General features: G+C 62.3%; 45 protein-coding genes and 1 tRNA gene. 27 read left to right on the top strand and 19 right to left on the bottom strand.

Features of this window, described 5'->3' with window-relative positions; translation table 11 throughout:
• The coding region (gene lpxA, locus SYN60AY4M2_RS12265; RefSeq protein ID WP_099813041.1) for an acyl-ACP--UDP-N-acetylglucosamine O-acyltransferase at nucleotides 1-785 on the top strand (785 nt) is incomplete at its 5' end.
• On the top strand, nucleotides 782-1,972 hold the full coding sequence (gene lpxB, locus SYN60AY4M2_RS12260; RefSeq protein WP_099813040.1) for a lipid-A-disaccharide synthase: 1,191 nt from the start codon (nucleotides 782-784) through the stop codon (nucleotides 1,970-1,972). The genes lpxA and lpxB, both read left to right, overlap by 4 nt.
• Nucleotides 1,973-1,974: 2 nt before the next feature.
• On the opposite strand, the gene SYN60AY4M2_RS12255 is transcribed toward lpxB, so the two are convergent.
• Nucleotides 1,975-3,036 carry a DUF1611 domain-containing protein gene (locus tag SYN60AY4M2_RS12255; RefSeq protein ID WP_099813039.1) on the bottom strand — a complete coding sequence of 354 codons (1,062 nt, stop codon included), beginning with the start codon at nucleotides 3,034-3,036 and terminating at the stop codon, nucleotides 1,975-1,977.
• Complete coding sequence (locus tag SYN60AY4M2_RS12250) at nucleotides 3,036-4,118, bottom strand: dipeptide epimerase (protein ID WP_346426094.1); 1,083 nt, start codon at nucleotides 4,116-4,118, stop codon at nucleotides 3,036-3,038. The genes SYN60AY4M2_RS12255 and SYN60AY4M2_RS12250 overlap by 1 nt, the downstream gene beginning before the upstream one ends.
• Before the next feature lie 427 nt (nucleotides 4,119-4,545).
• Between SYN60AY4M2_RS12250 and SYN60AY4M2_RS12245 the strand changes: the two genes are divergently transcribed.
• From SYN60AY4M2_RS12245 to SYN60AY4M2_RS12220, 6 genes are all read left to right on the top strand, one after another.
• Nucleotides 4,546-6,609, top strand: a complete 2,064-nt coding sequence (locus tag SYN60AY4M2_RS12245; RefSeq protein WP_206336842.1) for a GspE/PulE family protein — start codon at nucleotides 4,546-4,548, stop codon at nucleotides 6,607-6,609.
• A gap of 160 nt (nucleotides 6,610-6,769) precedes the next feature.
• Nucleotides 6,770-7,912, top strand: coding sequence for a type IV pilus twitching motility protein PilT (locus SYN60AY4M2_RS12240; RefSeq protein WP_099813037.1), 1,143 nt, complete (start codon nucleotides 6,770-6,772; stop codon nucleotides 7,910-7,912).
• Between the two features lie 160 nt (nucleotides 7,913-8,072).
• Entirely contained in the window at nucleotides 8,073-9,299 is a 1,227-nt protein-coding gene (locus tag SYN60AY4M2_RS12235; RefSeq protein WP_099813036.1) for a type II secretion system F family protein, read from the top strand.
• A gap of 51 nt (nucleotides 9,300-9,350) precedes the next feature.
• Nucleotides 9,351-14,060, top strand: a complete 4,710-nt coding sequence (locus SYN60AY4M2_RS12230) for an MG2 domain-containing protein (RefSeq protein WP_099813035.1) — start codon at nucleotides 9,351-9,353, stop codon at nucleotides 14,058-14,060.
• Between the two features lie 77 nt (nucleotides 14,061-14,137).
• Nucleotides 14,138-15,769 carry an alpha-D-glucose phosphate-specific phosphoglucomutase gene (locus SYN60AY4M2_RS12225; protein ID WP_099813034.1) on the top strand — a complete coding sequence of 544 codons (1,632 nt, stop codon included), beginning with the start codon at nucleotides 14,138-14,140 and terminating at the stop codon, nucleotides 15,767-15,769.
• A 160-nt stretch (nucleotides 15,770-15,929) separates the two neighbouring features.
• Nucleotides 15,930-16,817 carry an alpha/beta fold hydrolase gene (locus tag SYN60AY4M2_RS12220; protein ID WP_168173373.1) on the top strand — a complete coding sequence of 296 codons (888 nt, stop codon included), beginning with the start codon at nucleotides 15,930-15,932 and terminating at the stop codon, nucleotides 16,815-16,817.
• Here the strand turns inward: SYN60AY4M2_RS12220 and SYN60AY4M2_RS12215 are convergent.
• The gene (locus SYN60AY4M2_RS12215; RefSeq protein ID WP_011430790.1) at nucleotides 16,814-17,275 is read right to left on the bottom strand and encodes an HHL1-like protein; all 462 of its coding nucleotides are present in this window, start codon (nucleotides 17,273-17,275) and stop codon (nucleotides 16,814-16,816) included. The two genes, SYN60AY4M2_RS12220 and SYN60AY4M2_RS12215, sit on opposite strands and share 4 nt — an antisense overlap.
• Nucleotides 17,276-17,390: 115 nt before the next feature.
• Here SYN60AY4M2_RS12215 and SYN60AY4M2_RS12210 point away from each other — a divergent pair.
• Nucleotides 17,391-17,464: transfer RNA gene (locus SYN60AY4M2_RS12210), tRNA-Pro, on the top strand.
• A 99-nt stretch (nucleotides 17,465-17,563) separates the two neighbouring features.
• Here SYN60AY4M2_RS12210 and SYN60AY4M2_RS12205 read toward each other — a convergent pair.
• From SYN60AY4M2_RS12205 to xseA, 4 genes are all read right to left on the bottom strand, one after another.
• Entirely contained in the window at nucleotides 17,564-20,170 is a 2,607-nt protein-coding gene (locus SYN60AY4M2_RS12205; protein ID WP_099813033.1) for a DUF3536 domain-containing protein, read from the bottom strand.
• 330 nt (nucleotides 20,171-20,500) lie between these two features.
• Entirely contained in the window at nucleotides 20,501-21,370 is an 870-nt protein-coding gene (gene folD / locus SYN60AY4M2_RS12200) for a bifunctional methylenetetrahydrofolate dehydrogenase/methenyltetrahydrofolate cyclohydrolase FolD (protein WP_011430792.1), read from the bottom strand.
• A 101-nt stretch (nucleotides 21,371-21,471) separates the two neighbouring features.
• Nucleotides 21,472-21,708 (bottom strand): exodeoxyribonuclease VII small subunit, encoded by a 237-nt coding sequence (gene xseB, locus SYN60AY4M2_RS12195; RefSeq protein ID WP_011430793.1) that lies wholly within the window; start codon nucleotides 21,706-21,708, stop codon nucleotides 21,472-21,474.
• Nucleotides 21,689-22,975, bottom strand: a complete 1,287-nt coding sequence (xseA, locus tag SYN60AY4M2_RS12190) for an exodeoxyribonuclease VII large subunit (protein ID WP_346426057.1) — start codon at nucleotides 22,973-22,975, stop codon at nucleotides 21,689-21,691. Before xseA ends, xseB begins: the two co-directional genes overlap by 20 nt.
• 76 nt (nucleotides 22,976-23,051) lie before the next feature.
• Between xseA and SYN60AY4M2_RS12185 the strand changes: the two genes are divergently transcribed.
• The 5 genes from SYN60AY4M2_RS12185 (at nucleotide 23,052) to mraY (ending at nucleotide 29,489) form a co-directional block, all read left to right on the top strand.
• The gene (locus SYN60AY4M2_RS12185) at nucleotides 23,052-24,188 is read left to right on the top strand and encodes an AI-2E family transporter (protein ID WP_099813032.1); all 1,137 of its coding nucleotides are present in this window, start codon (nucleotides 23,052-23,054) and stop codon (nucleotides 24,186-24,188) included.
• 119 nt (nucleotides 24,189-24,307) lie between these two features.
• A complete protein-coding gene (locus SYN60AY4M2_RS12180; protein WP_011430797.1) occupies nucleotides 24,308-24,682 on the top strand; it encodes a DUF1257 domain-containing protein in 375 nt (124 codons plus the stop codon).
• A gap of 22 nt (nucleotides 24,683-24,704) precedes the next feature.
• Complete coding sequence (locus SYN60AY4M2_RS12175; RefSeq protein WP_099813031.1) at nucleotides 24,705-25,820, top strand: pentapeptide repeat-containing protein; 1,116 nt, start codon at nucleotides 24,705-24,707, stop codon at nucleotides 25,818-25,820.
• A 99-nt stretch (nucleotides 25,821-25,919) separates the two neighbouring features.
• On the top strand, nucleotides 25,920-28,295 hold the full coding sequence (locus tag SYN60AY4M2_RS12170) for a phosphoketolase family protein (RefSeq protein WP_099813030.1): 2,376 nt from the start codon (nucleotides 25,920-25,922) through the stop codon (nucleotides 28,293-28,295).
• Between the two features lie 105 nt (nucleotides 28,296-28,400).
• Complete coding sequence (gene mraY, locus SYN60AY4M2_RS12165; RefSeq protein ID WP_240527846.1) at nucleotides 28,401-29,489, top strand: phospho-N-acetylmuramoyl-pentapeptide-transferase; 1,089 nt, start codon at nucleotides 28,401-28,403, stop codon at nucleotides 29,487-29,489.
• Nucleotides 29,490-29,703: 214 nt separating this feature from the next.
• On the opposite strand, the gene SYN60AY4M2_RS12160 is transcribed toward mraY, so the two are convergent.
• The 4 genes from SYN60AY4M2_RS12160 to SYN60AY4M2_RS12145 form a co-directional block, all read right to left on the bottom strand.
• Entirely contained in the window at nucleotides 29,704-30,267 is a 564-nt protein-coding gene (locus SYN60AY4M2_RS12160) for a hypothetical protein (protein ID WP_099813029.1), read from the bottom strand.
• A gap of 231 nt (nucleotides 30,268-30,498) precedes the next feature.
• Nucleotides 30,499-31,116 carry an Npun_F5749 family FMN-dependent PPOX-type flavoprotein gene (locus SYN60AY4M2_RS12155; RefSeq protein WP_011430802.1) on the bottom strand — a complete coding sequence of 206 codons (618 nt, stop codon included), beginning with the start codon at nucleotides 31,114-31,116 and terminating at the stop codon, nucleotides 30,499-30,501.
• Nucleotides 31,117-31,143: 27 nt separating this feature from the next.
• Entirely contained in the window at nucleotides 31,144-32,406 is a 1,263-nt protein-coding gene (locus SYN60AY4M2_RS12150) for a GNAT family N-acetyltransferase (protein ID WP_099813028.1), read from the bottom strand.
• 119 nt (nucleotides 32,407-32,525) lie between these two features.
• Nucleotides 32,526-33,179 carry a DUF3386 domain-containing protein gene (locus SYN60AY4M2_RS12145; RefSeq protein ID WP_011430804.1) on the bottom strand — a complete coding sequence of 218 codons (654 nt, stop codon included), beginning with the start codon at nucleotides 33,177-33,179 and terminating at the stop codon, nucleotides 32,526-32,528.
• Nucleotides 33,180-33,615: 436 nt separating this feature from the next.
• Between SYN60AY4M2_RS12145 and murA the strand changes: the two genes are divergently transcribed.
• The gene (gene murA, locus SYN60AY4M2_RS12140; RefSeq protein ID WP_240527895.1) at nucleotides 33,616-34,968 is read left to right on the top strand and encodes a UDP-N-acetylglucosamine 1-carboxyvinyltransferase; all 1,353 of its coding nucleotides are present in this window, start codon (nucleotides 33,616-33,618) and stop codon (nucleotides 34,966-34,968) included.
• Nucleotides 34,969-35,089: 121 nt separating this feature from the next.
• Nucleotides 35,090-36,220, top strand: coding sequence for a geranylgeranyl reductase family protein (locus SYN60AY4M2_RS12135; RefSeq protein WP_011430806.1), 1,131 nt, complete (start codon nucleotides 35,090-35,092; stop codon nucleotides 36,218-36,220).
• Here the strand turns inward: SYN60AY4M2_RS12135 and SYN60AY4M2_RS12130 are convergent.
• From SYN60AY4M2_RS12130 to SYN60AY4M2_RS12120, 3 genes are all read right to left on the bottom strand, one after another.
• Nucleotides 36,217-36,702 (bottom strand): anti-sigma regulatory factor, encoded by a 486-nt coding sequence (locus tag SYN60AY4M2_RS12130; RefSeq protein ID WP_011430807.1) that lies wholly within the window; start codon nucleotides 36,700-36,702, stop codon nucleotides 36,217-36,219. The two genes, SYN60AY4M2_RS12135 and SYN60AY4M2_RS12130, sit on opposite strands and share 4 nt — an antisense overlap.
• Before the next feature lie 119 nt (nucleotides 36,703-36,821).
• Nucleotides 36,822-37,634 carry an OmpA family protein gene (locus SYN60AY4M2_RS12125; RefSeq protein WP_228375265.1) on the bottom strand — a complete coding sequence of 271 codons (813 nt, stop codon included), beginning with the start codon at nucleotides 37,632-37,634 and terminating at the stop codon, nucleotides 36,822-36,824.
• Between the two features lie 151 nt (nucleotides 37,635-37,785).
• Nucleotides 37,786-38,442, bottom strand: coding sequence for a helix-turn-helix transcriptional regulator (locus SYN60AY4M2_RS12120; protein WP_011430809.1), 657 nt, complete (start codon nucleotides 38,440-38,442; stop codon nucleotides 37,786-37,788).
• A gap of 159 nt (nucleotides 38,443-38,601) precedes the next feature.
• Between SYN60AY4M2_RS12120 and SYN60AY4M2_RS12115 the strand changes: the two genes are divergently transcribed.
• The 7 genes from SYN60AY4M2_RS12115 (at nucleotide 38,602) to SYN60AY4M2_RS12090 (ending at nucleotide 42,306) form a co-directional block, all read left to right on the top strand.
• Complete coding sequence (locus SYN60AY4M2_RS12115) at nucleotides 38,602-38,865, top strand: hypothetical protein (RefSeq protein WP_041438440.1); 264 nt, start codon at nucleotides 38,602-38,604, stop codon at nucleotides 38,863-38,865.
• Nucleotides 38,866-38,949: 84 nt separating this feature from the next.
• Complete coding sequence (ndhC, locus tag SYN60AY4M2_RS12110) at nucleotides 38,950-39,312, top strand: photosynthetic/respiratory NAD(P)H-quinone oxidoreductase subunit C (RefSeq protein WP_011430811.1); 363 nt, start codon at nucleotides 38,950-38,952, stop codon at nucleotides 39,310-39,312.
• Complete coding sequence (locus SYN60AY4M2_RS12105) at nucleotides 39,309-40,043, top strand: NADH dehydrogenase subunit K (RefSeq protein ID WP_011430812.1); 735 nt, start codon at nucleotides 39,309-39,311, stop codon at nucleotides 40,041-40,043. Before ndhC ends, SYN60AY4M2_RS12105 begins: the two co-directional genes overlap by 4 nt.
• Nucleotide 40,044: 1 nt before the next feature.
• On the top strand, nucleotides 40,045-40,590 hold the full coding sequence (locus tag SYN60AY4M2_RS12100; protein ID WP_099813024.1) for an NAD(P)H-quinone oxidoreductase subunit J: 546 nt from the start codon (nucleotides 40,045-40,047) through the stop codon (nucleotides 40,588-40,590).
• A gap of 47 nt (nucleotides 40,591-40,637) precedes the next feature.
• Nucleotides 40,638-40,811, top strand: a complete 174-nt coding sequence (locus SYN60AY4M2_RS14140; protein ID WP_011430814.1) for a hypothetical protein — start codon at nucleotides 40,638-40,640, stop codon at nucleotides 40,809-40,811.
• Nucleotides 40,812-40,873: 62 nt separating this feature from the next.
• Entirely contained in the window at nucleotides 40,874-42,049 is a 1,176-nt protein-coding gene (locus SYN60AY4M2_RS12095; protein ID WP_049749829.1) for an SAM-dependent methyltransferase, read from the top strand.
• A complete protein-coding gene (locus SYN60AY4M2_RS12090; protein ID WP_041438445.1) occupies nucleotides 42,046-42,306 on the top strand; it encodes a SemiSWEET transporter in 261 nt (86 codons plus the stop codon). Before SYN60AY4M2_RS12095 ends, SYN60AY4M2_RS12090 begins: the two co-directional genes overlap by 4 nt.
• A 67-nt stretch (nucleotides 42,307-42,373) precedes the next feature.
• Here the strand turns inward: SYN60AY4M2_RS12090 and SYN60AY4M2_RS12085 are convergent, their stop codons facing one another.
• Nucleotides 42,374-43,864: an Ig-like domain-containing protein gene (locus SYN60AY4M2_RS12085; RefSeq protein ID WP_099813023.1), complete on the bottom strand. Its 1,491-nt coding sequence runs from the start codon at nucleotides 43,862-43,864 to the stop codon at nucleotides 42,374-42,376.
• A gap of 134 nt (nucleotides 43,865-43,998) precedes the next feature.
• A complete protein-coding gene (locus tag SYN60AY4M2_RS12080; RefSeq protein ID WP_011430820.1) occupies nucleotides 43,999-45,261 on the bottom strand; it encodes a class I SAM-dependent methyltransferase in 1,263 nt (420 codons plus the stop codon).
• Nucleotides 45,262-45,364: 103 nt separating this feature from the next.
• On the opposite strand from SYN60AY4M2_RS12080, the gene SYN60AY4M2_RS12075 reads away from it, so the two are divergent.
• From SYN60AY4M2_RS12075 to SYN60AY4M2_RS12060, 4 genes are all read left to right on the top strand, one after another.
• A complete protein-coding gene (locus SYN60AY4M2_RS12075) occupies nucleotides 45,365-46,183 on the top strand; it encodes a hypothetical protein (protein ID WP_011430821.1) in 819 nt (272 codons plus the stop codon).
• Between the two features lie 310 nt (nucleotides 46,184-46,493).
• Nucleotides 46,494-47,471, top strand: coding sequence for a PspA/IM30 family protein (locus SYN60AY4M2_RS12070; RefSeq protein ID WP_099813022.1), 978 nt, complete (start codon nucleotides 46,494-46,496; stop codon nucleotides 47,469-47,471).
• A 39-nt stretch (nucleotides 47,472-47,510) separates the two neighbouring features.
• Nucleotides 47,511-48,350: a tetratricopeptide repeat protein gene (locus tag SYN60AY4M2_RS12065; RefSeq protein ID WP_228375267.1), complete on the top strand. Its 840-nt coding sequence runs from the start codon at nucleotides 47,511-47,513 to the stop codon at nucleotides 48,348-48,350.
• A gap of 578 nt (nucleotides 48,351-48,928) precedes the next feature.
• Nucleotides 48,929-49,321, top strand: coding sequence for a hypothetical protein (locus SYN60AY4M2_RS12060; RefSeq protein ID WP_143596971.1), 393 nt, complete (start codon nucleotides 48,929-48,931; stop codon nucleotides 49,319-49,321).
• Here the strand turns inward: SYN60AY4M2_RS12060 and SYN60AY4M2_RS12055 are convergent.
• The 3 genes from SYN60AY4M2_RS12055 to SYN60AY4M2_RS12045 form a co-directional block, all read right to left on the bottom strand.
• The gene (locus SYN60AY4M2_RS12055) at nucleotides 49,308-50,558 is read right to left on the bottom strand and encodes a transposase (protein ID WP_240527845.1); all 1,251 of its coding nucleotides are present in this window, start codon (nucleotides 50,556-50,558) and stop codon (nucleotides 49,308-49,310) included. The genes SYN60AY4M2_RS12060 and SYN60AY4M2_RS12055 overlap by 14 nt on opposite strands.
• A 135-nt stretch (nucleotides 50,559-50,693) precedes the next feature.
• On the bottom strand, nucleotides 50,694-51,788 hold the full coding sequence (gene mazG / locus SYN60AY4M2_RS12050; RefSeq protein WP_099813021.1) for a nucleoside triphosphate pyrophosphohydrolase: 1,095 nt from the start codon (nucleotides 51,786-51,788) through the stop codon (nucleotides 50,694-50,696).
• Nucleotides 51,769-51,984 carry a DUF2949 domain-containing protein gene (locus SYN60AY4M2_RS12045; protein ID WP_041438447.1) on the bottom strand — a complete coding sequence of 72 codons (216 nt, stop codon included), beginning with the start codon at nucleotides 51,982-51,984 and terminating at the stop codon, nucleotides 51,769-51,771. Before SYN60AY4M2_RS12045 ends, mazG begins: the two co-directional genes overlap by 20 nt.
• Between the last annotated feature and the right edge of the window lie 403 nt (nucleotides 51,985-52,387).

Below are 52,387 nucleotides of genomic sequence, written 5' to 3'. Positions count from 1 at the left end.
AGCATGTGCGCATTGGCGCCCGTACGGTGGTGGGGGCCCACGTGGTGATCGATGGTTGGACAGATATTGGCGAGGACAACCAGATTTTTCCGGGGGCGGTGCTGGGCACGGAGCCTCAGGATCTGAAGTACAGCGGCGCGCCCTCTCAGGTGGTGATCGGCAAGGGCAACCGCATCCGCGAGTTCGTCACCATCAACCGAGCCACCAATGAAGGGGAAGCGACGGTGGTCGGCGATCACAACCTGCTGATGGCCTACGTCCACGTCGCCCACAACTGCGTCATCGAAAATCAGGTGGTGATCACCAACGCTGTCTCCCTGGCTGGCCACATTCACATTGAGTCGCAGGCGCGCATCGGCGGCATGGTCGGGATCCACCAGTTTACCCGTGTGGGGCGCCTGGCTATGGTGGGGGCCATGAGCCGGGTGGATCGCGACGTGCCGCCTTACATGTTGGTGGAGGGGCACCCGGCCCGCATCCGGGGCCTTAACTTGGTGGGGTTGCGGCGAGCCAAGGGGATGGAGGGATCCCTGGCGGCCTTGCGGCAGGCCTACCGGCTCCTCTACCGTTCCGGTTTGCCCCTGGAAAAAGCGCTGCAAACGCTGCGGGAGAGTCTGCGAAGCGAGGGGGGCTCTAGCATCTTCTCCCTACAGGGGAAAGAGCTGGTGGACGAGACGGGATCCCTGCTCCATCTGCTGCAATTTTTGGAAGATTCCCTTTCCCAACCCCAACGGCGCGGCCCTCTGCCGGCCTTGCGCCGCAGCAGAGAAGAGGACGACCTGTGAGCCATCTGTTTATCTGCACCGGAGAAGTCTCCGGGGATCTGCAGGCCGGCCATCTCATCCGCGAGTTGCTGCGCCAACGCCCGCACCTACGCATCACGGCAGTTGGGGGAGAGGAGATGGCCGCTGCGGGGGCCAATCTGTTGCACCGCACCACGGAGATCAGCTCTATCGGCATTCTGGAGGCTCTCCCCTTCGTCGGCCCTGCCCTATGGACGGAGTGGAAGATCCGCCGCTTCCTGGCGCAAGACCCGCCTGATTTGGCCATCCTGGTGGATTACATCGGCATCAATAGCCGCATCGCCCGCCTGTTGCAGCGGCGACGCATCCCTGCCGTTTACTACATTGCCCCCCAAGAATGGGTGTGGTCGCCCAACAGCCGCCTCACTTACCGGCTAGCCCAGCAGATGCGACTGATGGTGGCGATTTTCCCTGAAGAAGCCCGCTACTACGCCGCAGCAGGTGCCCAGGTTTGCTATGTGGGCCACCCCCTGCTGGATATTTTGGCGAGTGTACCCGGTCGCGCTCAGGCCAGGGCTGAGTTAGGGATCCCTGAGGAAGCGATGGTGGTGGCGCTGCTGCCGGCCTCCCGCCGCCAGGAGCTGCGCTCGGTTTTGCCCATCTTGCTCCAGGCAGCGCGGCTGTTGCGGGCTCGCCTGCCCCAGGTGCGGTTTTGGGCGCCGCTGGCCTCGCCCCGCTTTGCCGCCCCGATTGCCCAAGCCGCCCGCCGCTATGGGCTGGAGGATCTCACCCTTCTCTTGCCTCGCCCTTCGCCTCCGAAGGCGCATCACCTGCTGTTGGCGGCCGCCGACCTGGTGCTGGCCAAGTCGGGAACTGTCAACCTGGAGGCGGCCATTTTGGGGATCCCGCAGGTGGTGATCTACCGCCTCAACCCAATTACCTTTTGGCTGGCCCGCCATTGGCTGAAGGTGTCGGTGCCCTTTATGTCTCCCCCCAACTTGGTGCTGATGCGCCCCATTGTGCCGGAACTCCTCCAGGAGGAGGCCCAGCCAGAGCGAGTCGCCCAACTGGCCTTGGAGCTGCTGACTCGGCCCGAGCGCCGCACCCAACTGCAGGCCGACTATGCTGCTATGCGGGCAGCGCTGGGGGAGCCGGGAGTTTTGGCCCGCGCCGCCAAGGCCATCCTGGAAGTGCTCGACAGCGAAACTCGCCCTAAGGGAGATCCCTGAGGCTAGCCTGTCGAGAGAATGGCATCCAAGAGGGGATCCGCCCCAAAGCGCACCACGTCGGTACAGGGCCGCCCGGTCTCCACTTCCACCTGGCGGATCTGGGCCAGGGCGGCTTCCTCCTCCCAACCGAAGGTATTGAGGGCCACCCCCACCACCGGCACGGGGGCAAAGGCGCCGGCAGCTCTGGCCACCTGTTCGTACAGCTCGATGACCTTACGCAGGGGAGGGATGGGTACGTAGTCCATCCCTTTGATGTGGGTTTGCCCAGCTCGGTGGACCAAGATCAAGTGGGTGGGCTGGGATCCCCGCAACAGGGGCAGGGTTGCTGTAGAGGCGGGGTTGAGCAGGGATCCCTGGCCTTCGATGTGCAGGATGTCGTGGTCAAATCCATAGCGCAACACCAGTTGCTCCACAGCGCCGCTGGCGTAGTCCACCCGCACCGCATCCAGGGGTATCCCATCGCCGCTGATGAGGATCCCGGTTTGTCCGGTGGCCAAAAAGCGGGAGCGCAGGCCGCGCTTCAGGCTGGCCCGGTGCAGCTCTAGGCTGGTGGACATTTTGCCCACGCTCATGTCGGTGCCCACCGTCAACACCCGTTTACAGGGCAGGGTGCGGGCCAGGGCTTTCCCCACCGACAGGTTGGGGGGCTCGCGGCGAATATCCCAGATCCAGGCCCCCGGCTGCAACCACTGCCGAAACTGGGGATCCTCGGCCAAAGGCGTGTGCAGCCCATTCACCAGAGACAGGCCAGCTCGCAGGGCCAGGCCCAACTCCTCCCGCCAGGCTGGCGGCAACTGCCCCCCTGAAGGGGCGATCCCAATCACCAGAATTTCAGGCCGGTGGGCCAGCGCCTCCTCCACCGAGGCCACGATGGGAATGTCTTTGGCAATTCCGGTCAGATGGGCCAGGGATCCCCCCGCCTGCTCCCGGTCGATCACCGCCACCACCGGGAAGGAGCCGTAGCGCAGCAGCCCCAGCCCCGTTTTCCCATGCTCCCCCAGCAATCCCCCGTGGAGCAGGATGGCCACGCGACTTTCGCTGGACAGGGATTCCGGCCTTCCCATTATTCCTCCCGCAGCTCTACCCCCAAGCCCGGTCGGTCGGTGGGGAGCAGGCAGCCCTCCTGCAGGATGGCCCCGGCGAAGGGATCGTCGGTGAGGTTGAGGTGGCTATCCAAGTCCAGGTAATCCACCAGGGGAGCCAAGTGGGCTGCCGCCGTATTCCCCAGAGCTGTGTTGCTGTAGCAGCCCAACATCACCTGTAGGCCGTGGGCTTTGGCGGTGTGGATCATGCGCCAGGCTTCGCTGAGGCCTCCGCACTTCATCAGCTTAATGTTGATCCCGTGGACGCGATCCACCAGAGGGGGGATATCGCGGCTGTCCATACAGCTCTCATCCACAAAAATGGGCAGCTTCGACTCGTGCCAGAGGGTGATCAGCTTTGCTTCCTGCCCCCTCTCCAAAGGCTGCTCCAGGTAGCTCACCCCTTGCCCCGCCAGCCAGTTGCTCATGCTCAGGGTTTGCTCCACCGTCCAAGCGCCGTTGGCATCTACCGTAATCAGGGATCCCAGCGGGATCACCTCTTGTACAGCAATCAGCATGTTCTGATCCGCCATCAGCCCCGAGTCGCTGCCCAGCTTGATCTTGAAGGCCCGCGCTTGGGTCTGTTCCATCCAGGCCAAGGCACGCTGGCGGGCCGCCTGAGGGGTGGAAATGCCAATGGTCAAAGTGGTGGGCGGGATGCGGGAGCGATCCAGTCCCCACACCTGCCACAGGGGCATCCCCAGACGTTTGCCCATCCAATCGTGCAGGGCCATGTCTACTGCTGCCCGCGCCGCCGAAGGGATCCCGGCCCGCAGCAGTTCCGCCTCAATGGCCTGCCGCTCCCAGGGGGAGTGGCGGCGTAGGATCCCTTTGGCCACCTCCAAACCCACCAAGATATCCTCCAAAGACTGGTGGCAGTCCTCGCTCACCGAGAAAGGACAGGCCTCCCCCCAGCCCTCGATCCCCTCCTCTTCGATCCGCACCCAGGCCAGCGTGGCCTCGGTATAGGTGCCGCGGCTGAGGGTGAGGGCATAGCGCTTGTGAACGGTAAAGGGTTCGACGTAGAGCCGCATGGGCAGTTGCAGCGAGGTAATCCTGAACAAGTTGGGCCGACTCCGTCCCTTTGAGCTTAGCTTGTCCCCCGAATTTCCCATCAGCTTGGCGTTGCCCGCCCTATTTTCGACCGATCTCAGCCATTGGCAGAAGCTGTCTCGAGAAAGGGGACAAGTTAGCAGGCTTCTCCCGTCGGAAAGGCTCGCAAGCCGCCGGCCTGCTCCCCATCTTAAGCTGATCCCTCTCTGGAAGCAGGCCCCCAACCGGCCCCGTGGATCCGGCGAAGATCCCGGCCTGACCAGACAGGCGTCACCACCCTGCCGGAACTAGGAAGGGGGATTTAAGTTTCAACCAAGTTGGGGCATAGTAAGGCCATGGGCAGCGCCCTTTGGGACGCGCAGGCCTGCATGTCCCCACCGTTGATCCCTGCGGTTAACTGCAGTCATTATGTGAATACATCCTGGGTGGCCCGGCAGCATGAATGACCTTCCTACTCCTCTAACCCGTCGCAGCGTTGCGGCCAGCAAAGCCCTGGCCATTGCCAACGTCAGCATCACTCCTTTCGGCCGCAAGCTCAAAGAGCTGGGCTTTGCCGACGATAAGCAAATCCAGGACATCCAAAACGCCCTCAAAGCCGATCGCGAAGGGGGCAGCAAGGCCCTAGCCCTGGTGGTCAAAGAGATTGTCGGCAAAGAGATCACCCCTGACCTGGAGCGGGCCTACAAGCGGCAGCAGCTCTTTGAGCTGAAAATCATCTACGGGATCCCCCCCCTCGACATCGATTTGGAGCCGGTGGAGATCTCGGAGATGATCGGGCTCATCGACTCGCTCTTGCCTCTCGACATCTGCAACCGCTACAAGTTCTTGCCCATCCGCCGCCAAGACAACCAAGTGCTGGTGGCGATGGTCAGGCCGGACAACCTGCAGGCGCTGGACGACATCCAGCGGCGCTTCCGCATCCAGGGGCTGAAGCTGCAGCGGCGGGTCTTCACCCAGCGGGATTTCGACGCCCTGATCAACCGCTACATGGATGCCCAGGCGGAGCTGCTGGCCATCAAGGGGATCAACGACGCGGCTGCTGCCCAACAGGAAGAAGAAGAAGAGGTGGTGGTCAACACTGCCGAAATCGATCTGGATGCTATTGAGGATGTGGCTGCCGATGAGGCCGGCGAGGGATCCCTGGAGCAGCAGGTCAAATCGGCAGATGATGCCCCGATTATTAAACTGTCCAACCAGATCCTGGTCAAGGCCCTGCAGGACGGGGCGTCCGACATCCACATCGAGCCACAAGAAGAATACCTGCGCATCCGCTTCCGCAAAGATGGGGTGTTGCGGCAGGCTTTTGAAAACTTTCCCAAGAAGATCGTCCCCGCCCTCACCGCTCGCTTCAAGATCATGTCCAACCTGAACATTGCCGAGCGGCGCATGCCCCAGGATGGGCGGATCCGGCGGGTCTTCAAGGGGCGCAAGGTGGACTTCCGGGTCAGCACCCTGCCCTCCCGCTACGGGGAGAAGATCGTGCTGCGGATTCTGGACAACTCCGCCACCCAGCTCGGCCTGGACAAGCTGATCACCGACCCAGAGACCCTGGCCAGCTTCAAGGAGGTTGTCAGGCGACCCTTTGGCCTGATCTTGGTAACCGGGCCCACCGGATCCGGGAAAACCACCACCCTCTACTCGGCGCTGGCAGAAGTGAACGATCCCGGCATCAACATCAGCACCGCCGAGGATCCCATCGAATACTCCCTGCCGGGGATCACCCAGGTGCAGGTGATCCGAGAAAAGGGCATGGACTTTGCCATGATCCTGCGCGCTTTCTTGCGGCAAGACCCGGATGTGATCCTGGTGGGGGAAACCCGCGACCACGAGACGGCCAAAACCGCCATCGAAGCCTCCCTCACCGGCCACCTGGTGTTGACCACCCTGCACACCAACGATGCCCCCGGTGCCATCGCCCGTCTGACGGAGATGGGGATCGAGCCGTTCATGATCTCCAGCTCGCTGTTGGGGGTGCTGGCCCAGCGCTTGATGCGTCGGGTATGTACCGAGTGTCGGATCCCGTACCACCCCACATCCGAGGAGTTGGCCCGCTATGGCCTCAGCCTCAGCGGCGACGGCGAACAGCTCACCTTCTACAAAGCCAACAAGCTCTCCCCCAAAGAGATCGAGCAGCGCAAAGCCACCGGCAAGCCCATCTGCGAGAAATGTGGGGGCGTGGGCTACAAAGGCCGCGTGGGGGTGTACGAGTTCATGCGCATGAACGACCGCCTGGCCGAGTTGATCAACAAGGGGGCTCCCACGGAGGTCATCAAGGAAGCCGCTGTCGAAAGCGGCATGAAAACCCTGCTCGCCTACAGCTTGATGCTGGTAAAGCAGGGCCTGACCACGCTGGAGGAGGTAGATCGGGTTATCCTCACCGACAAGGGTTTGGAAACGGAGCTGAAGGCCCGTGCCAAGGCCCTTAGCACCTGCCGCAACTGTGGCGCCGCCCTGCAGGTAGACTGGATGGATTGCCCCTACTGCCTGACGCCGAAGTTTTAGGCAAGGCGCCTGGCTCTTGACGCCGCCAAGGTGCTGATTATAACAGTCCTATACGAGTCCTGGAGGGTTGCCTCTAGCCCGGCTTTAGAAGGGTTTTTCATCGACAACTCCTAGGTCGAACCCAGCCTGACTCAGCTTACCGATTGGAGACACCAGCCCTATGCCACAACTCATGATCGAAGACCTGATGGAAGAAATCGTCCGCAGGGGCGGTTCTGACATCCACATCTCAGCCGGTTTGCCCCCCTATTTCCGCATCAATGGCGAACTCCAGCCAACCGAGCACGAGCCCCTCACCCCTGAGGAGGTGCAGCGGCTCATTTTCAGCATGTTGAACAACACCCAGCGCAAACACCTGGAGCAGAACTGGGAGTTGGACTGCTCCTACGGCGTGCGCGGGATCGGGCGCTTCCGCGTCAACGTCTACCGGGATCGCGGCACCTACGCCTGCGCCATGCGGGCGCTGGCCTCTGAGATCCCCAACATCGACAAGCTGGGCCTGCCGGATGTGTGTAAGGAGATGGCCCGTCTGCCTCGGGGCCTGGTGTTGGTGACCGGCCCGACGGGATCCGGCAAGTCCACCACTTTGGCCGCTATCATCGACTTCATCAACCGCGAGCGGGCCGAGCACATCCTCACCATCGAGGATCCCATCGAGTACATCTACACTCCCATCCGCAGCATCATCCACCAGCGGCAGTTGGGCGAAGACACCAAGAGCTTTGCCAATGCCCTGCGGGCGGCGATGCGGGAAGATCCGGATGTGATCCTGATCGGGGAGATGCGGGATCTGGAGACCATCCAGTTGGCCATCACCGCCGCCGAGACCGGCCACCTCTGCTTTGCCACGGTCCACACCAGCTCTGCCGCCCAGACGGTGGATCGCCTGGTGGACGTGTTCCCGCCGGAGCAGCAGCAGCAGATCCGCGTGCAGCTCTCCAACTCCCTCAAGGCCGTCTTCTCGCAAACTTTGGCCCGCCGCCTCAACCCCAAGCCGGGAGAGCCCGGGCGGGTGCTGGTGCAAGAGATCATGGTCGTGACGCCGGCCATTGCCAACCTGATTCGGGAGGGCAAGACCGCCCAGATCTACTCGGCCATCCAGACGGGCGGCAAGCAGGGCATGAAAACCCTGGAGCAGGATCTGGCCAACCTCTACCTGCAGGGCAAGATCGACTTCGAGACGGCCATGTCCAAGACCTCTCGTCCTGAGGAGTTGCAGCGGCTTTTGGGCAACGTTGCCGGGCCCTCGCCAGCCGCGGCAGTTCAGCAGCAGCGTCCAGCGGGGGTTGCCGTCCGTCGTTGAGCCGCAGCGCCGCGTCCCGGGGTGAGGTCTTCTTGCCGATCTCTGGCCGCCGCCTCAATTTGTGGCTAAGCTCTAGCTGAGAAAGTTAGTTGCCCAAAGTTCGGGGGCTGGATCCCACAACTCGAACCCTCTCATCATGAGTTTGAATCGGGGGTAAGCCATGCCGCGCTACAAGGTTCGGGGGTTAAAGGCCGGTCAGCCGGTACGCCTGACGGTGGTGGCCAACAACTTGACCGAGGCGCGTGCACGGCTGCGCCGAGAGGGCGTTTTTGCCAAGCCAGAGGACATTCAGGAAGAAAAGCCCTTTTTCTCGCTGGAGACCTCTTTTGATTTCTCGATGCTGGGATCCATCGACATTCGCGACAAGGCGGTGTTCTCCCGGCAATTTGCTGCTCTCATCAACGCCGGCGTGTCGATGGTGCGCTCTCTCACCATCATGGAGGAGCAGACTGGCAACCGCAAGCTCAAAAAATACCTGAGGGCCATCCGTGCAGAGGTGGAGGCAGGGAAAAACCTCTCCGACTCCATCCGCCCCTATCCAGATGCTTTCGACAGCCTCTACTGCAGCATGGTGCAGGCAGGGGAAGTGGGCGGCGTGCTCGATGAGGTGCTCAACCGCCTGGCCAAGCTGCTGGAGGACATGGATCGCCTGCAGAAGCAGATCAAGTCAGCCATGACCTACCCGGTGGTGGTGACGATCTTGGCTGTCTTGATTTTCTTGGGCATGGTGCTCTTCATCTTGCCCACGTTTGAGAGCATCTACAACGACTTGGGTGGGGAGCTGCCCGGCTTTACCCAGTTTTTCATCAACGTCAGCAAGTTCCTGCGCACGCCCCAGTACAGCTTGGGCCTGGTGGGCTTTCTGGTGGCGGTCTTCTTTGCCTTCCGCCGCTTTTATCGCACCCCCGCCGGCAAGGAGACCATCGACGCGCTGGCCCTCAAGCTGCCCATTTTCGGGGATCTGATCCAGAAGTCGGCGGTGGCCCGTTTTTGCCGCACCTTTGGGGCCTTGACCCGCTCTGGGGTGCCGGTGCTGACTTCCTTGGAAATTGTGCGCGACACTTCCGGCAACCAGGTGGTGGCCAACGCCATCGACGCCGCCCGCCAATCCATCTCAGAGGGAGGGCAGATTGCCCCTGCCCTAGCTAAGGCAAAGGTGTTTCCCCTGATGGCCATTCAGATGATCAGCGTGGGCGAAGAGACGGGGGAGCTGGATGCCATGCTGATGAAGACGGCGGATTTCTACGAGCTGGAGGTGGAGGAGGCGGTACGCGCCCTCACCAGCCTGCTGGAGCCGCTGATGATCGTGATCTTGGGGGGGATGGTGGGCTGCATTATCGTGGCCATGTACCTGCCGATGTTCAACGTGTTCGAGCTGGTGAAGTAGCGACCCCGTCCCCAGGGCAACCAGGACACATAGGGAGGAGGAAGGGATCCCATGCTGCGGCGCTGGTTGGTGGCCCTGGGGGTGTTCTTGGCCGTGGGGCTGGCGGTTTTGCTGTCGGAGCCGCCGACGGGATCCCTGACGGGGCGGGTGGAGCTGCCGGCAGGGGTGGCGCCGGGGAACGTCCAGGTGATTGCCGCCGGCCCGGTGAGCCGCAGCGTCAGCCCGTCTGCGGAGGGCGAGTATCGCTTGGATCAATTGCCCGTTGGGGAATACCGGGTGACGGTGCGGGGATCCGGCCTGGAAACCGTCTTCAGCGAGAGGCCTGTGCAGGTGCGGGAAGGGTCAGTAGCTTCTGCTCCTCTCCTGCGCCCGCAGCTTCTGCCCCCCAGCCTCTACCTCTACAGCACCAGCCAGGTGTTCACGACCGCCGAGCCGGCGCGGCTGGAGTGGAGGGCCAGTGGCTTGAGGGCGGTGCAGTTTGCCGTTTACCGCTTTTCCCTGGCCGATCTGGAGGGATCCCCTCGCTTGCGGAATTTGGCCCTCGGCTACGGATCCCTGGATCCGGATTTGTATTCCACCCTGCGAGGAGAGCTGCTGCGCCGTTGGCAGCAGCCGCTGGGGGGAGAAGAGGTGACCCGCACCTTGGATCTGGGGATCCTGCCGCCGGGGGCCTACTGGCTGGAGGCGGAAGGACAGGAGCCGCTGAACCCGAGTGCACCTTTGCCCCGTTCTGAGGAGTGGCTTTTGGTAAGCGACCTGGGCCTAATCCAGAAACAGGATGCCAGCCAGTTGGTGGTGCAGGCGGTGCATTTGCAGGAATTGCGTCCTCTGCCGGGGATCCAGATCCAAGTTTTTGGGGAGTGGGGGGATCCCTTGACGGCCACCACCGACGAGGAGGGGCTGGCCCAGTTTAGCTTGCCGGCGGGGGAGAGATCCTCGTTGGTGGTCTATGGCCGCAGCGCCGACAACACGTTGCAGGTTTTGTCCCGCAGCTACACCTACGGCTGGAACCAGCCGTACCGCATCTACGCCTACCCAGACCGCCCCCTCTACCGCCCCGGCCAGACGGTCTATTTTCGCGCCCTGGTGCGGGAGCAAGGCCGCCTCACCCCGCCCCCGGCAGGCCAGCTGCTGCAAGTAACCCTCGCCGCTCCCAACGGCGATGTGCTGGAGGAGCAGACCCTGGCCACCAACGCTTTCGGCAGCGTCCACGGGCAGTTTCAATTGCCGGAAGAAACCCCCCTGGGCAGCTACAGCCTAGAGTGGCAGTTCCAGGGATCCAGCCGCGAGTCCACCGACTTTGGGGTGGCAGCCTACCGCAAACCGGAGTTTGAGGTGACGGTGGCGCCCGACCGGCCTTGGCTGGTGCGGGGGGGATCCCTGAAGGTGCAGGTGGAGGCCGAGTATCTTTTCGGCGCGCCGGTGGCCCAGGCCCAGTTGCGCTATCGGGTTTACAGCAGCCCCGACTGGAGCCTGCGCTATGGGCTGTTGCCCCGTTCTGCCGAGGAAGACTATTTCGCCGACGACCTGGGAGAGGAGCAGGGCTACTACGGCGGCTACGGCCAGTTGGTGGCGGAAGGAGAAGGGGTGACGGATGCTCAGGGACGGGCCGAGTTGCGCCTGGAGCGCCTGTTGGCGGATCTGGACTGGGAGGAAGACAGCTACTGGGGCCCGCAGGAGGTGCAGCAGTTGCGCATTGAGGTGGAGGTGACCGATATCAGCCGCCGCAGCGTGACCGGGGCGGCGCGGGCCTGGGTGACAGCCGGCGAATTGGCCCTCTTTGCCGCAGCCGATCGCCACCTGCCCGCGCCGGGGGACGTCGTCACCTACCGGCTGCAAGCCCGCGACTACGATGGCCGCCCCGTCAGCACCGCCGGGGAGCTGAGCCTGGAGCGCTGGCGCTGGGATCCCAAGAGCAGCACCTACCAACGGCAAGGTACCCTGCTGCGGCAGCCTTTTCAGATCGTCAACGGGGAGGGCAGCCTCACCCTCAGCTTGCCCGCCGACCTGGAGCCGGGAGACTACCGGGTGCGGTTGACGGCATGGGATCCCCGCCGCCGTCGCGTGCAGGAGGTCGCCTCTCTCTGGGTGGTGGAGCCGGGCAGCCCCCTGCAAAGCTGGGGATCCCTGCCCAGCCTGGAGGTGGTGGCGGATCGCCAGATCTACGAAGTGGGGGAAGAGGCCCAGATCCTGATCGCCTCGCCGCTGCCGGATCTGCCGGTGCTGGTGGGCCTGGAGGGATCCCGGCTGCACCAGGTACAACTGCTGCGCCTGCAGGGGCATACGGCCACCCTGCGCCTGCCCATCCGGGAGGAGTATCGCCCCAACCTCTACGTCACCGCCACTGTCGTTGGCCCAGAGCGGCGGCTGTACCAGAACGAGGCGCTGCTGCGGGTCTCGCCGCTGGATCGCTTTTTGCAGGTGGAGCTGCAGACGGATAAGCCCACCTACCAGCCGGGGGAGACGGCCCGAATTCAAATCCGCACCCGCAATGCCCAAGGGCAGCCGGTCAGCGCCGAGGTGGGGCTGGGGATCGTGGACAATGCCCTCTACCTGCTCCGGCCCGACTTTACCCCCGATATCCGCCGCTTCTTCTACGGGCGCCAGGACAACCAAGTCACCACCACCACCTCTTTCCCGCAACAATATCCCGGCGGCGCCGACAAGCTGGCCGGCCAGGTGCGGGAAGACTTTCGCGACACGGCTGCCTGGTTCCCGGATCTGGTTACCGACGCCGATGGCCTGGCCCAGGTAGAGGTGCGCTGGCCGGATAACCTGACCACCTGGCGCTTGACTGCCCGCGCCGCCACCGCCGACACCCAGGTGGGATCCGCTCTTGCCACAGTCTCGGTTAGCAAAGACCTGTTGGTGCGCTTGGCCGCTCCCCGCTTTTTCCGGGTGGGGGATCAACTCACCTTGGCCGCTGTTGTGCAAAATCGCACCACAAAAGCCCAGGCGGTGGAGGTGGGGCTGGAAGTGCCCGCCAACTTGGCGTTGCAAGGCCCGGATCGACAACGCCTTACCGTGCCGGCCCAGAGAGCGGAGCGGGTGGAATGGCCCCTGCGGGTGCTGGGGGCCGGCGAGACCCCCCTGCGGGTTTGGGCACAAGGGGAGGGGCTGCAGGATGCGCTGCAACTGCGGATCCCCAGTCAGCCCTTAGGGGCAGTGCACCGCTTCTTCCAAACGGGGCGGCTGCAGGAGGATGGCCTTGAGCTGCCTTTGGATTGGCCGGCCACCTGGGTGCCGGGATCCCGACACCTGCATCTGGAACTGGCCGCCAGCCCCGCAGCGGAGCTGTTGGGGCCCTTGGACTACCTGGTGCAGTTCCCCTACGGTTGCACCGAGCAGACTTTGAGCCGCTTTTTGCCCGCCTTGGCGGTGGCCCAGGCCGGCGAGCAGTTGGGCCTCAGCTTGCGCTTGCCCACCCTGGAGCGGCTGCCGCGGGTGGTTCGGGCCGGCCTGCAGCGGCTGGAGGAATCCCAGAACTACGACGGCGGCTGGGGCTGGTGGGCCTACGACACCAGCAACCCCTACCTGACCGCCTACATCCTGCAGGGCTATCATCTCGCCCAGGCCGCCGGCTACGCCCTCAAGGAGTGGCGGGTGCGGCGGGCTTTGGAGTATCTGGCTGGGCAGCCGTTCCAACGCCTCTCCCCCGATCTGCGGGCCTTTGTGGCCTACAGCCTGGCCCTCTGGGATCCGGCGCTGGTGACTGCCGAGCTGCCGCCGCCGCCGCAGCTTTCCACCTTTGGCCTGGCCTACCGCGGCCTGGCCGCCCTGCAACGGGGCCAGCGGGATCTCGCCCAGGCGGCTCTGGAGGAAGGTCTGCAACGGCGACAAAGGGATCCCCAGGGCCGCTGGTTTATTCCTGCCGCCTCCGCTCCGCCAGCCGGGGAACGCCCCACCTACGACGACCTGGAGGTGGCCGGGCCCCTCCTGCAACTGGCCGTGCGCCTCCAGGATGGCCGCGCCGGGGAGATCGCCACCGCCCTTCTCCAGCAACGGCAGGACAACCGCTGGCGCACCACCAAAGCCACCGCCGACGCCCTCCTGGGCCTGGTGGCCCACTACCAAGCCCAGCAACAGCAACAGCCTGGCCCCCGCCAGGTGCGGGTGCAAGATGGGGTAAGCGGGGCGCAACTGGCCCAGTGGCAGGCCGGTCCTCAGGATCCTCGCCAGGTGCTGGACTGGGACGACGCCGAAGTGAGTAACCTGCGCCGCCTGCGCCTGGAAAAATCCGGCCCCGGCCCCCTCTACTACAGCCTGCGGGGAGAGGCCTTTCTGCCGGAGCTGCCGCCCCCCGACAGCCAGGGCTTCACGGTGAGCCGCCGCTACTTCCGCCTACAGCCCCAGCCCCAAGCCAATGGCGAGATCCGCTACCGGGAACAGCTCCTGCGCCCCGGCGAGGCGGTGCGGGCGGGCGAGGTGCTCCTGGCCCGGCTGACGGTGGAAGCTGAGCGGGATAGCCACTACGTGGTGATCGAGGATCCCTTGCCCAGCGGCGCCGAGATCACCTCCCGGGATCCGCGAGGGCTTGCCGCCGACTACTGGTGGGACTGGTTTTGGGCCCATCAAGAGAACCGGGACGACCGGGTGGCCTTCTTCAGCACCGAGCTCAAGCGGGGCCGCCACGAGTTCGTCTACCTCTTCCGTCCCGAGATCCCTGGCCAATTCCAGGTGGCCCCTGCCCTTGTCGAGGAGATGTACGATCCCAGCCGCTATGGCCGCAGCGCTGGCCAGGCGCTCAAAGTCCTGCCCTGAGCTTGAAGCTGCCCAGGGATCCTCCCTAGAGGCCCCAACGATGAGATAGTAGAGGGGCGAGCAGAGTTGGGCAGCCTATGATCCTGCGCACCGTGGCCACCATCCCTTTTCCCGACCAAAAGCCGGGCACCTCCGGCCTGCGCAAGCCGGTGCAGGTGTTCCAGCAGCCCCACTACCTGGAGAACTTCATCCAATCCACCTTTGACGTCCTCGAGGGATCCGCCGGCCAAACCCTGGTGGTGGGCGGAGACGGCCGCTACTACAACCGGGAAGCCATCCAGATCCTGCTCAAGATGGCGGCAGCCAACGGCATTGGGCGGGTGTTGGTAGGTCAAGGGGGGATCCTCTCCACGCCAGCGGTCTCCTGCCTCATCCGCAAATACAGAGCTTACGGCGGCATCATCCTCTCAGCCAGCCACAACCCCGGCGGTCCGCAAGGAGACTTTGGCATCAAGTACAACATCGGCAACGGCGGCCCTGCCCCGGAGAAGGTGACCGAGGCCATCTACGCCCGCACCCAGCGGATCCGCGAGTACCGCATCCTAGAGGCCCCGGACGTAGATCTGGATCGCCTAGGGGAGCAACGGCTGGGATCCCTGACGGTCTGCGTTATCGACCCTGTGGCCGACTACCTGGATCTAATGCAGCGCCTGTTTGATTTCGACGCCATCCGCGACTACCTGGCCTCCGGGGTTCGCATCGCTTTCGACGCCATGCACGCCGTCACCGGCCCCTATGCCCACGCCATCCTGGAGGGAGCTCTAGGGGCGCCCCAGGGCAGCGTCCTCAACGGCCAGCCGCTGCCGGACTTTGGCGGCGGCCGCCCGGATCCCAACCTGGTGCATGCCCGCGCCCTGGTGGAGCTGCTGTTTCGAGAAGATGGGCCGGATTTCGGCGCCGCCTCCGACGGGGATGGGGATCGCAACATGATCCTGGGCCGCCGCTTCTACGTGACCCCCAGCGACAGCCTGGCGGTGTTGGCCGCCAACGCCCACCGGGTGCCCGGCTACCGGGAGGGGCTGGCGGGGATCGCCCGCTCCATGCCCACCAGCCAGGCGGCAGACCGGGTGGCGGCCAAGCTGGGGATCCCTTGCTACGAAACCCCTACGGGCTGGAAGTTTTTTGGCAACCTCCTGGATGCCGGCAAAGTTACCCTCTGCGGCGAGGAGAGCTTCGGCACCGGCTCCCACCACATCCGGGAAAAAGACGGCCTCTGGGCTGTCCTCTTTTGGCTCAACATCCTCGCCGTGCGGCGCCAGTCGGTGCGGCAGATTGTGGAAGACCACTGGCGCACCTACGGGCGCAACTTCTACTCCCGCCACGACTACGAGGGGCTACCGGTGGAGGTGGCCGAGGAGCTGATGGAGCACTTGCGGCGCTCCGTGGCAAGCTGGGTGGGGCAGCGCTTTGGCTCCCAAACAGTAGCCTATGCCGATGACTTCAGCTACACCGATCCCGTGGACGGCAGCACCAGCCGCAACCAGGGGATCCGCATCGGCTTTGAGGACGGCTCCCGCATCGTCTACCGCCTTTCCGGCACCGGCACCCACGGGGCCACCCTGCGGGTGTACTTGGAGCGGTTTGAGCCGGATCCCAGCCGGCACGGCCTGGATCCCCAGGTGGCCCTGGCCGAGCTGATCCAACTGGCGGATCACTTCGCCCAGATCCGCGCCCGCACCGGTCGGCAGCAGCCGGATGTGATCACCTGAGAGTTCTGCCGAGAAGCTAGATCTCTCTGGGGGGAGGGATTGGGGGCAATGGCCGGCAGAGAAAGACGCTCGAGAGTGGCGGTAGGATGAGGAGGTGGGGACCCTTCCACAACGCCTCCACATCTTTTTTCTGTCTGTGTTCACTGCTCCTCCTGCGAGTTTGGCAGCCGATCCCATTGCCCCTTTTGCTCCCCAAACCTGGAGCTGGCGGGGTCACGCCATTCGCTACGTCGTCCAGGGATCTGGCTCCCCACTGATTTTGGTGCATGGCTTTGGGGCCTCCATTGGCCACTGGCGGCACAACATCCCTGTGCTAGCGGCGGCGGGATACCGGGTCTATGCTTTGGATTTGCTGGGGTTTGGCGGCTCGGCCAAGCCGGCCCTTGCCTACAGTCTGGAGCTGTGGGCCGAGCTGCTGGCGGATTTTTGGCGGCAGCATGTGCGGCAGCCGGCGGTGTTCATCGGCAACTCTATCGGCGCCTTGCTCAGCTTGCTCATGGCTGCCCGCTATCCCCAGCTTGTTGCTGGAGCCGTGCTGCTCAACTGTGCCGGCGGTCTCAACCACCGCTCCCACGAGCTCAGCCCGCTGGCCCGCCTTTTCATGGCCACCTTCACTGCTCTGGTGGCCTCGCCGGTCACGGGGCCCCTTCTGTTTGATTGGGTGCGGCAGCGGCAGCGGATCCGCGCCACTCTGAAACAGGTGTACTGCAACCCTGCCGCCATCACTGACGAGCTGGTGGAGATCCTCTACGCCCCTTCCTGTGAGCCGGGAGCGCAGCAGGTGTTTGCCGCTGTTCTCACGGCTCCCCCTGGCCCTACGCCGGAAGCGTTGCTGCCCCAGGTGCGCTGTCCGCTGCTGGTGATTTGGGGGGAACGGGATCCCTGGACGCCTATTCAGCGGGGTCGCGGCTTTCAAAACCATGTGCAGGGGATCGACTACCAATTTTTCCCTCTTCCCGATACGGGCCATTGCCCCCACGACGAGCGCCCAGAGATTGTCAACCCCTTGATTTTGAGCTGGCTACCCAAAGCCTTTGCCACGGCTTAGCCTTTCTTGGAGGCTTGGGTAGTTCTTTTGCCCAGGCCCAGCCACTTGCGCACCCTGTCTATCCAGCTCTGAAGGGGCGAAGGCTGGGGCCGAACTGCCACCTGAATGGGCTCGTCTTGAAACTCTTTGTCCTTAAGGCGAAAGCCAAACTCCAGCTCGTCTTTGACTTTGCTAAGACGGGGAAAGAGGCGGACGGCTGCTTTTTTGAGCTCTTCCTCGTTTTGGAAGATGGCCTGGTGGATGGCGCTGGAGCGACTGACCGCCAGGGATCCCACGGGCAGCCAGGGGTTGGGTTTGCCGGGCTCAGCTTGGCGGCGCCGGGCAAAAATGGCGAACTCCGGCATCCCCTTGGCTTTCAGCTCGTCGTAGCGTTTGGCGGCTTCCTTGCGCTTGGCCGTGTTGGCCTTGGCCGGTTTCTTCTCTGGCTTGGATTGGCTGAAACCCTTGGGCTGACTCATACTCCAGTAGGGCAACGGTGGATCCCCATAGCTTAGCGCAGAACGACTCCCGCCCGCGGGAAGATGCCATGCATGGCATGCTATACTTACAAAGCCTTGGATTTGGATTGCTCCTCGGGATGTAGCGCAGCTTGGTAGCGCACTTCGTTCGGGACGAAGGGGTCGCAGGTTCGAATCCTGTCATCCCGATAGATTCAGGAAAATGTGGGGCAACGGCCATCCTTCGAGCCTAAGGCCCTCTTCCCCTTGGGCAGCAGAGGGGCAAAAGCGCAGCCTGCGGCACTCAGATCACTGGTGGGGTTGTAGGTGACGCAGCCAGGCGTTGACGTTAACGCGGAGCCGCTGCCCAAGCTGGAAGAGGCGGCGCAAGGTTTCGCCAGGGATCTCCTGGCCTTCTTCTCGAAGGTGGGTTGGGCCGCTCGCGCTCCCTTCAGCCAGATGCAGTTGAAGTTCTCTCTGCCGTTCCAGACCCAGCAGGTAGAGCTCCTGGAGGCGATCCAGGTTGATGGGCAGGCGCAGATCGTCAGCTAGTTTTAGCCACTCCTCCAGGTTGTGGAGCTGTTCGCCAAAGCTCTCCGGCTCAAAATCGTGGGCAAGGTGCCACATCCCCCGCTGCAAGAGCCGATCCAAGACCCGGGCCGCCTCCTCCCGCCGCAACTGACACCCCAACTGCTCCGCCTCGCGGGCGATTGCCCGCAACTCCAGCAGGTGATCCTGCTTGCCCCCTTCCACTTCCATCGCCCGCAAGCTGCTCAACAGGCGCTGGTTGAGAGTGATCTGCGCGGCAGCCAACAGCTCTTCCGGGATCGGCAGGCCATCGGCCCGAAAAGCCATCAAAACCCCGTAATTTTCCAGGTAGGTTTGGCGATAGAGCTGGGCCAGGCGATCTAACGTGTCTTGGGTAAGCCAGCGCAGCATCTGCTGCCGGTCTTCCTCAATCAGGGCGTTGAGGTCAAAGGTTTCCGGGCCAAACAGCTCTTGCAGGGTTAGGACTAGCTGGATGCGGCTGCGGGATCCAGATAGCAGGGTGGCTTTCAACTGCTCGTAGCTGCGCCGCCCTGTAAACGGCTTAACCCCACACTGAAAGTCCCAGCCGCCCAGATGGAGGAGAGCGTAGATGAGGTCGTGCTCTTCGCCGGTGTTGGGAAAGGCGAGCTTCACCCGCCCGACGAGCAGTGTGGATCCCCCTATAGCCAGGCGCTCCTGATCCACCGGCTCCAGCATATATCCGGGGGCTCGGGGCATGCCGTTGCACAGGGAAAGCAGGGCGTGCTGGGCCACCAGCCGCTGTGGGCTGATCAAAGCGGGGCGCACCAAAGCCCAGTAAACCCCCTTGCCATCTCTGTATAGGTCGAGGTTACTGGGAGCCTTGCTCAAGCGGCCCAGAAACTCTTCTTCCAGATCCACATCCGCCACTGCTGCCGCCAGCTCGATGGCCCGCGCCGCGTAGCGCAGGATCTGCACTCCCTCAGGACGCGAGAGCTCCTCGAAGAACCAGCCGCAACTGGTAAACATCAACTGGCCGTAGCGCTGCATCTCCAGTAGGCGCAGCACCTGCACTCGGTCTTCGGCAGTGAGGCGGTGGCTCTGGTGCTCCTGCAAAAACGCCTCGCAGCGCTCCCGATCCAAGATCACCTCGATGTAGCGATCCCGGGCCAGCCAGGGATCCCGCAGGTAGGCCTTGGCCTCCGTCTCGTAGATCTCGGCCAACTGATCCCGCAGCCAGTTGAGGGCCTCCCGCAGCGGTTGCCGCCAGCGCTGGTGCCAGCCTGGAACCGCCCCACAGCCGCAGTCGCGCGACCACCGTCCTACCCCGTGGGCGCAGCTCCAGGCGGTGACCGGCTTCAGTTGCACCTCCCAGGTGGGGGGATGGTGGCTGAGGAAGTGGCCGTAGTTGCCCACCTGCCACCCCCGCCGGGGAAACTCTTCGCAAAAGGCGTAGGCCAGCGTGCGCTCCACGCTGCGCTTGTGGTGGCCAAAGGTCTCGCCATCGGTAGCACAGTTGATCAGATAGGGTTCCCCTTTTCTGTCAGGGCGGATGGCCAGCCGGATCCGCTCCGCCAGCGACTGGGTGCTGTAGACGATATCGCCAAAGCCAAGATCCCGGGAGATAGGGCCATCAAAAAAGAAAATGTCCAGGTAGCCGCTGCGATCCGGGGTAAAGCAGCGGTAGGGCCGGCTGGGATCGATCTGACCCTGGCTGACATCGATCCATTCCGTTTGACCCAAAGGACGAATGCGCTGCGCCTGGCTGGGTGCCAAGATGACAAAGCGGATCCCGCAGTCGACTAAGGCTTTAACCGTTGCCGCATCGATGGCGGTTTCCGCCAGCCACATGCCCTCGGGAAAGCGGCCAAAGCGATGCTGGAAATCGGCAATCCCCCAGCGGATCTGGGTGTACTTGTCCCGCTCGTTGGCCAAGGGCAGGATGACGTGGTTGTAGACCTGGGCGATGGCATTGCCATGCCCCTCCAGCCGCTCGGCGCTGAGGCGGTCGGCAGTCAAGATGCGTTGGTACACTTCAACATCGTGCTCCTCCAACCAGGAGAGGAGAGTGGGGCCAAAGTTAAAACTCAAGAATTCGTAGTTATTGACAATGCGCACCACCCGCCCCTGCTCGTCCAGGATGCGGGCAAAGGCGTTGGGACGATAACACTCCGCCAGAATGCGCTCGTTCCAGTCGTGGAAGGGGGCAGCGCTGGGCTGGCGCTCAATGCGGTTTAGCCAGGGATCCTCCCGCGGCGGCTGGTAGAAATGACCGTGCAGCACCACGTAGGGAGCGGTGGTTGTAGCTCGCGGAGGCGGAGAGCTAGCATCAGCTAAAAAGGGAGCCGGATCCCCTTGCCCTGATTCGGCCGCCGGCATAGAGGCGTTTTTGGAGCCACTCGGCAGCATGAGACCCTACTCCTTGCCCGCCCTCGGAGCTTCAGTTCTGGGGAGACGGGCTGCTAGTTAACCTAAGTTCATATCCATACGTTACAGCGATCCCCGATCTGCGACTGTCAACGTAAAGGACTTGGACAAAAATTTGACGGCGAATAACTATTGCTTAGCAATCTTCTTGCGTTCCCCCAGCGAAGACTCTTGAGCAAGCCCGAAGATGACCCGATCTCACTGCCACTCGGAGTAACAAGCTATACAAAAAGCCTCACTGATGTCTCCAAGGCTCCCTCCTGGTGGCCGGCCATTGGCAGTTGTTCATGGATTTTGAGGACAGCTTCCAGGCTACAGGTGGCTGCGAAGCTTGTAGCTTTCCAGGGTGTTGGCCAGCAGCATCGTCACCGTCATCGGCCCCACGCCGCCTGGTACAGGCGTGATGGCAGCGGCCCGCTCTTTGACCGCTTCGTAGTCCACATCTCCCACCAACTGCTCAGATCCGTCAGGGTCTTGGATACGGTTAATGCCTACATCGACAACCACGGCGCCCGGCTTCACCATGTCTGCCGTGAGCAAGCGAGGACGCCCTACAGCCATGACCACAATGTCGGCACTGCGGGTTACTTCGGCCAGGTTGGGTGTACGGGAGTGGGCCACGGTAACCGTTGCGTCGGCGGCCAACAACATCAGGCTCAGGGGCTTGCCCACCAGGAGGCTGCGGCCGACCACCACCGCTTTTCGTCCGGCAATGGGGATCCCTTCCGCTTGCAACAGGCGCATCACACCTAGAGGCGTACAACTGCGCAGGCCGGGCTCGCCGCGCACTAGCCGGCCCAGGTTGAGGGGGTGGAGACCGTCCACGTCTTTGGCGGGGTCGATGGCCAGAAGGGGCGGGATGGGATCCCAGCCGGGGGGCAGAGGCAGTTGCACGAGGATGCCGTCGACGCGCTCGTCCTGGTTGAGTTGGGCGATGGCGTCGAGCAGATGGGCGGGGGAGTCTTGGGCGGAAAAATGGCGGCCAAAGGAGGCAATGCCCACTCGCTCACAGGCCCGCTCTTTGCCGCGCACATAGGCAGCACTGGCGGGATCCTCCCCCACCCGCAGCACCGCCAATCCCGGCGGACGCCCCACCCGCGGCAGCCAAGCTTGCACCTGAGCGGCCATCTCGGCTTGCAGCCGGCCAGCCAAGGCTTTGCCATCCAGGATCTTGGCAGACATGGGGGCCCCAGAAGACATCTTGACAACTTGACGATTGTTACGGGTCGAGCATTGTCCGTCAAGCCTCGGCGCAGCAAAGAGGCGACGGCAGAGCGGGATCCCTAGAATGCTTGCCAGTCTTCGTCGTCTTGGTTCAATTCCTCGATGAGGATCTCCACCTGCTGCCGCTTTTCCTCCAAAAACTCGGCGCAGCGCTTCAGGGTCTGGGCGGCCTGTTGGAAGCGCTCCACCACCTCCGCCAGATCCAGCTCTCCCGATTCGATCTGGGCAATCAGACTTTCCACTTCGGCGATGGCTGCTTCGTAGCGCCAGGGATCCTCACGTTTGCGGCGGCTCATGGCTCTCCTCCACTCGGGCCCAGAGGCTGCCCGAGGCCAGTTGTATCCTCAGCCGGGTCTGGGGCGGCAGGCGGTGGCTGCGGACCAGGGATCCCCGCTCGTCGCGCACCAGGGCATAGCCCCGCCTGAGAACGGCGGCAGGATCGAGGGCTTGCAGGTGCTGCTGGAGAGCTTGGTGGCGCTGTTGCTGCTGCTGGAGACGGTGGCGCACGGCCTGGACCAGGCGCTGCTGCTGTTGGGCTAGGCGCTCCTGGGCCTGCTGCAGCAGCCGCTCCGGATGCACCTGGGCTAGGCGGCGCTGGGCGTGGTGCCAACGCTGTTCAGCTTTTTCCAGAGCATGCAGGGTGCGCTCGACAAGCTGCTGGCGCAACTGGAATGCCTGGCGCTGCAGTTCCCGCAGATCGGGCACAACTCGCTCGGCGGCCGCTGTGGGGGTGTGCGCCGCATAGTCAGCAGCGTAGTCAGCTAAGGTCTCATCCCGCTGGTGGCCGATCCCGGTCACCACCGGAATGGAGCACTCGGCAATGGCCCGCACCACCCGCTCGTCGTTAAAGCAGGCCAAGTCCTCGCCGGATCCGCCCCCCCGGGCCACGATCAGCACTTCCGCCCGCCCGTCCCGCTCCACCCGGCGAATGGCCCGCACAATCGACTCCGGGGCCGCCTCCCCCTGCACCTGGGCTGGCGCAAACAGCACCCGCAGCCCGGGGTAGCGCTGGTTGAGGGTGCGGCGGATATCGCCCCAGCCAGCGGCGTCGGGAGAGCTGACGACGGCAATACACTGAGGGTGGGTGGGCAGGGGCCGCTGGTTGTCGAACAGGCCTTCGGCGGCAAGGCGGGCCTTAAGCTGCTGAAACCGCCACGCCAACAGCCCCTCGCCCGCCGGCAGCAGTTGCCAGATAACCAGGCGGTAGTAGCTGCCGCCGCTGTAGATGCCAAGTTGACCCAGGGCCAGCACCCGTTGCCCCACTTCTGGCCAGAAGCTGAGCCGGGCAGTCTGACTTTGCCACACAACCCCCTTGAGGAGGTCGCCGCTTTCCGGATCCACCAGGGTCAGGAACAGGTGGCCGTTGCGGCTGCGCTGGCAACTGGAGACTTCTCCCACCACCCACAGCCTGGCCAGGTAGGGATCCCCGGCCAGCAGCGATTTCAAGTAGCCGGACACTCCCCCCACCGAGAGCAGGGGGACTTCCTCGGCAAGAAAGGATTCTGTCCCGCAGTCGAGGCCATCAAAGGCCAGAGCCATTGCTTGCGGATCCAGATCGCGCATACGGGCTGCCCCATGGAAATGCTCGGGATCCCATCTAGAATAGGCGACGACAGGGCGAGAGAGGAGGCGAGCTGCGGTGACCTTCGCCCAGTGGCTGGGGCTGGCAGCATTGCTGGGTTTGCTGGTTCTGCTCTGGCAGATCCGGCAGATCCTGCTGTTGGTGTTTGCGGCCATCGTCTTGGCAGTAGCTTTGGATACCTTAGCCCAGATCCCGCAGCGCTACGGCTTTCGCCGCGGCCCCTCGCTCCTCATCACCGGTTTGACGGTTCTGGTGGGGGCGATTCTGGTGGGGCTGATCGTGGTGCCTCCCTTGGCGGATCAGTTGCGGCGGCTGTTTACCGATGGGGTGCCCGCCGGGATCGTGCAGGCGCAGCGGCTGTTCGAGAGCCTCATCCTCTCGTTGCCGACGGATATCGAGCTGCCGACGCTGCGGGAGTTGGCCAATAGCTTGGTGCCCCAGGCCACCGAGTTGGTGCGCCAGGTGCGCGACTTTTTCTCCGAGTCCTTCACCGCCTTTTTCGCCACCCTGCTCAATCTGTTGTTTGTGATCATCCTCACCATCCTGTTGTTGGTGGATCCCCAGGCTTATAGCCGCGCCTTTGTCTCGGTTTTCCCGGCCTTCTACCGCCCCCGCGTCCGCTACATCCTCAAGCGCTGCGAGCTGGCGCTGCGAGGGTGGCTGGTGGGGATCCTGTTCACCAGCAGCTTGGTGATGCTGCTAAGCGGCATTGGCCTCTGGATTTTAGGTGTGCCCCTGAGCCTGGCCAACGCGGTGCTGGCGGGACTGTTTAATTTCATCCCCAACATCGGCCCCACCCTGAGCGTGGTTGCCCCCATGCTGGTGGCCCTCACCGATGCCCCCTGGAAATCGCTGGCGGTGCTGGGGCTCTACGTCCTTATCCAGCAGCTCGAAAGCAGCGTCTTCACCCCCATCGTCATGTCGCGGCAGGTGTCGCTTTTGCCCGCCCTAACTTTGGTGGCCCAAGTTACCTCGGCCTTTTTCTTCGGCGTGCTGGGCTTGTTTTTGGCTGTGCCGCTGGCGGCCATCCTGCAGGTGTGGATCCAGGAGGTGCTGATTCGGGATGTGTTGGATCCCTGGCAGGGATCCCGGGCCCGCCCCTTGCCCCTGGCCAAGGGAGATGGGATCCCGGCTTCCCAGGAGAAGCGGAAGCCTCTGCAGCCGGAGAACGAGAACGCCATCCTGCTGCCGTGAGGGTAGAGAAGTTACGGGAGCCGCGGGAAACGTAATCCTCCTTCACATTTCTTCCACAACTGCAGAGGCGCTTCTATAGTGAGGATCCCGTCTCCATCCGTCCAAGGATCGGAACCGCCATGTCCCACTTCACCACCTTGCAAGTGCAAATCAAGGATGCCGACCTGCTGGAAGAGACCCTGAAGGAATTGGGCTACACCGTGGAGCGGAACGCCAGCCTGCGCGGCTACCTCTGGAACCGCACCCGCGCCGATCTGGTGATCCGGCAAAAGAACGGCTTCGACATCGGCTTTCGCCGCAACGGGGATCACTATGAGCTTGTGGTGGATCTGTGGGGGGCGGGCATCGATCCCCAGACCTTTCTGGAGCCGATTTTGCAGCGCTACGCCCACAAGAGCTTGCTGCGCTCTGCCCGGCAACAGGGCTTCGCCATCGAGGCGGAGGAGCATCTAGAGGATGGCACCATCCGCGTAGTGGTGGGGCGCTGGGTGTAGCCGGGCCCATTGGCATCCGCTCATGCTCAGCAACTCCCGACCCTTGGTGGGCACAGGTGAGGGATCCCGGCCCCGCCCTTGGGATCTGGTGTTGGGAGGACGAGCCGCAGCCGGCGGTGCCCCGGCCCACGCCTTAGTTTTGGGGGGGCTTGAGGGGGCGCGGCGACGGCTCACCCAGGGCGACGAGGCGGTGCGTCTGGCCACCTTGCCCCAGCTGCTGCAGTACCGGCCGGCAGGCCTGGCCGAACTGATCGAAGCACTTGCTGGCAACACCTCCTGGGCGGTGCGCCTAGAGGCCTGGCGGCTGCTCTCCCAGCTCGAGCAGCCGGAGGCAGAGGAAGCCTGTCGAACCTACAGCCCCTTTCGCCCGGTGGGGGGTGCCCAGGGGGTCATCGTGGCCTATCGGCGCGGGGAGCGGAACTTTGCCTACGCCGACTTGGAGGGAGTGGATCTGCAAGAGGCGCGGCTGGGGGGTGCCAACTTCTACGAAGCTAATTTGAGAAAGGCCAACCTGGGTCTTTGCAACTTCAACGGCGCCCACCTGCACCAGGCAGATCTGCGCCAAGCTAACTTGCAAGGGGCCAAGCTCAGTGGCGCCGTCCTCCAGGGGGCGGATCTGCGGGGAGCCGATCTGAGGGGGGCGAAAGTCAGCGGCACCAGCCTGCGGGGATCCCGGCTTTCGGAAGAGACCCGCCTGGAGGAGCGGCTGCGCCACATCTGGCAGTTGCAAAACTGGGGGGGACAAGGGCAAGATTTCTCCGGCCAAGACCTGAGCAAGGCCGACTTGAGAGGGCTGGGGCTGCGCCAGATCCGGCTGCGGGGGGCCAACCTCAAGCGCGTGGATCTGCGCGGATCCAACCTGGAGGGAGCAGACCTGCGGGGGGCCAACCTGCAGCGAGCGGATCTGCGGGGGGCCAACTTGCAAAATGCCGACCTCGAGGGGGCCGATCTCGGCGGCGCCGAGCTGCGCCAGGCCCAGTTGCAGGGGGCCAACCTGCGCCGGGCTGACCTCAGCCGCGCCAACCTGACTCAGGCCAACCTGGAAGGCGCCCAGATCGAGGGCCTCAAACACAGCGGATCCCAGATTGCCGGCCTCATCTTCCCCGACGGCACCCCCCTCAAGCCCTGGTGGTGGTAGGCTGACCACCGCTGCCAAATCCAAAGGAATCCCAAGATCCCCAAGCCCCCGCCCCAACCTGGAGCAGCATGAGAGTAGAGATACCTAGGGGGTACGGCTATGGTTTTGGCAGAACAGCTCTCAACCAAACCGCTCACCGACGACGAACTGCGCAAAATGGACGCCTACTGGCGGGCCGCCAACTACCTGTCGGTGGGGCAGATTTACCTGATGGACAACCCGCTGCTGCGGGAGCCCTTGAAGCCAGAACACGTGAAGCCGCGCCTATTGGGGCACTGGGGCACTACTCCAGGGCTGAACTTTATTTACGTGCATCTCAACCGCATCATCAAGCGGGAAAACCTCAACGTCCTCTACATCACCGGCCCCGGCCATGGCGGCCCCGCTCTGGTGGCCAACACGTACCTGGAGGGCACCTACAGCGAGGTGTACCCCAACATCGGCCAAGATGCCGACGGGATGCGCAAGCTCTTCAAACAGTTCTCCTTCCCCGGCGGCGTGCCCAGCCACGTGGCCCCAGAAACCCCCGGCTCCATCCATGAGGGGGGAGAGCTAGGCTATGCCCTGGCCCACGCCTTTGGGGCGGCCTTCGACAACCCCGATCTGTTGGTGGCCTGTGTAGTCGGGGATGGAGAGGCGGAAACCGGCCCTCTGGCTGCTTCCTGGCACTCCAACAAGTTCCTCAACCCCATCCACGACGGGGCAGTGCTGCCGATTCTCCACCTCAACGGCTACAAGATCGCCAACCCCACCATCCTGGGCCGCCTCAGCCGTGAAGAGCTGCAGAGCCTGTTTGTGGGCTATGGCTACAAGCCTTACTTCGTAGAAGGCTCCGATCCGGCCCAGATGCACCAGTTGATGGCCGCCACTTTGGACACGGTAATCCACGAGATCCAAGAAATCCAGCAGCATGCTCGTACCAAGGGGGATCCCAGCCGTCCCCAGTGGCCGATGATCATCCTGCGCACCCCCAAAGGCTGGACGGGCCCCAAAGAGGTGGACGGCAAAAAGGTGGAGGATTTCTGGCGCTCCCACCAGGTGCCGCTGGCGGATCTGGCCAAGAAACCAGAGCACCTCAAGATCCTGGAAGAGTGGATGCGCAGCTACAGACCGGAAGAGCTCTTCGACGAAAACGGCCGCCTGCGGCCCGAGCTGCAGGAGCTGGCCCCCAAAGGGGAAAAGCGCATGGGCGCCACCCCCTATGCCAACGGCGGCCTGCTGACGCGGGAGCTGAAAATGCCGGATTTCCGCCGCTACGCCGTGGACGTGCCGCACCCCGGCACCCTCGAAGCCGAAGCCACCAAGGTGCTGGGGCAATTCTTGCGAGATGTGATGAAGCTCAACCCCCACAACTTCCGCCTCTTTGGCCCCGATGAAACTGCATCCAATCGCCTGGACGCCGTGTTTGAGGCCAGTGACCGCACCTGGGTGGCGCCTATCTACGACTACGACGAGCACCTCTCCCCCGATGGGCGGGTGATGGAGATCCTGAGCGAGCACGTCTGCCAGGGCTGGCTGGAGGGCTACCTGTTGACAGGCCGCCACGGCTTTTTCTCCTGCTACGAAGCCTTCATCCACCTGGTGGACTCCATGTTCAACCAGCACGCCAAGTGGCTGAAGACCACCCGCCACATCCCCTGGCGGCGGCCCATCCCCTCCCTCAACTACCTGCTCACCTCCCACGTGTGGCGGCAGGATCACAACGGCTTCAGCCACCAGGATCCCGGCTTTCTGGATCACGTGGTCAACAAGAAAGCCGATGTTATCCGCGTCTACCTGCCCCCGGATGCCAACACCCTGCTCTCGGTGGCGGATCACTGCCTGCGCAGCCGCCACTACGTCAATGTCATCGTGGCGGGGAAACAGCCGGCCCTGCAGTACCTGGACATGGATGCCGCCATCAAGCACTGCACCCAGGGCTTGGGGATCTGGGAGTGGGCCAGCAACGACCAGGGCTCGGAGCCGGATGTGGTCATGGCCTGCTGCGGCGATGTGCCGACGATGGAAACCCTGGCGGCGGCGGACTTCTTGCGGCAGCACCTGCCGGACATCAAGATCCGGGTGGTGAACGTGGTGAACCTGATGAAGTTGCAGCCGCCCAGCGAACACCCCCACGGCATCAGCGACAAGGAGTTTGTCAGCATCTTCACCCCTGACAAGCCCATCGTGTTTGCCTTCCATGGCTATCCTTGGCTCATTCACCGCCTCACCTACCGCCGCCCCAACCACCACAACCTACACGTGCGCGGCTACAAGGAGGAAGGCACCACCACCACTCCCTTCGACATGTGCGTCCTCAACCAGGTGGATCGCTTCAACCTGGCCAACGACGTGTTGGAGCGGGTGGAGCGCTTCAAATACCGGCGGGATCACGTCCAGCAGTTGATTCGGGACAAGCTGGTGGAGCACAAGCAGTACATCTGCAAGTACGGCGAGGATCTGCCCGAGGTGCGCAACTGGAAGTGGCCCTACTAGTGGATCCCCCTTCCCCCAACTTTCACCTCTAGCCGCCGGCAGGGTAGAGTTTTCTTGGGCTCTCCTGCCGGAGCGTTCTGGGCGGTTGTGCTGGAGGTTGAGAATGTGAGGGGTTCAGAACGGGTGGATGCGGATACCCTTCCCCGGCTGGAAGAGGCGGACTGGGGAGGGATGGCCCTCTCCTTAGTTCTCGGCCTGGCCCTCTCAGCGCTGGTCATCGGGATCCGGCCCCAGGTGGCCGTCCCCTTTGGATTGAGCGTGCTGGGCTCGGCCCTGCTGGGATCCCTGCTTCTCCCGGTCTTGCGGCGCTGGAAGGCAGGCCAGGTCATCCGCGAGGAGGGGCCCCAGTCCCACCACAAAAAAGCGGGCACGGCGACCATGGGTGGCCTTAGCTTTTTGCCCGTAGGGCTGCTGGTGGCCGGCATCGGGAGCGGCTGGGATCCCCAATCGCTGGCGGTGGCCCTACTGACCCTGGCTTACACCGTGGTTGGCTGGCTGGACGATTGGCTGGTCATCCGGCAGCGCTCCAACAAGGGGTTGTCTGCCAAATCGAAGCTTTTACTCCAAGTTGGGATCGGCCTGGTTTTCTGTGGCTACCTGGCCTGGCAAGGGATCCCCACCGTTCTCACCCTGCCGGGAATAGGCGCCCTCCCCCTGGGCTGGCTGTTCTGGCCCTTGGCCTTGTTTGTGCTGGTGGGCACCAACAACGCCGTCAACCTCGCCGACGGCATGGACGGCCTGGCGGCAGGGATGGTGGCCCTTGTCCTGGCAGGGCTGGGGCTGACGGCAGCGGATCCCGTTTTGGCGCTCGTGGCTTTTGCCTTGAGCGGCGCCTGTCTGGGCTTTCTGGTGCACAACCACCACCGGGCCCGCCTGTTTATGGGCGATACCGGATCCCTGGGGTTGGGGGGCGCTCTGGCGGGGCTGGCGCTGTTGGGGGATCAGCTCTGGGCCCTGGCCTGGATGGGCGCGGTGCTGGTGGCAGAGGCCCTGTCGGTGATCCTGCAGGTGGGCTACTTCCAATACACCAAACGCAAAACCGGACAAGGCAAACGGCTGCTGCGCATGTCGCCCTTGCACCACCATCTGGAGCTGGGGGGCTGGTCGGAGGTGCAGGTGGTGGGGTGCTTCTATGGGCTAACGGCGCTATTGGTGGGGCTGGGCTGGGCCTGGTGGCACTGGGCCGGCGCTTGAGAGGCAGAGGATCCAGGGGTACCACGGCAGGGGCCAAGCGCCGAAGCCGGACTTGGGGCTGCTTTCGGGGTTGGGAGGAGGTCTAAACTGACTTAAGGGTTGTGGCTTGCCCTGGGCAGAGATTTGTCCATGGGTACAGCATCCTGTCCCCAACCCAAATGGCTGCAATTTCAAAAATGGTTGAAAAGGGCTTCTAGGCCGCCCGCAGAGCCCTCTAAGGCTGCAGGATCATCGACCAAAAGCCGCTCTCTTCATTCCAAAAGGGCGCCAGCGACTCTCCCACCACGTTCGGCCCCCAGTAGCGAGCGGTTCCATCCAGGGTAAAAGCCACCACAATATCGCCGGGGCCGATCTGCAATGGCTCCTCGCCCAAACTCAGCACCAGCCCCTCGCTGCCCCCTTCTCCGGGCGCAAAGTCCCAGTGGGCCGTTTCCGGGTTGAGCAGCCGTCCACCGCTGCGCATCAAGATCACCAGCCGAATCGGGTGAGGGGTGCGATTGCCGACTCGAAAGGCTCCTGTGCGGGTGGAGGTGGGGAAGGCAGACTCTGAGGGCAGGACAGGAGCTGCATTCCCCTCGAAGGAGCCTTGTGGGGATTTTAACATCGGCTGGGCTGCCAACCCCCGAACGAGAGCCAGACCCCAAACCAAAGCGGCAGCCAACCCCAGGGATCTCTGGCGCAGCTTGCCCCGCAAGGTCCCTTTCGGCGGCCCGCCGGCAACAAGAGCGGCAACAGCTTGGGTGATACAGGCAGGAAATGAGCGGATGGAAACAGACATCAGATTACCGCAACCAGGAGTGCTACATGCCGGATTGAGAAAGAAGCTGAGCGACCGTGACCTCGCCATTGGTGAGCAGATCCAGCCCGCAGGCGGCGTCGCGCTCAGAATAGGACGGTTGTTCAGCCACGCTAACACCTCTATCCTTGTCTGTTCTTCAATATTCATTCAACCTTCTCTCGGAAGGCGAAAACCGCTCCCCCCTCCCACCTGCAGTCGGCTGGGATCCTTCTAGGGGTTGACCGCTCGGCATTTCCACCCTTGCGGGCTGCGCTCATACAGAGTCCGTCGCTGGGGATAGATCGCATCTCCCTTGAGCTGGAGGTGATCCACCTCCGTTGGATCCAACAGCAGTAGGACAAATGTCGGCGGTGGCAAAGATGCCTTTTCGGGGGGCAGCTCTTCAACAAAAGCCTCGGGTGGGGCAAGAGGGCCTTTAGGTTCCGGCCAGAACCAGAGCAGCCGTCCTTTTTCCGAGATTTGTTGCCACAACTGTTGTCGGTGCTGCTGCGCCCGAGGATCCGGGTGGTCGGCGGTGATGGCCTCGAGAGTGCCGGCAATGCGAAATTGCTCGCGAGTTTTACAGAAGTACCAGCAGATCTGGGCCAGTGGGCAGTGGGCGATCTGGCAGATCTTCTCGCTGCGGCTGTCCACCGCCAACTGAATGCGGTCGGTATCCCCCAAAAATCCCCGGAAGACCACCGTGCGGTTGCGCGGGTGCCCCCAAGGATCCACCGTAGCCAACTGCAAATAGCGCACACCCGCGTCGCTGCGGTTGCGGTGCAAGGCCGCCTGCAGCAACGTCCGCCAAGAGGGATCCCCAGCCGGGTTATCCTTCAACTCGTTCATAGGGGTGCGCAGGTGCCAGCCGAGACTTTAGCCGGGAGGGGGAGGAGCTTCCGATTGCGGATCCCTGGCCTGTCCTAGTGAGGATTCCGGCCGAACGGAATGGGAATCCAGACCAGTTGGGTGAAGGGAATGAAAGGGATGCTCCAGACAGCCCTCTGCCAGCCCCTCGAAGCGTTCCGGCACCGGCTGTTTCACCGGCAATTTCTGGAGCACCAGAGCGAGATACTCGCTGTACCATGGGGAGCGAGCTTCTCGCACCTTGTGCCACACCGAGCGCGACATCAACAGCGTCCGCTCCACGTCCCGGGCTCCCAGCTTGAGCAAAAATTCCTCCCGTTCCGGCTGGTAATCGGTGGAGGCCAAAGCCAAAGCCTGCGGCGGATAGGCTTGGGTGAGCCGGGCCATCTTGGCCATGAGCTCAGGATAGAGCCAGGTGTAGGCGGGGTGAACCGTAAGCTTGGCCACATGCGGCTGCTGCCCGGTACGGTCCAACTTCAGGTTGAAATAGCCGATAGCGGTTTTCCGCTCCGGCTCATAGACACACATCTCCACCCGTTCCGTTTGGCTGATGACGCATTTGGCCTGATCTAGGAGCCAATCCAGCGGGCTGGTGCGAAAATCGCTCACGTCGCGGTCGTATACCTGGCGCACGGTGGCCGGCATGGATCCCGTATCCAGTTGGTAAATGGCGTAGGCATCCCGGTTGGTCACCGGCACCAGGTTGGGCAGCATGGGCTCGTGCTGGCTGAGGGCGGCCAGAATCTCGGGCCGGATCGACCAGTAGGTAATCTGGGCCAGCGGTTGGAAGCCGTTGTGGCGGTAGAGGGCCATCGCCCCCTTGTTGTGGATGTTCACCTCCAAGATCCAGGTGCGGGCCTCGCGAAAGTGCTCCATGCAGTGTCTGAGCAACTTAGAGCCGATTCCCTGCCGCCGGGCGGAGGGCACCACAGCAATGTGATCCACCCGCCAGGTGCTGCGGGAATGATTAAAGGGAGAAACTTGAATGACCCCCTGGATTTTGCCCTCCAGCTCCGCCACATGCACCGTAAACATGTGCTGAAAACGGTTGGGAAACAGGCTCAAAGTTTTCAGGGGGCCATACCACTGGCGCAGCCGCCGCACCTGGCGACGAATGTCCACCGAGCGGCCGCTGTACTCTTCATCAAAGGCTTGAGCCAAAATCTCCTCCACCGCCTCCAGATCACCCAGTTGAGCCGGGCGGAGAATCAGTTCGGGAGCCTCCTTAGGAGCTTTGGAATCCGGGTTGGGCTTTTCCGCAGGGTTGTCCATGCCAAAGTGTGGGCGGGAGAATACTCAAAGCATAGCTCAGGATCCCCCACTTCTTCTATCTAAGGGGGGCGTTGCTGCCACAAATGAGATTATCGGGCTTTCCGTTGGCCTTTGGCCAATCAGGCCCCCGCATCCAGCAACGCCAGGTTGCGGAAGGTAAAGCGCTTTTCCACAGGGCCGGTTTCCGTCTCTGTTTGAATGCGCCGCTCCGAGAGGATATAGTACTTGCCCACTTTGGTGTAGAGATCTTCAAATTGGCTGCGCCCACCCTTCTGCTCGCCAGTCTTGGCGTCGTGATAGACGGAGTCGTAGCGGTGGGAGAGGTAGCCTTCGCCCGTGTCGTGGCTGCTGAAGGTGTGAATAGTAACCACCATACCGTGAATATGCCGATGCACCATGGTAACTTGGTTGTCGCGCACGTGGTAGCGATCCCCTTCGGCTTTGCCGCCCACCAGGATCTCCACGGTGCCATCGGGTAGGATCTGGCCATAGCGAAAAGTGTTGTTCCCGTGGGTCTCGGCGAAGCTGCGGCGCACCCGGTGAACGGCAATCTCCCAAAGTTGATTGTGAATGGCTTTCCGGGCTTCCTCATCCTCCACGCCCGTAACCGTCGCTTTTAGGTCTGCCCCCACTCGCACCTGGCCCACAAAAGTGCGCTCCCCATCCCAGTAGGTGACCTCGGCGCTGTAGCCCGGAAAGTCGGGATCCCAGGTGTAGCGATTTTCGTAGGCGGCCCGAAACAACTCTTCGGCAGAAACTTGGGTCGCGGTCATCGAGTGTCTCCTGTCTTACTGGCAAGCGCTTCTCATGACCATCCATCATACTGCCCCTTGCTGCCAGGCTATCCCCCTAGCCGCCCGCGGCAGGAACCTGCGTTTGTTGACATACTCTCTACGCCCAGGGCCTGCTTCCCCACAGCGATCAGCCAGGGGTTTTCGCGCCACAAAGAGCTGACATAGCTAATTGCCCATCCGCCGCTGTAGGATAGAGGCATAGCCACTGGAGCTTCTCTTCCTTCGTCACCCTAAGTTTTGGCCTGCAAGTTTAGTTGCTGCTTTGATCCCCGGAGTATTCTCTGGAAAGAGCCTTTCTATTTTTGGTGGGTGAGGAGGAAGATTGAGAGATTTTTTTGACAATCGCGTCGGCAGGACGGAATCCCTAGCGCCTAACCTGTCGCCGGCCCAGACCAGAGTGGCAGCCCCGCCGGAGATGATGGGGCCAGTGCTGAAAATTGTCGGCAAGCAGACCTTGAGCGGCCACATTCCCATCGGCGGCGCGAAAAACTCAGCTTTGGCGCTCATGGCGGGATCCCTTTTGGCTCCTGCAGCTTGCCGAATTCACAACGTGCCGCGCCTGCTGGACATTGAACGCATGGGGCAGATCCTGACCAGCCTGGGGGTTAAGGTGTCCCATGTGGGCAATACCCTTGACCTGGACGCCAGCTCCCTCAAAACTTCCCAGGCGCCCTACGAGTTGGTCAGCCAGTTGCGGGCCAGCTTCTTCATCATCGGGCCGCTGCTGGCGCGGCTGGGAGTGGCCAGAGTTCCTCTGCCCGGCGGCTGTGCCATCGGCTCGCGTCCGGTGGATCTGCATGTGCGGGGCCTGCAAGCGTTGGGGGCAACGGTTCAAATCGAGCACGGCGTGGTTCATGCCTATGCCCGCAAGCTGGTGGGAACCCGCATCTACCTTGACTATCCCAGCGTCGGCGCCACCGAGACGCTGATGATGGCCGCTACGCTGGCCGAAGGGGAAACGGTGATTGAAAATGCTGCCCAAGAGCCGGAGGTGGCCGACTTGGCCCGTTTTTGTCAGGCGATGGGAGCCCGCATCCGTGGCGTGGGCACCAATACGGTTGTGGTGGTAGGGGTGCCGCGCCTGCACGGCACCGAGTACACGGTCATTCCCGACCGCATCGAGGCCAGCACCTACCTCATTGCCGGGGCCATCACCCGCTCCGAACTCACGGTTGGCCCTGTTATCCCGGATCACCTGCGAGCGGTGATTGCCAAGCTGCGCGACATGGGGCTGCGGGTGGAGGAAGAAGGCCCCAACCGGCTGCGCATTGCCCCGGCTCAACTCAGTTCGGGCTGGCTTTGCCAGGCAACCGATATCCAAACCTTGCCCTATCCAGGTTTTCCCACCGATGTGCAGGCGCCGATCATGGCCTTGGCTGCCCTGAGCGAGGGCAGTTGCACCATCGAGGAGACGGTGTTTGAAAACCGCATGCACCACATTCCCGAGCTCAACCGCATGGGGGCGGATATTCGTCTCAAGAACCGGGTGGCCATTGTCCGGGGGGTGCCGTCGCTGTCGGGAGCGCCGGTGGTGGCCACGGACTTGCGGGCGGGGGCAGCTCTGGTGTTGGCTGGCCTGGCGGCTGAGGGCTGCTCTACTATCCACGGGCTCCACTACATCGACCGCGGCTACGAAGCTATCGATGAAAAGCTGCGCAGCGTTGGGGCCAAGGTGTATCGCTGTAACAACCCGGCAGGGATCCCGGCCACCCCTCAGCCTGAACAAGCTGATGGAAAGGGGATCCCATTGCAGAATTGGCCCACTTGAGCCTACGCCGTTGGGGGGATCCGCCGGCCCCCTCCCCCTTGTTTTCTTGAGGGAAAAAGGATGCGGTAGGCTAGGAGCCGACAGCCCAAATTCAGGGAGAAGGGGTTGGGGATCGAGAGCCATGTCCCAAGTGTACGACTGTGTCATCGTCGGCGCTGGCCCTGCCGGCGGCTCGGCCGCCTATCACCTGGCCAAGCGGGGGCGCTCAGTGCTGGTCTTGGAGAAGGATCCTTTGCCCCGCTACAAACCCTGTGGCGGCGGCGTTTCTCCCATGGTGGCGGCCTGGTTTGACTTCGATTTCAGTCCCGCCATTTCGCTGAAGATCCGGCAAATTCGCTACACCTGGCGGGGCGGGGATCCGGTCGTGGCCGACCTGGATCTGAAAGAGCCGGTATGGATGGTGCGGCGGGAGGTCTTCGACCATTACTTGATCCAGCAGGCGCAAAAGCAGGGGGCAGCACTCCAGACGGAATGTCCCGTCTCCGGCATTGAGTGGCAGAGCGACCGCTGGCAAGTGATGACAGCCACCGGCCCGGTCTGGGGTCGGTATGTGATCGGGGCCGATGGGGCCAAAGGCTCGATGGCCAAGTGGCTCGGCTTTCAAAACCGGCAGCGCCGCCTGGCTGCCGCCCTGGAAGCAGAAGTGCCCGTCTCAGAGCCAAAAACCGCAGCCGCCCATTTCGACTTTGGCGCCGTGAGCAACGGCTACATTTGGAACTTCCCCAAAGCCGATGGCTACTCCATCGGGGCAGGCACCTTTCGGGGTGGCGAAAAACAAAACTTGCGGGAAATCGCCGCCGAGTATGCCCAAAGCTTTGGTGTGGACTTGAAATCGGTCAGGCAGTTTGGCCATCCCATCTGTCTTTGGGAGGGGGATCAACCCCTGCACAGCCAAAATGCCCTCCTGGTGGGAGATGCTGCCTGTGTCGTCGATCCGTTTACCGCCGAAGGGATCCGCCCCTCCCTCCTCACTGGCATGCTGGCAGCGCAGGCCATCGACCAAGCCCTGGCGGGAGATACCGAAGCCCTGGCGAACTACTCCGCCCGCGTGCAGCAGGAGTGGGGCTCAGAGATGCGTTGGGCCAAGCGGATCGCGGCGCTGTTCTACCGCTTTCCGGGCGTCGGCTACAGGGTAGGCGTCAAGCGACCGGGAGCCACTCGGCGCATGGGCCAGATCTTGGCCGGTGAGCTGCGCTACAGCGATGTGGCCAGCTCGGCCATTCGCCAGTTGAGCGCTGGCCTGTTGGCCTAGGCCGGCCGCTGGGAGAGGGGGGCGGGATCGTCGAAGCGCCTGCTGATCAGCAGGCAGTTGCGGCCATCTGCCTGGCGAGTATAGCTCAGGTGGGTGGAGAGAGCCTTCATCAGCCGAATACCCCGTCCCCCCTCGGATTCGACCTCGGCGTCGGGGGGCCTGCTGGCTGCTCGGTTCTGGAAGAATTCCTCCAAGTTGAACTCCTGCCCTTGATCCCAGATGCGCAGCTCCAGCTCCTGGGGCATCAGAACCAGCTCGATATCGATGGGTGTACTGGGAGACAAAGTGCGGTGGGCATGGCGAACGGCGTTGGTAAAGCCCTCCGCCAAGGCCAACTGGCATTCCAACCAGATGGGGCCCGGAATGCCGGCGTCGCGGAAAGACTCAAACCACGTCAAAACTTGGCTGAGAGCATCCAGGGTTGTGTCTACTCTCAGCGCAAAGGTCTGCTTTTCCCCCGACGGGATCCCTGCCGCGTTCAAAATCGAACCCCAAAGCTCAGACTGTTGCCTGGGCCCTCGCCCCCACCAGGGATCGGACCAGTTGATTCTAGACTAAGGCGCTGTTCAAGCCTGCCAACCCCCAACTTTGGGGGGGGCCACTAGGGGGCGATGATGAGATCCACGCGGCGGTTTCGCTGTCTCCCTTCCTCCGTATCGTTGTCGGCCACCGGCAGGGTGGGGCCAAAGCCAGAGGTTGTCCAGCTGATGGGGTGGTCTTCCGGCAACAGGTTAGCTAAGTAGTCTTTCACAGCGTTGGCGCGGCGCAGGGAAAGGTCGAGGTTATAGTTCAAGGAACCGATGTTGTCGGTGTGGCCGTTGACTTGAACGCGGGCGCCGGGCATTTCCCGCAAAGATTTGGCCACTTCTGCTAACAGGGAGGCCGCCTCAGGCCGAATCTCGGCCTTGTCGAAGTCGAAGAGCAGATCGCCCGGCAGGCTAATGGTTCGGGTTCCCACCTGAAAAGAGGTAGGGGTCGGCGTTGCGGTGGGGGCAGGGACGCTTGCTCCCTCCGGGGCGATCTCGGCAGTGGTGGCCGATTCTCGCCTCGGCTCAGGGGCCGCTGCTGGGGAAGACAGCCGTTGCAGCCGCGACTCCAGTTCTTCAACGCGGATCAAAAGCTGGATGGCCTGCTGGCGGAGTTCTCGAATCTCCCTTTCCAGATCCGTGGAGCCGCCGTGATTTGGATTCCCCTTTGGTGAATCTGCATCTGGGCTCACCGCTGGGAGACTGGCCTGGGGTGGAGACAGGGTGGGCAGGAGCGGCGGCGTGTTGGCCTGCGGCTGGGGAACTGGCAGCGGTTGGGTCTGAAGCGGCTGCGGGAGCACCATTCCCGCCCAGATGCCGCTGCCGACCAGGAGGATCCCACTCGAGAGATTGAGAAAGACCGTTGCACGTTCCGATGGGCGGGGCATCGCAGGCAAACCTCTGGCCAGATGGGCGCAGGCGAGGAGCGAAAACCGGGCTCAACTCAACGCCTAGAGTCGATCCTATCCGGCGACCGCAGCTTGCCAAGGGGATTAGGGGCTGCTCAGGCTACCCCTTCCCGCCATCCTCGGCAAAAGCCTAGTCGAAGCTGAGACGGCCCCGATAGCGTCCTATGAGGATCAGGCCGTTGACGGGATCCGCACAATCGACCACAAAAGACGGGAAGCGAGGGTTGTCGCTGATAACTTTTACTCGGGATCCTGACAGGCGTTGCAGCCGTTTGACCCACAGCTCGCCATCCCTCTGAAAGACGTAGATGCCCTCACCCCCCAGCTCTTTTTGCCGTTCGACAAAGATCCAGTCGCCATCTTCCAAGGTGGGAGACATGCTGTCCCCTTGCACCCGAATCAAACTGAGCCCATCCGGGTTCCCCTTCAGATGGGCCCGTAGCCAGTTACGCTCAAAAGCTAGCACCGACTCGATGGACTCTTCCCGCACCAGCGCCCCCGCCCCTGCCGAGGCGACCACATCCACCAGAGGCACGTATACATACTCCGTTTTGGCGTCGCCAGCCTCCAGCCGCGGGGATCCCTCCCCCGTAATCAGCCAACTGAGACTCACCCCCCCCACCTGGGCAATTTTCACGGCCTTGTCGATGCCGGGCACGGATCCCTTGAGGTAACTGCGCAAGGCTGTATCGCTAATGCCGGCCCGCCGCCCAAACGCATAAATGGCCTCATCGCCGATCACCTGTCGCAAACGGTCGGCAAAGGAGGAATCAGAGGAGGTGGACATCGGCTTAACGCTACGGGTTGTGTACAACTAAATTTCTACCACTACCTGTTGACAAGTCAACCCTCGTGAGGGGCAGGGGCTTATGCTGGGTTGGAGGGAAGAGGGCAGGGTTTCCAGTAGTAGGATCTGAGAGACTTCACCTGCTCTGGCTTGCTCCCTATGACCGTCTCAGACTGGAAACGCTGGCTGGATCATTTTCTCATTGCCCTGGTCTTTCTGGTGTTTGCCGGGTTTGTCTGGTTTGTCTTCTCGGTAACGGGAGCTTTCATCGGGATCCCGCTGGGCTACAAACTTTGGCTGCGGCTGTGGTTGCCTTTGTTCCAGCCGGCACTGGGGATCCTGATGGCTGGAGCCCTGCTGAGTGGGGTGTGGGGTTGGCTGGAGAAACGCCACTCCCGCAATCGAGACCATCAGCAGAACTAAAGATCGGGCAGCGCCGGGAGGCGGCAGACTGGCTCTATACTGAAAACGTATCTAAATGTTGAGCACCTGAGGCGGTCTGGCGTCGTGTTTGTCTTATCCGGCTACGAGTATTTGCTGGTCTTTCTGATCGTCTGCGCTCTGCTGCCGGTCTTGGCTCTGGGAGCTTCTGCGCTCTTGGCCCCAAAGCGGCGGGGATCCCTGCGCCGCAGCACCTATGAGTCGGGGATGGAGCCGTTTGGCCAGGCCTGGATCCAGTTCAACATCCGCTACTACATGTTCGCCCTGGTCTTCGTGATCTTCGACGTGGAGACCGTGTTCCTCTATCCCTGGGCGGTGGCCTTTCATCGCTTGGGACTGCTGGCCTTTGTGGAGGCCCTGATTTTCATCGCCATCCTTGTGGTGGGCCTTGTGTACGCTTGGAGAAAAGGAGCGCTGGAATGGTCATGACCTCTCAGGAGCCGGAAGTCTTGTTTCCGGCGTCTGCCCCGCAAGTTACCACAGACCTCTCGAACAACGTCGTTCTCACCACGGTTAACGACCTGTACAACTGGGCGAAGATGTCCAGCCTCTGGCCGCTCCTCTACGGCACTGCCTGCTGCTTCATCGAGTTTGCAGCCATGCTGGGCTCCCGCTTCGATTTCGACCGCTTTGGCCTGTTGCCCCGTTCTTCGCCGCGCACGGCTGATTTGATCATCACGGCGGGCACGGTCACTATGAAAATGGCCCCAGCGTTGGTCAAGCTCTACCAACAAATGGCTGAGCCGAAGTACGTGATCGCCATGGGGGCCTGTACCATTAGCGGCGGCATGTTCAGCTCCGATTCCTACACGGCGGTGCGAGGGGTGGACAAGCTGATCCCTGTGGACGTGTACATTCCCGGCTGCCCGCCGCGTCCGGAGGCGATCATGGATGCTATTGTCAAGCTGCGCAAGAAGATCGCCGCCGAAGACATGCGGGAGCGGGGCCGCCTGCAACAAACCCACCGCTACTACACGGTCAAGCACAACCTCAAGCCGGTGCCGGAGATCATCACCGGCAAGTATCTGGAGAGCGAGACCCGCCAAGCTCCTCCACCGGAACTGGCGGCGGCTATTGGCCTGCCGGTGCCTCCGGCCTTGCAGACTGCCGACTTCAAGCAGGCGGAACAGCAGCTCAAAGCTTTGCGGGGAGGGATGTGAGATGACAGAGGACAAAGCCCAGCAAAAGCCGTCCTGGACAGCCGAGCCGACAGAGCCGTTGGCGACGCTGGAACGGGGGCCGGTTTCCCAGTTCCTCGCCGATAACGGCTTTGACCATCAGTACCTGGGCAGAGATGCCGCCGGGGTGGAGCTGCTGGAGGTGGAGCGGGATTTTCTCTTGCCTGTGTGTACTGCCCTCTATGCCTACGGCTTCAATTACCTGGAGTGCCAGTGCGGCTACGACCTGGGGGCAGGGCAACCCCTGGTCAGCCTCTATCACCTGATCAAACTGGCGGACGGGGCAGATCGGCCGCAGGAGGTGCGGGTTCAGGTGAAGCTGCCCCGCCAAGATCCGCGGGTGCCCTCGGTGTACTGGATCTGGAAGTCGGCGGACTGGCAGGAGCGGGAGACCTATGACATGTACGGCATCATCTTTGAGGGACACCCCAACTTGAAGCGGATCTTGATGCCGGAAGACTGGATTGGGTGGCCGCTGCGCAAGGACTATATCACGCCTGACTTCTATGAGTTGCAGGACGCTTACTAGGGGGGATCCCTTAACCGGCTGAGCAGCGTTCGCAGGACGTGAGAGAAATGTGGCCTTTTTTGCTCTTGGCAATCTACGCAGGGGGAGTTTGGTACTCAGCCCGCAAGGCGGATCGCATCTACTCAGGCTCTGGAAAGTGGGCGGTGTCGGCCCTCTGGCCACTGCTGCTCTTGACCAACCGCCAGTTTCGCCAAAATTGGCGTCGTCCCTTGAACAAGTGAGTCTATCCCCATTGGTAAGCCCTTCTAGGCAAGACTTAGGCTTGGGCAATCCGGATTTGCCCTTGTCGCCCTCGCAGGCCGACCGGAGGTTGCCAGAGCTGATCGGCAGCCGCATTCGCGCCCGAGGACCCGTGACCTTTGCCCAGTTCATGGAGTGGGCCCTCTACGAGCCAGGTCTGGGTTACTACGAGCGGGAGCATCTCCCCCTCGGCTGGGACTATCGCACCTCCCCTCACTTGGCGGCGGATTTTGCCCAACTGTTGGCTGAGCAGATCTTCCAGTTCTGGCACATTTTGGGATCCCCTCCCCATTTTGCGGTGATTGAGATGGGGGCGGGCAGCGGGCGCCTGGCCGAAGATTGGCTGGCCTATGTGTGCTCCAATTGGCCCGACTTCTGGCAAGCCCTGGAGTACGGGATCCTCGAGCGCTCTGCTTTTTTGCGGCGGCTACAGCAGGAGCGCTTGGCCGGCTATGGCGAGAAGGTGCGCTGGCTAGAGTGGGACGAGATCCCAGATGGTTCGGTAACCGGCTGTTTTTTTTCCAACGAGCTGGTGGACGCCTTCCCAGTCCATCGGGTGCAGGTGCAGGCGGGGGCCTTGCGAGAAATCTACGTGGATTGGGCGGAGGGGGAGGGCTTCCGAGAAGTGTTAGGGGATCTCTCTACGCCCGCGCTGGAAGCGTACTTTGCCCGCCTGGGGATCCCGATTGCCACCTATCCCTCCGGCTACCAAACGGAGGTCAACCTCAAGGCCCTAGAGTGGCTCCAGCTTCTGGCCCGCAAGCTGCGGCGGGGCTACGTGCTCACCCTTGACTACGGCCACACCGCCCAGCGCTACTACAGCCCCCAGCGCTTCCAGGGCACGCTCCTGGCCTACCGCCAACACGGCACCTACGCGGATCCCTATGTCTGGGTGGGATCCCAAGATCTCACTGCCCACGTGGACTTTACCACCTTGCAGCAGGTGGGGGAGTCTCTGGGGCTCAAGTGCCTGGGCTTCACCCAGCAGAGCTGCTTTTTGGTGAACCTGGGATTGGCGGAAAGGCTGGCCGCCCTCGGCCAAGTTGGCGACGAGGGGGGGGATCTGGGCCAGGTGTTGCAACGGCGACATGCCCTTCACGCTCTGCTGGATCCGCTGGGGTTGGGGAGCTTTGGGGTGTTGCTGCAGGCCAAGGGCTTGAGCGAGGCGGAAGCGGCCCAGCCGCTGCAGGGCTTTGTCGAGCCGGAGCTACACTTATGAACCTCACCTTTTGGGTGGGCCTATCGGCTGCTGCTCTGACCACTGCCAGTTTCTTCCCGCAAGCCTGGAAAACTTGGCATAGCCAAAAGGCGGACGATTTTTCTTGGAGCTACCTGCTGCTGTTTGGGGCAGGGATCCTGATGTGGGATCTGTACGGCCTGTTGCGCCAAGATGCGGTCATCCTGCTTGCCAACACGGTAACCCTGGCGCTGGTGGGAGTGATTATCCTAACCAAACTGAGAACCTCGGCTCGCTAGGGGGAGAGGGGAGTTGCTCTGCATCTGGCCTGGGTTTTAGGCCTTGCTTGCCTAGAACTCCTCCTGACTAAGGGATCCAGGCCAGTGCGCTGCTGCTCAGCGGCAGGCGGCGACGGCTGTTGGGGATCGGCAGCCCATCTTGCAAGTCCACCAGCCACACTTGCCCGCTGCGGATCGCTTGCCCAGTGCGGCTAAAGGGGGCCCAGGGATCCGGGATCTCCTCTTGCAAGGGCTCCAAAAGCGTGTAGGCCAACAGGCGGCCGTCAGGGGAAAGGCTGAAGTCCAGCTCAAAGGGATAGTCGGCCCGCCCCACCTCTACGGTCTTGCCCGCCGGGGCCGCGCCGCCGCTGCCGAACACCACTGCCAGCAAGCGGGGGGACTCGGTGTAGGCCAGAGATGCCAACGCGCCCTCACCAACAAACTCGGCCTCGCTGACCAAGCCGTAAAAGACGGGTGCCCTCGGCGAAAAAGCTCCTTTGGTTACGGATCCCTCGGTAACCCAAATCTCCTCGCTGGTGCCGGTATTGCTGACGATAAAGAGGCTGCGGGTGTAGTCGGGATTGAAGCGCAGCAAAGCCCCGAAAGCCCCATCGGGACGGATGGCCAAGGTTTGGCCGAACTGGGCCAAAAAGCTCTCCGCTGCCGCCCGCGGCTGCAAGGGCACAATCCCCACCCCCTGCCCCTGGGAGATGAGCAGGCTGCTCTCATCAGGGCTGATGAAAAAGTCTCCCCCCAAAGCCGTATCCAGATCCAGCCGCTCAAAGGGATCCCGGCTCCTTTTCTGGATCCCCAGTTCCGTCTGGACGGGAGCCAGGGGATCCCGTTGCAGGGGGATCCGCTCCGCTACCACCAGCTCCCCCGTCGGCGAGACCTGGAAGCGCAGGTTTTGGTAGCCCTGGTGGTCCAGCAGCAACCGGGAAGACAGATCCTCCAGATCCAGGCGGTAGAGATCCTGCTGCTGGATGGTGCTGGCGGTGGCAAAGTAGTAGACGAAGCGGCCATCGGCGCTGGGCTGCATCTGGGTAACCTTCAGCCCCGCCGGCGTCAGCAAAGTGGTGGATCCCGTCTCCAGGTTAAAGAGCAACAGCCGCCCCCGTTGGTCTGCTTCCGTGCCGATCCCCAACAACTGCCGATCCGGCGTGCGAAACTCGCCCTCAAAAGGCCGCGCCATGGGCTGGCCCCGCTCATCCACGGCTGCCTGCAGGCGCACCCGGTAGGTCTGGCCGTAGGGGGCCGGCTCTGTCAGCGTCCAAAAAAAGCGGCGGCCCAGCTTGCGCATCCGGCCCGGCAGAGGCGGCTGGATCTCCAGGTTGGCCGCAACGCTGTCCGCATCCATAGGGCGGTTGAAGGTCAGCACCATCTGCAGTTCCTGGGATCCCACCCGCTGCTGTTGCCAGTTAAAGTCCCGCACATAGGGGGCCGTGTGGTTGCCCAGCAAAAATAAGATCACCCCAACCGCCAAGTTGCAGAGGGTGATCCCGGCCACCCAGCGATCCAGGGGCTGGGTCAGCCCTCGCTGCAGAGCTGCATAGAAGCGACGTGCCGGCCAGGCAGACATCCGAGTCGTACAGTTTTCGACCTCTCAAACCAGATTAAGACACTTCCCAGGCACTCCGCGCCACTGCCCTCACCCCCAACCCCTCTCCCAGAGGGAGAGGGGAGTTGGGATTGGTCGGGAACGGGAAAACGGCTCTACTGCAGCATGACGAATAGAAAGTCTTCCAACGCCGTCAGGAAGGTCAGCACCTCGTCAGTTGCCTGTTCTTCCGTCAGGGATCCCAACTCGACGACCCGCTGAATCAGCTTTGCCACCGGAGTTGGCCCCTGCAGCAGCGGGGCCAGCCATTTCACCTTCTCGGCAGGGATGCGGATCCGCCCGTGGGTGGCCCCTGTCCACTGCATTTCGTAGGTGCAGTTCTCTTGCAGGGCCTTGTTGTACTCCTGGTGGAAGCGAGCGTTGTCCATCAGCAGGGGGTTGAATTGCACGGATCCCGCCAACCAATCTGCATCCGTCCAAGGTAGCACCAGGGAAGAGCCGGCGTGCTCGGCCCAAAAGTCGATGAGGCGATGGGCAGGCCGGATCAGCTCGTAGAGGTGCAGCCGCTCCATGACGCTGAGGGTTTCCAGCCGTTGCCGCACAAACTCCGGCACTTGCTTAAAGAGAGACTCCAGCGACCAGTCGGGCATATCCACCAGGCTTAAAAAGCCCAACCCCGCCTGCTGCAACATGCCAAACACCTCGGGGATCGTGAATCCCTTGTCGTTGGAGAGCAGATAGTTGTTCATGATGGCGGCATCTTCGGTATAGCTGGCCGGGTTCCACAGCACCGCCTTGGCCACCTCTTCCTGCAGGGATCCCATGAACTCCCGCACATGTTGCGCTCCCACCGCCGGCGGGACGTCGAATTGCCCCACCTTTTGCAAAGCTGCCTGCAGGCGGAGAAACACCTGGCGTTGGCGGCGGCTGTGGAGATTGGCGCGAATGATGCCCTCGGGCTTGAGGACTTTTTTCATCGCCCGCAAGCCCTCAGTGGGATCCGCCAACAAATACAAAACATCGTTCAGGCTGATGAAATCGAACTGGATCCCCAGGCGATCCAGCTCCAGCACGTTGAGGACGTAGCACTGGACATCGGTGAAGCCGTGGTGCCGCAGGCGTTCCTCGGTGAGCTTGACCGAAGCCGGCGACAGATCACAGGCCACGATCTGGGCGCCCGGATTGGCCTCCGCCATCATCAGCGTCTCCCAGCCGGAGCCACAGCCGGCGTTGAGCATCACCTTGCCCTCGGACGGGACGAGGGCGTGGGTGCGTAGGTACTGGGCGGTGGTATAGCTCATCTTGAACATCTCCCCCAGGGCATTGCGGGCCGACTGCGAGAGGGGCACGTTGGGGTAGGGCAGAGCCTCGTAGAGGCTGAGGGCCCGGTCTGCAGCCGAGAGGGCGGATCTGGTCATACGCAGAGGAAAAGCTCAACAGAGAGCGAGAGAGCAGTCGATGCAAAGGCAGGATGAATTTATGATTGAGTGTAGCCGTTGAGGGATCCGCTCAGAACTGGCTATGACTGCTGCTGCTTTGCCCCGTCGCCGCTCCCGTTTCTCCCTGGCAGGCACCCTGGCCGCCGTGGGCGGGGCGCTGCTGTGCGGGATCCTGGTGGTGCGGCTGCAGGTGCCGATGCTGGAGCGGATCAACCTAGAGGCCCTGGAAAATGCCGAGGCCCGCAAAAACCGCAACATCGCCCTGGCCACCACCCTGGGCTGGCTGGGCTACCGCAACCTGGGCGCCTCCTGGCTGTGGCTGGAGCTGATCCAGTACTACGGCGACGCCCCTGCTCGTGCCCAAACCGGCTACGGCCTCGCCTACGAGTACTTCGACCACATGCTGCGACTGGATCCCAACTTTTTCTTGGGCTACCGGCTGTCTAGCTTGGTGTTGGCCTATCGGGCCGGCCAGCCGGAAAAAGCTGTCGAGATTTTGGATCGCGGCCTGCAGCAGTTTAACCCCCAAAACAATCCCGACGCCTGGCGGCTCTACGTGGATCGCGCCTTGATCAACTTCATGTTTTTGGGGGATGCGGAAGCGGGCCGCCGCGACTACTACCAAGCTGCCGCCTGGCGGGAACAGGTGGGCCTGCCCGGCGACGACTTTCGCCAACTGGGGGACAACATCGCCCGCAGCCCCCTCAGCCGCCGTTCCCGCTTCGATGTCTGGCTGAGCGTGTTCAATGCCACCAGCGACCGGGATACCCGCCAGTTTGTTCTGGAACAACTGACCCAATTGGGGACGGTGCTGCGGACGCTGCCCACCGGCGAGATCGAGATTCTCCCACCTCCTCTGCCCGATTTTCCCGAGGAAGAGCCCTACCGCTTGCGCCTGTAATTCCAATCCCCTAACTGGGCAAAGATTGCGCTCTAGGGTTGTGACGTTGCCCCAAGAGGTGAGCTAAACTCTAACCCAAATTGTCATCCTGGAAGCCGTCTTCTTCACAGGACCGATCCCTGCGTCAGAGAATCTGCTCTCTCTGGCGCAAGCGAAGTGTTGCTCCCGCTGCCTCTCCTCGAAGAAGGGGCGGCTATCGTTCTTGCTTCCGGTTCGTGAAGACGCTCCAGGCTTTCGGTAAGTTCCCGCAGCTTCCCCATTTCTTATTATTTCTTAACTTTTGTTGTTCTGCACAATAGGAGTGATCCCCATGGCCTCAAGAACTTCTCTCCTGATGATGGCGGCTGTCCTTTCGGGCAGTTGGTTTGTCCTCCCTGCAGCGGCCCAATCTTCTGGGACAGCGCGAGTACGGTCGGTGGTGGATGGGGACACCTTTTGGGCAGACTTGAACGGCAGGCCAACCCGTTTTCGTCTTGCCTATGTGGATGCCCCAGAGCTGACGCAAGGGCGCTGGGGGCGGCTCTCGCAGGAAGCTTTGCAAAGCCTGCTGCCGCCGGGATCCCTGGTGCAGGTGGATACTCTCTACGTCACGCCAGAAGGGCTGCACATTGCCCAGGTGTACAACGCCGAGGGTTTGGTGAATTTGGAGATGTTGCGCCAGGGGCAGGCGGTGGTTTATGAGCGCTTTTTGTACGGGGCCAACCGGGAGCGCTACTTGGAAGCTCAAGAATTGGCCCAGGCGGCGCGACGAGGTTTTTGGCAGCAACGCAATCCGGTGATGCCCTGGGAGTTTCGGGAGACAGCCGCGCAAACCTCAGCCTTTGCGGGATCCAACGTTTTGGACGGCTCCTTCCTACGGGAAAACCTGGCAGCGGCTGCGGGCGTGGGCATTGCCACCGCGGTGGTGATGGTGGGCTTGAGCAAGCTGCTGTGGAGAAAGCCCAGCCGGCAGAGGGTGAGCATCCGCCAGATGGAGCGGGATCTCAAACAACTGCAGCGCAGCCTGGCCACAACGCTGGCCAGCCGCAAGCAACTGGAACGGCAGTACGATCAACTGCTGCAAAAGGCCGAGGATTGGTTTGTCAGAGCCCAAAAGGCCAGCCAACATGACCAGGACGAGCTGGCGCGCCAGGCTTTGGTGCAGCGGAACCAACACATGAGTGCTGCAGAGGCGGTTCGCAAATCTTTGGATGAAGTTGAAGCGCAGGCGGCAACCCTCCGCGAAGGCATTTCTCGCCTGGAAAGCCAGATCGCGCTGGCCAAGCTGGAACGGGAGATGAACAACTAAGCCTGGGGCGGCGGCTTAAGATGGGGGAGCATCTACCTAGTGAGCCAACTGGCAATGGCGATGAAGGCAAGAGTATCCCCTCTTTTAGCTGCCCTGCTGTTGGTGCTGCTTTGGCTTGGGATCCCCCTTGGATCTGAGTCAGCGAATGGGGCAGCGGCGGCGAGTGCCAAGATCGATCCTGAGATTGACCGGCTGTTTGAGGAAGCCTTTGCTGCCACCAACCGGGGAGATTTTGCCCGGGCAGAGGCCTTTTGGAGCCAATTGTTGCAGCGCCAGCCCGACAACCCGGCCCTGTGGAGCAACCGAGGCAACGCCCGCGTCAGCCAGAACCGCTTGCAGGAGGCTTTGGAGGACTATGCTGAGGCCATTCGCCTGGCTCCCAACGCACCAGATCCCTATCTAAATCGGGGGACGGCTTTGGAGGGGCTAGGGCGCTGGCAGGAGGCCATTGCCGATTACGAGCGGGTGTTGCAGTTGGATCCCAACGATGCGGCAGCCTACAACAACCGGGGCAATGCCGAGGCAGCGCTGGGAGAGTGGCAGCAGGCCCTGGCCGATTACCGTCGCGCCACGGAGCTGGCTCCTGACTACGCCTTTGCCCAGGCCAACTACGCCCTCTGCCTTTATCAGGTGGGAGAAACGGAAGCTGCCTTGCGCCTGATGCGGGCTTTGGTGCGCAAGTACCCGAAGTTCCCGGATATGCGGGCTGCCCTCAGCGCTGTTCTTTGGGTGCAAGGCCGGCAGGGAGAAGCAGAAAGCCAATGGGTGGCTGTGCAAGGGCTGGATCCCCGCTATGCCGACCTGGAGTGGGTGAAAACCGTCCGTCGTTGGCCACCGGCGATGGTGGCAGCCCTGGAGCGCTTCCTTTCTCTGCGTTGAAGAGCTGTCAGCAGACTCCCCTGCAACTCTGGATCGCAGCAATTCTTAATCTCATCTCAATTGAGAGGAGACATCGATCCTAGAAAGGAAAAGCCCCCACGACTCCCTCAAAAGAGGAAACGGGGCGGGCGCAGTGCCTCAGTCTAAATCGAAATAACAACATTGCCATCTTTGAGTTATGGTTTCGGACTTGGCTCTGCGCATTGGCGAAGCGGTTGCTAGGGATCCCCGCAGCCAGAGGCTCAGGTTGCAGCCTGTCTGGGGGGGCGGGGATTGCCTAAATTGGGATCAGGACAACTGAGGATCCCGGCAGCCAGCTCAACCCAAGCCCAAGAGAACGCGAAGGGATCCCGACGGTTTCGATAGACTGTGAGAGGGACAGTGTAAAAAATTGCTTCCTCGAGCTTCCTCCCGCTCTGCTGTGTTTCAGTTCTATCGCGGCGTGTGGTACTGACGTGAGTGCAATGGCCTTTTTCTCTCGCTATTCTTTCCTCTCTCCTGGTTGGAGGAGGGCACTACGAGCTCAGGGGAGCTGGGCAGGGCTGTTGCTCATGGCTCTACAGCTTGGGCAGCCCGCCGTGGCTCAGACAGAGACCCAAGTTTGGAGTGGCACTGGCCAGATCTTGAGCGGTCAGGGGCAAGGGGCCACGGTGCAACTGGTTCTGGAAACCGGTGGCGGACGCATTTGGACGCAGTCGGGGCCGGCGTTGGATGCGCCCTTTTCCGGCGGGCAGATTTCGGTTACCAGCGGCGACGGCACCTGGCAGATCCAACCGCAAGGGGATCAGTTGCTGGTGACCTTTTACCGCGGCGAGCAGATCATCCGCTGGCAACTGCGCCCCGTCGGCGAGGTTCCAGCCTCTTCTCCTCCTGTGCCATCCAGCTCCTTGATCGGCGACACCGCCCAACCGCTGGCTCTGCCTGTGCAAGAGCTGGTCGTTCCCATCCAGAATTTGCCTAACAATCGCTGAGGGATCCCGCGGGCAGGTCTCCCGGTTCAGACATAAGTAAACTACCCGGCTCCGACCGCCCCCCTTCCAGCCCCCTGCCCCTGCCCCCCACTCCCCCCGTATACGGGGGGCAGGGGGGCGGGGGGATTGAGGGGGGCTGGTTTACAGCAGCCCCCAAAAGCGCAATTACATTTGCCCCGTTGTAGTCTGCGTCCCCTTCCCAACCACAAGCCGGGTTGACACAACGGAAGCGCTTCCTTTCCCGTTGCCCAATCCACAGGCACTGGTGGCAGGTCTGTGAGCTGTAGGCAGGCGGCACCAACACAACCCGGATCCCTGCTCTTGCTGCCTTGTACTGCACAAACTGCCGCAACTGGTAGAACGCCCAACTATTCGACCGCCGGCGCTCCGTCTTGCTACGCGGCTGTTGGTTGACACGCTCCCGGATCCCGGTCAGGTCTTCCAAGGCAATAAAGCTGTGGGTTGCCTGCACCCTCGACACAATCGCTTTGGAGATGCAGTGATTAACCCAGGTTTGGAAGCGTCTCTCCCGGCCAGACAACCGTTGCAAGAGCTGCCGGCACCGCCGCCGACTAGACCTTGTGCCCTTACTGGCCTTGCGTTGGAGAACCGCTCTCAACCGGGAGTAGTGGTCTCTGACCCGGCTCAACTGCTGTCCACTCCAGTTATCCCCCTCTGAGGTGTGTGCAATATCTGTTCTGCCCAAGTCCACTCCAATCGCCTTGGGGGTGTTCTGGGGCTCCGGCAGGTCATGCTCGACGCAAATCTGGATGTAGTAGGAACCGTCCTGCCGTTTGACCAGGGTGGCCGCTTTTGGGTGGGTGCCGGCCAGCATGCCCCGTTGGTAGTTACCCATGGCCAGCTCAAACCGTTCCTGCCCCTCAACCGTAGTTAGCGATACCGTCCAGTCTTTTTCACGGAACGAGAAGATGCGGGCATCGTAGGTGACGAAGCCCGCCTTGAACGCCTTGACTGGACGGTTCTTTTGCTTGGCAACCTTGCGCGACCCCGCCACCCGCCTGCATACCTGCCCCGCCAGATTACTGGATAACCCAAAGCGAGCGCGTATCTCGTAATAGCAAAGGGAATGGAGTTTGACTGCGTTAACGACTTTCTCTGGTGTGCTTTGGTTGACCCAGTTCAGTGCCTGCGCAAAGGCGTCCAGAGTCGCATCCAACTTGGCGGCCTGCGCCTCAGACACCTTGAGCTTGCAGGAGATAGTCAGGGTTTGGGTCATACTGTTACTGTACCTTATGGGAACGCATTCCTCCCAGCCCTGACCGGCCCGGCCCCCGGCCCCCCACTCCCCCCGTATACGGAGGGGATATAGGGGGGTACAGGGCGGGTCTCCTGCGGTTTCTAGATGAAGGGATTAGGGGTGCTCCTGCTTTGCCTGTTGCCAGAGGGCCTCTAACTCCGCGAGGGTGAGTCTTTGGAGAGGGGAGGCTTGGCCGCTGCTAGGCAATGCCGCTTCTGCTGGTTGCCGCGCCAGCTCTTCCAGGCGCAAAAAGCGGCGGGCAAAGCGCAGGTTGGTTTGGGTCAAGGCCTGTGCGGCATCCAGCCCATACCAACGGCCCAAATTGACCAGAGCAAACAGCAGATCCCCCAACTCGGCTTCTTGTCGCGCCGGGTCAGGGGGATCCCGTTCCAGCTCTCGGCGCAGTTCGGCCTCTTCCTCGCGCACCTTGGCCCAGATCCCCTCCACCGTCGGCCACTCAAATCCTGCTCCCACCACCTTTTGGGAGATCTTCAGGGCGGCCATCAGGGGGGGCAAACTTTCGGCGTAGTGGAGCAGTTTCTGGCCGAGGGTTTGCTGCGGCTGTTCCTTCTGCTTGATGTCTTCCCAGGAGCGGTGCAACTCAGAAAGGCTGGAACTATCTGACTGCGGAGCCTCCCCAAATACATGGGGGTGACGGCGGATCAGCTTATCGGCAATCCGCGCGGCTACAGTTTCCAGGTCGAAGTGGTTTCGCTCGGCAAAGATCTGGGATTGCAACACCACCTGCAGCAACAGATCCCCCAGCTCTTCGGCAATCGCTGCCGGATCCCCGGCCCGAATGGCCGCCACCGTCTCGTAGGCTTCTTCGAGGATATAGGGAGTGAGCGACTCAGGCGTTTGGGCGCGATCCCAAGGACAGCCGTCGGGGGCGCGCAACTGAGCCACAATTGCCGCCAAGCGGCTGAGGTGCTGTGCAGACGCAGAGCGCTCCAGATAAAGATGGGCAAAAGAGCCTGTGGCCTGCGGATCCCAGCTTTGCAGCGTCAGGGGGCCGCCCACTATCTGCAAGTCTTCTGTGAGCAAGGTCAACGCTTGGACAGGGGCGCAGACCTGCTGTAAAAAACGACGCAGCTCCGCCGGATCCTTCTTCCCGCAACTTTTCAGCAGCAGGGATCCCTGCCCAGCCGCAGACCAGCGGGCCAGATGCTGTTGCCAATCGGGCTCAAGGCTATCCAGCGTTTGGAGCATGGTCGTAGGTGCGGCCCAAATCCAGAAGGCGCCTGAGCTGCTCGAGATCGATGAAACTCAGCTCCAAAAGGATCATCAGCAGCGGCCCCTGCTGGCGATGCTGCAGCTTTTTGGCCAAGCTCAGCTGCGAGCGGTCAATGATGCCCGCTTCCAACAGGTATTCTTCAAGGACAGGAGGGGGAATGGGATCTAGCATAGTCGTTTCACAGCGCTGAGAAGGACAAGTGGGAAAACTGAGAGGATGACAGACTAGTGTAATCATTCTTAACACTCTTACAGAGCTTCCGCAAAGATCTGGCCGGCAACTAAGCCAAGAGGCAGTAAGCCAGGTTTGCCGAGCGCAGCTCCGCCAGGCGATCCCTCCCGTTACCGGGACAGATGGGATCTCTGTATCCAAGAGCACAAAAAATGGATTCAGTGAGGTCAATGTATAATAGCAAGCTCGCTGCCGATTGACAGTGCCCTGATGAGCCGATTCTCTTTCCCCGACGAAAAGTACAGCCTTTTAATTTAAAATAGGGTACAGGTATTCAAGAGGAAGGAGAGAAAGGAATGCCGACTCATTCTTTGGATTTGCGGCAAAGAGTTGTAGCAGCCTA

Origin of the sequence: Synechococcus sp. 60AY4M2 (assembly GCF_002760375.1) — a bacterium.
GTDB lineage: Bacteria > Cyanobacteriota > Cyanobacteriia > Thermostichales > Thermostichaceae > Thermostichus.
This window is presented reverse-complemented; position numbering and strand designations above follow the sequence as displayed.

Coding starts and splice junctions, on each gene's coding strand:
- SYN60AY4M2_RS12255 (WP_099813039.1), bottom strand. CDS start 3,036: ATGGGAAGGCCGGAATCCCTGTCCAGCGAAAGTCGCGTGGCCATCCTG.
- SYN60AY4M2_RS12245 (WP_206336842.1), top strand. CDS start 4,546: ATGAATGACCTTCCTACTCCTCTAACCCGTCGCAGCGTTGCGGCCAGC.
- SYN60AY4M2_RS12240 (WP_099813037.1), top strand. CDS start 6,770: ATGCCACAACTCATGATCGAAGACCTGATGGAAGAAATCGTCCGCAGG.
- SYN60AY4M2_RS12235 (WP_099813036.1), top strand. CDS start 8,073: ATGCCGCGCTACAAGGTTCGGGGGTTAAAGGCCGGTCAGCCGGTACGC.
- SYN60AY4M2_RS12230 (WP_099813035.1), top strand. CDS start 9,351: ATGCTGCGGCGCTGGTTGGTGGCCCTGGGGGTGTTCTTGGCCGTGGGG.
- SYN60AY4M2_RS12225 (WP_099813034.1), top strand. CDS start 14,138: ATGATCCTGCGCACCGTGGCCACCATCCCTTTTCCCGACCAAAAGCCG.
- SYN60AY4M2_RS12215 (WP_011430790.1), bottom strand. CDS start 17,275: ATGAGTCAGCCCAAGGGTTTCAGCCAATCCAAGCCAGAGAAGAAACCG.
- SYN60AY4M2_RS12205 (WP_099813033.1), bottom strand. CDS start 20,170: ATGCTGCCGAGTGGCTCCAAAAACGCCTCTATGCCGGCGGCCGAATCA.
- folD (WP_011430792.1), bottom strand. CDS start 21,370: ATGTCTGCCAAGATCCTGGATGGCAAAGCCTTGGCTGGCCGGCTGCAA.
- xseB (WP_011430793.1), bottom strand. CDS start 21,708: ATGAGCCGCCGCAAACGTGAGGATCCCTGGCGCTACGAAGCAGCCATC.
- xseA (WP_346426057.1), bottom strand. CDS start 22,975: ATGCGCGATCTGGATCCGCAAGCAATGGCTCTGGCCTTTGATGGCCTC.
- SYN60AY4M2_RS12180 (WP_011430797.1), top strand. CDS start 24,308: ATGTCCCACTTCACCACCTTGCAAGTGCAAATCAAGGATGCCGACCTG.
- SYN60AY4M2_RS12175 (WP_099813031.1), top strand. CDS start 24,705: ATGCTCAGCAACTCCCGACCCTTGGTGGGCACAGGTGAGGGATCCCGG.
- SYN60AY4M2_RS12170 (WP_099813030.1), top strand. CDS start 25,920: ATGGTTTTGGCAGAACAGCTCTCAACCAAACCGCTCACCGACGACGAA.
- SYN60AY4M2_RS12160 (WP_099813029.1), bottom strand. CDS start 30,267: ATGTCTGTTTCCATCCGCTCATTTCCTGCCTGTATCACCCAAGCTGTT.
- SYN60AY4M2_RS12155 (WP_011430802.1), bottom strand. CDS start 31,116: ATGAACGAGTTGAAGGATAACCCGGCTGGGGATCCCTCTTGGCGGACG.
- SYN60AY4M2_RS12150 (WP_099813028.1), bottom strand. CDS start 32,406: ATGGACAACCCTGCGGAAAAGCCCAACCCGGATTCCAAAGCTCCTAAG.
- SYN60AY4M2_RS12145 (WP_011430804.1), bottom strand. CDS start 33,179: ATGACCGCGACCCAAGTTTCTGCCGAAGAGTTGTTTCGGGCCGCCTAC.
- murA (WP_240527895.1), top strand. CDS start 33,616: ATGATGGGGCCAGTGCTGAAAATTGTCGGCAAGCAGACCTTGAGCGGC.
- SYN60AY4M2_RS12135 (WP_011430806.1), top strand. CDS start 35,090: ATGTCCCAAGTGTACGACTGTGTCATCGTCGGCGCTGGCCCTGCCGGC.
- SYN60AY4M2_RS12125 (WP_228375265.1), bottom strand. CDS start 37,634: ATGCCCCGCCCATCGGAACGTGCAACGGTCTTTCTCAATCTCTCGAGT.
- SYN60AY4M2_RS12120 (WP_011430809.1), bottom strand. CDS start 38,442: ATGTCCACCTCCTCTGATTCCTCCTTTGCCGACCGTTTGCGACAGGTG.
- SYN60AY4M2_RS12115 (WP_041438440.1), top strand. CDS start 38,602: ATGACCGTCTCAGACTGGAAACGCTGGCTGGATCATTTTCTCATTGCC.
- SYN60AY4M2_RS12105 (WP_011430812.1), top strand. CDS start 39,309: ATGACCTCTCAGGAGCCGGAAGTCTTGTTTCCGGCGTCTGCCCCGCAA.
- SYN60AY4M2_RS12100 (WP_099813024.1), top strand. CDS start 40,045: ATGACAGAGGACAAAGCCCAGCAAAAGCCGTCCTGGACAGCCGAGCCG.
- SYN60AY4M2_RS14140 (WP_011430814.1), top strand. CDS start 40,638: ATGTGGCCTTTTTTGCTCTTGGCAATCTACGCAGGGGGAGTTTGGTAC.
- SYN60AY4M2_RS12090 (WP_041438445.1), top strand. CDS start 42,046: ATGAACCTCACCTTTTGGGTGGGCCTATCGGCTGCTGCTCTGACCACT.
- SYN60AY4M2_RS12085 (WP_099813023.1), bottom strand. CDS start 43,864: ATGTCTGCCTGGCCGGCACGTCGCTTCTATGCAGCTCTGCAGCGAGGG.
- SYN60AY4M2_RS12080 (WP_011430820.1), bottom strand. CDS start 45,261: ATGACCAGATCCGCCCTCTCGGCTGCAGACCGGGCCCTCAGCCTCTAC.
- SYN60AY4M2_RS12075 (WP_011430821.1), top strand. CDS start 45,365: ATGACTGCTGCTGCTTTGCCCCGTCGCCGCTCCCGTTTCTCCCTGGCA.
- SYN60AY4M2_RS12070 (WP_099813022.1), top strand. CDS start 46,494: ATGGCCTCAAGAACTTCTCTCCTGATGATGGCGGCTGTCCTTTCGGGC.
- SYN60AY4M2_RS12055 (WP_240527845.1), bottom strand. CDS start 50,558: ATGACCCAAACCCTGACTATCTCCTGCAAGCTCAAGGTGTCTGAGGCG.
- mazG (WP_099813021.1), bottom strand. CDS start 51,788: ATGCTCCAAACGCTGGATAGCCTTGAGCCCGATTGGCAACAGCATCTG.
- SYN60AY4M2_RS12045 (WP_041438447.1), bottom strand. CDS start 51,984: ATGCTAGATCCCATTCCCCCTCCTGTCCTTGAAGAATACCTGTTGGAA.